The sequence below is a fragment of the Terriglobus saanensis SP1PR4 genome (assembly GCF_000179915.2).
Taxonomy (GTDB): Bacteria; Acidobacteriota; Terriglobia; order Terriglobales; family Acidobacteriaceae; genus Terriglobus; species Terriglobus saanensis.
In genome coordinates, this window is record NC_014963.1 from 4,189,497 (window position 1) to 4,247,167 (window position 57,671).

Genomic DNA, 57,671 nt, shown 5'->3' on the forward strand with positions numbered 1-57,671 from the left:
CCCTGCAGATTGCCGAAGAAGAGCATGCGGCAGGACGGGAAGCCGTCATCGTCACCATCCTCTGCGATGGCGCGGACAAGTATCTGAGCGAAAGGTTCTGGACCGAGTAAATGCTGAAGATCAAGCAGGCCGATTACGACGCGATGCGCCAGCATGGCGAGGAGACCTATCCCCACGAGTGCTGCGGCATCATGCTGGGACGCCCCGTCATCCCGGGCGAAAACGAAGTCGTGGAACTCATGCGCGCAGGCAACACACGCACCGATTCGGCGCACAATCGTTACCACATTGCGCCGCAGGAGTTGATCAAGGCGCAGCGCGAGGGACGAAAGAAGGATCTTGAGATCGTCGGTTTTTACCACTCGCATCCCGACCACCCGGCGCACTGGTCCAAGACGGACTTCGACGAAGCGCACTGGTACGGTTGTAGTTACGTCATCACGGCCGTGGCGCAGGGGAAGGCCGAGGTGACGAATTCGTTCCTGCTTCGGGGCTCCAACGAGGACGACAAGGTTTTTGACCACGAAAAGATCGAAGTAGAAGCCTAAAGCGATTTCAGAACCAGGCGAGCAGAACGCGACGCCCAGCAAGAAAAGGAAATTATGAAGATCCTGATCCCTACCCCGTTACGCCAGTTTGCGAATGGACAGAACGATGCCACCATCGACGAAAAGACCGTAGAAGCAGGCCTGACGAAGCTCGTGGAGCTTTACCCTGCGCTCAAAGCGAACCTCTTCAATCCCGAAGGGAAGCTGCGCTCCTTCGTGAACGTCTATGTGAACGACGACGATGTCCGCGACCTTCCCAACGGCCTGCAGACGGAAGTCACCGGCAAGGACGACATCTCCATCATTCCTTCGATCGCCGGTGGAGCGACGCCTGTAGCAGAAGCTCCCTCTGCTGCCGCGGAAGAGGTCACACTTTCGAACGACGAGATCGCGCGCTACTCGCGCCACCTCATCCTGCCCGAGGTCGGCATGGAAGGGCAGAAGAAGCTGAAGGCGGCCAAGGTGCTCTGCGTAGGCACGGGCGGTCTGGGCGCGCCGATGGCGCTTTACCTCGCTGCCGCGGGTGTCGGCACCATCGGCCTGGTGGACTTCGACACCGTGGATGAGTCCAACCTGCAGCGTCAGATCATTCATTCCCAGTCGACTGTCGGCAAATTGAAAGTCGACTCCGCCGAGATCATGCTGAATGGTCTGAACAAGACCACAAAGATCGTGAAGTACAACACCATGCTGACGAGCGCGAACGCCCTGGACATCTTCAAGGACTTCGACATCATCGCCGACGGCACGGACAACTTTCAGACGCGCTATCTCGTCAACGACGCCTGCGTTCTGACCGGCAAGCCGAACGTCTACGGCTCGATCTTCCGGTTTGAAGGACAGGCAAGCATCTTCGCCGCGGAGAACGGTCCCTGCTACCGCTGCCTGTATCCCGAACCGCCACCGCCGGGACTGGTTCCATCCTGCGCGGAAGGCGGCGTGCTGGGCGTTCTCCCTGGCCTGATCGGAACGATCCAGGCGACCGAGGTGCTCAAGCTGATCCTCGGCATCGGCGAGCCGCTCATCGGCCGTCTACTGCTGATCGATACGCTCGCCATGAGCTTCCGCACGCTGAAGCTGCGCAAGAACCCCGAATGCCCCGCCTGCGGAACGCACGAGATCAAGGAACTGATCGACTACGACCAGTTCTGCGGTATCGCGCCGCCGTCGTCCGTTGGACCTCTGGAGGTCTCTTCGCACGGCGCTGTGACGGCTGCCTCCGAAGTCGAAGGCATTCCCCAGGTCTCGGTGGAAGAGCTGCAGGCACGGATGAAGAAGGGCGATGTCTTCGTCCTCGACGTCCGCGAGCCGCACGAAGCACAGATCGCAACGCTAGGCGCTCCGCTGATTCCTGTGGGATCGCTGGAGTCTCGTCTGGCGGAGTTGGCTCCTCATAAGAACGAGGAGATCTTCGTCCATTGCAAGACCGGTGGTCGAAGCCAGAAGGCGGCGTTGATTCTCAAAGCTGCCGGCTTTACGCATGTGTCGAACGTGCAGGGCGGCATCACCGCCTGGGCCGAGCGTATCGATCCTACTGTAGCCAAGTACTGATTCTCTTTAAAATCCAAAAAGCCTCGGAGACCTCTCCGGGGCTTTTCTATTTCTCACTCTTCGTGGCCCATTCTTTCGCAGCTTTATCGCGAAAGAATGGGCCACGGGTCCCTTATGCTTTTGCCTTACGTGCTGCGGAGCGTCTGGCTTTGGCCTCATCCGCCAGCTGGACTTCATGGGCCTGCACAATCGTCGAGATCAGTTTCGGATACCGTGCCTCCACCTCGGCGCACCGTGAGGTGTTGTGCATCTCAACGCCCTTCCGCTCGCTGTAAATCAGTCCGGCTTCACGCAGGATCTTGAAGTGCTGCGAGAGGGTCGACTTCGGAATCGGTTTGTCGTCCACCTTCAAAAACGTCGAGCAGTTCTGCGAGCAGTCCTGGCCCACGATCTCGGCGTAGATCGCCACACGCACCGGGTCCGAAAGCGCGTGCAGAATCGCTTCTACCGTCACTTCTTCAATCGCGGGATGGAACAGAGGGCGCATCTGTAGATTCGATTGTATGCGCGGGGATAGGATTCATAGACGTTAGTTCGTTATTCCTGAACTAATGAATCTAACGCATCCGGCCTGTCATCAGATGGTGCAGAAGACGACCTGAAGCTTCACGCGCAGTGCGAGCCAGGTACGAAAGGATACGCATCATGGGTAAACTCGAAGGGAAAGTAGCCGTCATTACAGCAGCCACCTCCGGCATGGCGTTGGCGACCGCCAAGCTCTTTGTAGAAGAGGGCGCATATGTCTACATCACCGGTCGCCGCCAGGAGACACTCGATAAGGCCGTCAAGGAAATCGGACGCAACGTGACCGGTGTGCAGGGAGACGCAGCCGTTCTCGCCGATCTCGACCGTCTTTATGACACCGTCAAGCGCGAAAAGGGAAAGATCGATGTCCTCTTCGCCAGCGCGGGAGACGGAGTGTTCGCCACCATCGGCAACGTGACGGAAGAGGGCTTCGATAAGACCTTCGACCTCAATGTACGCGGCACACTTTTCACCGTGCAGAAGGCGCTTCCGCTCTTCAACGATGGCGGATCCATCTTCCTGAATGGATCGATCGCAGGCAGCAAAGGCATTCCTAGCTTTGGCGTCTACTCCGCCAGCAAAGCCGCGGTTCGCTCCTTCGCCCGCACTTGGCTTCTGGAGTTGAAGGACCGCAACATCCGCGTCAACGTGCTCAGCCCCGGAACGATCGACACACCGATCCTTGACCAGTTCGGATCGGAGGGGAAGGAAGCCTTCAAGGCCAACATCCCTCTCGGTCGGATGGGACGTCCCGAAGAGATCGCCACCGCTGCGCTCTTCCTCGCTTCCAGCGATTCGAGCTTCGTAAATGGTATCGAGCTCTTCGTCGATGGCGGCACGGCGCAGATCTAAAACTACACGCTTGTCGAAAAGAATCAGGGCACCTCCTCGGTGCCCTGATTCTTTTGCTCTGTGCTGCTTACGGATGCTTGAGCGCGGGTAGAAGTGGGGCCAGAGATCCGTCGTTCGGGGCTGGGGTAAGGCCAAGAAGCTTCGCGACAAAATCATAGACCGCTGTGTTCTGGAAGGTGGGCAGATTTACGCCCTTGCGAATATCCGGGCCTTCGGCGAAGAAGATCGCCTTCATCTCCGGCATGGTGAGAGGGTCGTAACCATGTTCGCCATGCGGGCGTTTTTTGGGCGCGGTGGTGGTGTCGAAGCGTACGTCGGTGGGGACATGAAAGACGAGATAAGGATCGCCGAGACGGGGATTCTCGCGCACCTCAAGCGATGCCGGTGTATCGGCAAGGCGGTACGCGGTAAAGCGTGGATCGGGATGCGCGCGGAAGCCTTCATAAATAGCTTCACGCTGCGCCTCGGTTTCGGGATACAGCAGAATGCCTTCGTGGCGCACACCCGCCAGCAGCGGAGCCATGCCGGGAAGCTCACTCAATGTCACCACGGGACCAACCATGTCGATCATGCCGTGGTCCGCGGTGACGATCAGATCGACCGAAAGGTGCAGCGCGCGGAGACGGCGCGAGAGCTCTCCCATGAGAACGTCAACATGGTGGACAGCAGCGACCAGTTCGGGCGACTCGACGCCAAAGTCGTGTCCTCCGTGGTCTGTATCAGCGAAGTAGAGGGTGATGAAGTGCGGACGTTCGGAGGGCGGAAGCTGCAGCCAGGTGATGACCTGGTCGATGCGTTTTTCGCCATCGTACTTGTCCAGATACTCGGCCCAGAAGGTGGGACGATGACCAGCGATCTTAGCCTCCGAACCCGGCCAGAACATGGCGGCGGAGCGCATGCCATTCTCTTCCGCGAGTGACCAGAGAGGCGTGCCGGAGTAGAAGCTGCCGTCGTTGCTGTTCTTTTTGTACTCGTAGGTCTTATGGGTCGCAGGGTCGTAAAAGCTGTTCCAGAGAATGCCGTTATGCTCCGGCAGCAGGCCGGTGACGAGTGTCGTATGGTTGGGGAACGTGATCGACGGATAGGACGGACGCATTCCCTGCGGCGTCGATGCGCCGCTCTTGCCCATCGCAAGAAGATGGGTGGCATCGTGGAGTTTTGCATAGTCGTACCGGAAGCCATCAAGCGAGACCAGGACGACATAGTGCTTGCGCTGCTGCGCCGGGGTGTTGAGAGGATTTTGCTCGGTATGAAGAACAACCTGCGCGGAAGCGGCGAAGGTACAAGCGAGTACAAGTGCAAGAAGGCGACGCATGCAGCTATGGTATCGCCCGGTGGTATTAGTGGATGTCACTGGAAAGGTGCAGGCCTCGACTACCAAACCCACCCCGTCATTTCGACCGACCGGAGCAAAGCGGAGGGAGTGGAGAAATCTGCTTCTGCCATGTGCCAGAGGCACATCGGATCGCGCTTTGCGCGATAACAAAAGCAGATCTCTCCACTTCGGTCGAGATGACGGAGTTTTTACAAAAACCTAGTCTTCGGCCTTGTCGTCCACGGTCAGGATCTGCAGGCAGAGCGGAGCGTCGAGGATGAAGCTGAACTTCTGGATGGCGCGGAGCGCTTTTTCAATCGTCGAGGTCAGGCAGGCTTCCGTGGTGATAACAAAAGGCAGACAGTCCTTGGGATATCCCGGACGCTGCAGAATGCTGTCGATGTTGATGCCTACCTTGCCGAGCGCGCCTGTAATGGCACCAACGATTCCGGGCTCATCCGCAACCACAAAGCGGAGATAGCGCGGCGCGAGGAACTCGCCCGCAACCTGGCGCTTCTTGGTAGGTAGAGAAACCGGTATGCCGCCATGCGCGACCGCGAGCAGATCGCTGACGATGGCAACAGCCGTGGGATGTCCGCCGGCTCCGTGGCCGGAGAAGACCACATCGCCGCCGAACTTACCTGAGGTAACCACCATGTTTTGTGTGCCGTGCGACCAGGCAATGGGCGAAGTGGAGGGAACGAGCATGGGACCAACGCACGCACGGATCTGGCGGCCATCGACCTCGGCGCGGGAGATCTGGCGAATCGTGCAGTTCAGCTCCTGCGCATAATGGAAGTCCACGGCAGAGACCTGCGCGATCGTCTGCGTTGGGATGGCGTCAGGATCGAGTTCCGCATGCAGCGCAATGCGTGCCAGAATGCAGAGCTTGGCACGGGCGTCATAGCCGTCCACGTCGGCGGAGGGATTGGCCTCTGCATAGCCTGCGGCCTGTGCCTTTTCCAGCACTTCGCCGTAGTCCTCTCCCGCTTCCATATGCGAAAGGATGAAGTTGCAGGTGCCGTTGAGGATGCCGGAGAGCCGTGTAATGCGGTCGCCCTGCAAACCCTGCAGCGTTGCGGGGATAACGGGAACTCCACCCGCGACAGCGGCGTTGTAGGCGAGAGAAGCCTTGTTCTTCTGCGCGAGACGTGTGAGCGCAGCGCCCCGATAGGCGATGAGCTGCTTGTTCGCCGTCACCACGGATTTGCCGCTACTGAGGGCGCGGCGGATCCACTTCTCCATGGGGTCGAGGCCGCCGATGGTCTCGATGATGATATCGACCCTGGAGTTCAGGACGTCGTCGATGTTCTCCGTCCACTTGGCCGTATCGGGAACGAACTTGGCCGCGGCATGCGCGCGCTTGCGGTCGATGTCGCGGTTGTAGATCCATGTGAGTTCAATGCCGGGGAACTTCTGCGCGGCGAGCACCTGCGCGACCGAGCTGCCGACTGTGCCGAAGCCGAGGATGGCGACGCGGAAGATTTTTTCTTTGGCGACGGTCTTTTTTGCAACAGACTTCTTAGCAACGGTCTTGGCGGCTGTCTTCTTCACTGCGGGCTTGCTCATGATTTAGTAGTCGATTCTCTCTGTAGTTTCACGCCAGATGTTGAAGCTTTCAACGGCTTCGTCGGACAGAAGGGGTTGGATGGGGATGGAGCGCTCGGAGATGGGGCGCTGGATCTCCGCGTAGAGAAAGCTGTCATCGAAACCGGCTTCGGCGGCATCCTGCGCGGTGTTGCCAAAGTAGATGCTGCGGCAGCGCGCCCAGTAGATCGCGGCAAGGCACATGGGGCAGGGCTCGCAGGAGGTGTAGACATCGCAGCCGGTGAGCTGAAACGTACCAAGCGCGGCGCAGGCAGCGCGAATGGCGTTGACCTCCGCGTGGGCCGTGGGATCGTTGGTGGCCGTCACGGAGTTGGCGCGGGCGGCAATCACTTCGCCGTCGCGCACGATGACGCAGCCAAACGGGCCTCCGCGACCGGAGGTGACGTTCTCCGTCGCAAGGCGGATGGCCTGCTGCATGAACTGCGCATGTTGGGTGTTGGATATGGGCATTTTTTCCTGACGGCTCCAAAAGTATCGCATGGGGGGCGCGGATTCTGGATAATCAGAGCATGGTTCCAAGGAAACATCCAAGGGTACAAGAGTGCTGGGTTTCGACGCGCGTGGTGACACCCGAAGGTGTTCGCCCGGCGGCCGTAGTGGTCGAAGACGGCGTCATTGTCGCCGTGCTGGATACCGCTCCTGCGGGCACGCGCGTCCACGACTGGGGCGACGATGCCCTTCTGCCCGGCCTCGTCGATCCCCATGTCCACATCAACGAGCCGGGACGAACCGAGTGGGAGGGCTTTGAGACAGCCACCCGCGCCGCGGCCGCGGGCGGCTTTACCACCGTGGTGGATATGCCTCTAAACTGTCTGCCGGAGACGACGACGGTGGCTTCTCTGGAGATCAAACGGGCTGCCGCCGCGGGCAAGTGCTGGGTGGACTGGGCGGCGTGGGGAGGGGCGGTCGATGGCAACCAGGAACACATCCTCCCCCTCGCGCGTGCGGGTGTTCTGGGATACAAGTGCTTCCTCGTCTATCCGGGATGCGATGGATTCACGTCTATCGACGCGGAGAATCTGGAACGTGCGCTCCCAGCGATTGCGGAAAGCGGTCTGCCGCTGCTGGTGCACGCGGAGCTGCAGGGGCCAATCGACGCCGCCTGCGCCAGGCTGCACGGTGCGGACTGGCGGAAGTACGCGACTTATCTTGCCTCGCGCCCGGATGAGGCGGAACTGGATGCGATTGCTTTCCTCATCGGGCTCTGCCGCAAGTATCGGTTCAAACTGCATATCGTGCATCTGGCGACGGCGCTCGCCCTGCCCATGTTGCGAGAAGCCAAGGCCGAAGGTCTGCCGATTACGGTGGAGACCTGTCCGCACTACCTGCACCTTTCTGCGGAAGAGATTGCCGATGGAGCGACGGAGTTCAAATGCGCTCCTCCGGTGCGGAGCGCGGCGAACCGCGAAGGCTTATGGGAAGGCCTGCGAGAGGGTGTCATCGATCTGGTCGCGACCGACCACTCGCCCTGTCCGCCGGAGATGAAGAAGTTTGGCGGTCGTTTCGATGAGGCGTGGGGCGGGATTGCCAGCCTCTCGACGGCGCTGAGCGTGATGTGGACGGAGGCCGAGGCGCGTGGGTTTTCGCTAACCGACATTGCCCGGTGGATGAGTGCCGCGCCCGCCACTCTGGCGGGGCTGGAGAGCAAAGTCGGGGCCATCGCCATGGGGCGGCACGCAAATTTTGTGCGATTTGCTCCGCAATCTGCGCGTTTTATCGAAAAGAACTGTCTGCATTACCGGCACAAAGTCTCTCCCTATCTGGGAAAAAATCTGCGCGGAGTCGTGAAAACAACCGTGCTGCGAGGGGTTCCCGCCTATCTGGACGGCAAGTTTGCGGAAGGAGCGGCGGGACGCGAGTATGCTGAAATTACATGAATGATGTGTTGACACGCTGGAATCGGATGTCCGTAGAGGACGCGATCGGGGAGATTTTGCCCTGTTGCGGATCAAGGGCCTGGGCACGTGGACTCGCTGGCTTACGTCCGGTGATGCTGGAAGATTCGCTTTTGCAGCGGAGCGACCGCATCTGGTGGGGGCTTTCGGAGACGGATTGGAATGAAGCGTTTCGCAGCCATCCCCGGATCGGCGAAAAGAACGCCGCGGGCGAAACGACCCCCCAGGCGGTGCATTGGAGCGCCAAAGAGCAGAGCAATGCTGCAGATCTCTACTCCGTGAAAGAGCTGATGGCCGAGGGACAACGAGCGTACGAGGAGAAGTTTGGCCGCATCTTTATTGTCTGCGCGACCGGCAAGAGCGCGTCGGAGATGCTGGCCATGCTTGATACACGCATGCACAACGATCCTGCAACGGAACTGCGCAATGCTGCCGAGCAGCAGCGGCAGATCACGCAGCTGCGTCTGCGGAAGTGGATGCGGGGCGAGCGATGAGCATTTCGACCCACGTCCTGGATACGGCCAGCGGCAGACCCGCCGTGGGTATGGGCGTCGAACTGGAGCTGAACCAGGACGGCGAGTGGCTGACGCTGAACGCGGCGCATACGGATGCCGACGGTCGCGTCAAGTTCCTGCTGCCCGAGGGCGAGATCATGGTGCCCGGCGTCTACTGCGCGCGGTTCGCCACAGCAGCGTGGTTTGTGGCCCATGGCATGAAAGGGCTCTATCCCATTGTGGAGATTACTTTCACGGTAGAGGCGGGACAGGCACATTATCACGTGCCGCTTTTGCTTACGTCCAATGGGTACACCACCTACCGGGGTAGTTGAAAAGGAGTAAGGAACTGTGGCAAAACTAATCGACAGCCGATACGGCAAGGCGCGTGTGCGTGTGATGAAGCTGGACCGCTCGCAGCCGCAGCATCAACTGCTGGAGTGGACGGTGCGTGTTCTACTGGAAGGCGACTTCGAGACCGCGCACACGGTCGGCGACAACTCCAACATCCTGCCGACGGACACGATGAAGAACACGGTCTACTCGCGCGCGAAAGAGTCGAAGGCGGAGACGCCGGAAGAGTTTGCAATAGAGCTTGCGGAGTTCCTTCTGGGACGCAATCCTCAGGTGCACACCGTCGAAGTAAAGATCGAGACGGCGATGTGGAAGCGCCTGGTGGTGGACGGCAAGCCTCACGGCTCGTCGTTTATGCGGGGCTCGGATGAGCTGGGAACGGTGCTCCACCACGCAACGCGCGAGACGAAGACGATGGTCTGCGGTGTGGAGAACATGGTGATCCTGAAGTCACAGAACTCCAGTTTTGAAGGCTATATCCAGGATGATCTGACAACGCTGAAGCCAACGGCGGACCGGCTCTTCGCCACGGCAATGACGGCGGACTGGGACTACACCGACGGAGGCTCTGCGTTTGCCGCACGACGCGAAGCGATCCGCGAAGCCATGCTGAAGGCGTTCGCCGAGCACGATTCGAAGTCGGTGCAACAGACGCTCTACGCCATGGCCGAAGCTGCAATGGCGGCGGTGCCTGCAGTAAATCGCGTGCATATGGTGATGCCGAACAAGCACTGCCTCCTGGTGGACCTGAAGCACTTCGGTCAGGAAAACAACAACGAAATCTTTGTGCCTACGGAAGATCCGCACGGATACATTGAGGCGACGGTGGTGCGCGAGTAGTGAGCGCCGACGCACAGCGGGTGATGGAGCGTTGCTCTGCTTTGGCCAGTGTGACGGATGTCGCCGGAGAGACGACACGGACGTTTCTCTCCCCCGCCATGGCACGGGCCAACGCCGTTGTAGGCGAATGGATGCAGGCGGCTGGAATGAGTATCCGCATGGATGCTGCGGGGAACCTTCGTGGACATCGTGGAGAAGCCGCTAAGACTTTGGTGATGGCTTCGCATCTCGATACGGTGCCAAATGCCGGAGCCTACGACGGTATCCTGGGCGTCGTGATGGCGATTGAAGTCGCCGAAGCGATGCGGGAGACAGCGCTTCCCTTCTCGATCGAAGTGATTGGATTCTCGGAAGAAGAGGGCGTGCGCTTTGGCGTTCCCTTTATCGGCTCACGCGCTCTCGTGGGAACTTGCGATGACGTCTTGTTGGCTACGAAAGACGCGGACGGCGTGACTGTGCGCGAGGCCATCGCAGCTTACGGACTCTCCTGCGATGCGTTGCCCGAAGCGATGTTGCAGGATGCCTTTGCCTATCTGGAGTTTCACATCGAGCAGGGGCCTGTGCTCGAAGCCGAGGGGTGCGCTCTGGGCGTAGTGGAGGCCATCGCCGGGCAGAGCCGTTATGTGCTGACGTTTACCGGCAAGGCGAATCACGCGGGCACGACGCCGATGAAGCTGCGGCAGGATGCGATGTCTGCGGCAGCGGAGTGGATCGTCGCCGCGGAAGCCCTTGCGCAGGAGAAAGGCGGTCTGGTGGCGACCGTCGGTTCCGTCTCCACGATTCCCGGTGCCGGGAATGTGATTGCAGGTGAGGTCAGGGTTACGCTCGATGTCCGCAGCGCGAAGGACAAGGTGCGCCGCGAAGCTGTCTCTGCTTTACTTGCAAAGGCGGAAGCTTGCGGCCTCGGCCGTGGCGTGCGCGTCGAGACAAAGCTACGCATGGATCAGACGGCGGTGGCGATGGATGCTTCCCTGACCGCCACTCTGACGAAAGCAGTGGGAGACGATGCGCGTAGGATGATCAGCGGAGCCGGGCATGATGCGATGATCGTAGCGCCACACATTCCGAGTGCGATGCTCTTTCTACGGTCGCCCGGAGGTCTGAGCCATCATCCGGACGAAAGTGTTCTGATGGACGATGTACAAGCGGGGCTGGACGCTGGCGTCCGCTTTGTGGAGTTGCTGGCGGTGAAGGAGAACAATGCATAAGTTAGGCGAAACACGCAGCCGCTTGCGGCACGATCATCTTCTGCAGACGCCGGATACCTTTGTGCGCGCTGCACTGCCCGGCATGGTGAAGTCAGTAGCCGTGGTACACGCCGCGACCGCGCTGGGCGCGGGATTTACGCAGTACACCGCGGAAATGGAAGCAGGCGGGCGGCTAGGCGGTGCGATGGGCACACGCTTTCTCTACGTGCTCGAAGGACATCTGCAGGTGGACCAGGAAGAGTTGTTGCCGGGTGGCTATGTGCTGTTGCCCTCGGGCCATCCGCTGGAGGTCACGGCGAAGTCCGCGTCGCGTGTTGCTGTAATCGAAAAAGAGTATGTCGCCCTGAAGGGCGTGGGCGCTCCTCAGTTTTTCGTTGGCCGCGAGAGCGACATCGTGTACACCCCACTGATGGGCGACGAAGATCTGCAAGTGCGACAGCTTCTGCCTGACGATCTGGCGTTGGATTTTGCGGTGAATACGATGACCTACATGCCCGGCGCTGCGCTGAGCATGGTCGAGGTCCACGTCATGGAGCATGGTCTGCTGATGCTCGAAGGCGGAGGCATCTATCGTCTGGGTGAGAGCTGGTATCCCGTGACCAAGGGCGACTTCATCTGGATGGCTCCGTACTGCCCGCAGTGGTTTGGAGCGATTGGGAAAGTGCCCGCGAAGTACCTCATCTACAAGGACTGGAACCGGCACCCGCTGGCCGCGCGTGGAGAAGCGCGATGAAGATCGTCGTCGACGCCCAGCGCCTGCAAAGCGAACTGGCTATGCTGGCGTCGTTTACCCATGTGGAGCAGACGGGTAAAGACGGCGAGACCGCCGTTACGCGCGTTGTCTTTACCGAGGATGACCTGCGCGCGCGGATGTGGCTCCGTGGTTTATATGAAGAGGCAGGATTAGCCATCCGCGAAGACGCCGTAGGAAACGTCTTTGCGCGTTGGATAGGTTCGGAGCCTGAGCTGCCTGCAGTCGCGACGGGTTCGCACACGGATGCCATTCCTCACGCGGGCATGTACGACGGCACCGTTGGCGTACTGGGTGGATTGGAGGCGATTCGCTCTCTGCAGCGCGCCGGTGTGAAACCGAAGCGGTCGATTGAATTGCTGATGTTTACCTCGGAGGAGCCGACGCGATTTGGGATCGGCTGCCTGGGAAGTCGCTTGCTGGCCGGCGTTCTGGATGCTTCTGCTGCGGACCAGTTGAAAGATGCTGAAGGCCTGACTCTGGCGGAGGTCCGCGCGAGTGCTGGGTTTACGGGATCACTCGATGAGGTGCTGCTCCCCACCGGCTACTACAGTGCCTGGGCGGAGTTGCATATCGAACAGGGGCCCCTGCTGGAGCGCGACGGAATCCAGATCGGCGTAGTCACCGATATTGCTGCGCCCGCAAGCTACCGCATCATCATCGAAGGCTTTGGCGGACATGCTGGAGCCCTGTTGATGCCCGACCGAAGAGACGCACTCTGCGCAGCGGCGGAGATCGTTCTGGCAGTGGAGAGGTTTGCACTCGCGACCGGTGCGATCGATACGGTGGCCACCGTCGGTACGGTGAAGGTACACCCCGGCGCGGTGAACAGTGTGCCCAGCCGCGTGGAGCTGGCGCTGGATGTGCGCGACACAGACCCCGAGCGGCGCGAGAGCGTGATGCGCGGCGTACGCGCGGTCTGCGAGGAGTTACGGGAACGGCGCGGTGTCTCGATCGTCGAGGAGCGCATCAATGCCGATCCTCCGGCGCAGAGCGACGCGCGCATCGTCGCAGCCATCGAAGCGGCGTGCGTGCAACACGGCTATTCGTATCGCCGCATGGTAAGCCGGGCTTACCATGACTCGCTCTTCATGGCGTGCGTCGCTCCGGTGGCGATGCTCTTCATTCCATGCCGCGGCGGCGTGAGCCACAGGCCGGATGAGTTTGCGAGTTTGGATGCCATGGCCGCAGGCATTACAGTGCTTGCGGAGACTCTGTTGCATTTCTCGGCGATGTGAGCGATGTTCGTGCAGAATAAGGGGATATGGCGATAGCTTCGATTAATCCGGCGAATGGCACGACGCTGAAGACGTTTGAGCCGTTGACGGCGGAGCGGCTTGAAGAGAAGCTTGCGCTGGCTGCGAAGGCCTTTCGCGACTTCCAGAAGATGCCCGTGGAACATCGCGCCCTGTGTATGCGGAAGCTCGCGACGCTGCTCGAAGAAGACGTCGAAGATTTGGCCCAGACCATGATGCAGGAGACGGGTAAGCCTCTGCGCGTGGGCCGCGAAGAGATTGAAAAATGCGCGACCTGCTGCCGCTACTATGCCGAAAACGCGGCGCGCATCCTGGCTCCTGAAGCGATTCCGACGGGCACGGGAAAGAGCTATGTGCGCTGGGACCCGCTTGGCGTCCTCCTTGCGGTAATGCCGTGGAACTATCCGTTCTGGCAGGTCTTTCGCTTCCTCGCACCGGCCCTGATGGCGGGCAATGTGGGCCTGTTGAAACATGCGCCCAGCGTGCCGCAGTGTGCGTTTGCGATTGAGACCCTGACACGACGCGCTGGATTTCCGCGCGGAACATTTCAGACGCTCTTCCTCGAAACAGAGCAGGTAGAAGGCGTGATCGGCGATCCTCGCGTGGCTGCCGTCACAGTGACGGGAAGCCAACGCGCCGGGCGCTCTATCGCCGCGAAGGCTGGTGCCTGCCTGAAGAAGACAGTACTCGAACTCGGTGGGAGCGATCCCTTTGTCGTGATGCCGACGGGAGATCTAGCCACGGCGGTAGAGGTCGCAGCGCAGTCGCGCACGGTGAACAGCGGGCAATCCTGCATCGCCGCCAAACGCTTCATCGTGCACGCCAGCATCTACGAAGAGTTCGTGCGTCGCTTTGCACGGAAGATGGGATCGCTGAAGGTAGGCGATCCATCGCGCGAGGATACCGAAGTTGGCCCACTGGCCTCCGCGCAAGGGCTGGCTGAAGTCGAGCGGCAGGTTGCCGATGCGATAGCGGCAGGCGGACGCATCGTGGTCGGCGGTGGGAAGCTTTTGAGCCGCGGCTTCTACTTTGAACCAACGGTGATCGTGGATGTCCCGAGGACAAGTGCTGTCTATCGCGAAGAGATCTTTGGACCGGTAGCGATGGTCTTCTCCGCGCGCGATACGTCCGAGGCCATCCAGATCGCAAACGACACGGACTTCGGTCTCGGCGCTTCTGTGTGGACAAGCGATCCGGCCGAGCAGCAGCGGATGGTCTCAGAGATCGAAGCGGGAATGGTGTTCCTTAATGCGATGGTCGCCAGCGATCCGCGCATGCCCTTCGGTGGGGTAAAGGGTTCAGGCTATGGACGGGAGTTAAGCGCTGCGGGCATGCGTGAGTTTCTGAATGCGAAGTCCGTTGTTGTGGCTTGAAAGCCTTGTGCGCCATTCTTTCGCGTTTTTTGCGAAAGGGTGGGGTAAGTTCGCTACGAATCTCTCCCTTTGTCATTCCGTAGCGAAGCGGAGGAATCTGCTTCGCTCACCTTCCTCACAGATCAGGTTTGTGCGCCCCGCGCGACCCCACCCTTTCGCGATGAAGCCGCGAAAGAATGGGGCACGAAAAGCAACAGCAGATTCCTTCGCTTCGCTACGGAATGACAAAATTAAACAGAAAGGCCCGACGCAGGCGCGTCGGGCCTTCTGTTGCTACTGTTCGTTTAGAAGTTGAACGAAAGCTGCAACTGGATGCGACGAACGGCAGAGTTGGTGCCACCGAACCCGCCCTGCGCAAGAGCGATGGATTTACCGAAGTTGGTTGGATTGCTGAGGTATCCAACGGGAGCGGCGTACGGTACGACGTTGAAGAGATTGAATGCCTGCACGCCAAGATTGAAGTTATAACGATGGGCATTGCTTCCGCCACCGCCGAAGGGACCACCAGGGCCACCAGGACCTCCGCCGCCTGGGCCACCACGACCACCACCGCCACCACCACCACCACCACGGCGTGAGCCTGGTGCCGGGGCAGCCCCGCCGTCAGCAGCCGCTACAGCACCGGCGCGCTTGCCGAAGCCGAAGGCCTTCGAGACGCGAAGGTTGAAGCTGAAGTTAGCCGGTCCAAGGCAGGAGTTAACCGGAATGGGCGTGTAAGAAGTTCCAGCGCCAGGGACCGTATAGCTTGCAACGCTGGTGCAGCTTGCGTTGGAAGAGTTCACGCCGGGCGCGAAGGCTGGACGATCGTTGAACTGCGAATCGCCGTTGACGTCCGTACCAGTCGTGACGCTGTAAGGGGTACCGGAGTTCACGATCATGAACGGGCTCAGGCTGATCGCATAGGGCACAGTAAAGTTGCCGAAGAGAAACAGGCGGTTGGAGTTATTGAACGCGGCGCGGCCATAGTCCGTGCGCGGATTGGTGGAATCCGAGGGAAAGGACGTCGCTCCGTTGGCGTTTGAATTCGCCACGCTATAGACGTAGTAGCCGAAGAGAGAGAAGTTGCGCGAAGGACGGTAGTTGCCGTTCACGATCAGCTGATGCTGGCGGTAGACGCCTTCGGATTGAAACTGGTAGTTCAACGCAGTGGCGGTGACGCCCGTAACGCGGGACATGAACTCGTGGATGCCATGGGAGTTGATGTAATTCACCGACAGTGAAGCCGTCTTCGAGAGTTGCTGATCCACGCCGATTGCCCACTGCATGTTGTATTCGCTGCGCAGACTGGGAGCCAGCGTATAGATCGTGTTCTGTGTGGTGGTCGCGCTAGCGGTACAAGCGGAGGGGGTCGCGGGCGTGCAGCCAGCAGGCGGTGCACTTACAACCTGCTGGATCTGGTTGATGCCATTCTGACGAACGGTCGTCACGACATTGCCAATGTCGAAGCGGTCGCTGAAAATGCCGAAGCCAGTCCGGATGACGGTGACGGGCGCACCGGATTTGCGCGGGATGCCGTACGCGGCAGAGATGCGTGGCGCAAAGTCATGGCTGCTGTTGATGTTGGTCTGGGCTTCGAAGCGTGTGCCGTAGCTGATGGTCAGGTTCTGCTTCGGCTTCCAGTCGTCTTCAATATACAGACCGACATCCGTCAGACGGTTTTCGACGTTGGCCTGATTGATGATTGTTTTTGTGAACTGGCTGGGAAGGTTCGCGGTGTATGCAGCCTGCGAGGTGTAGGTAAACGTTCCGTTGGAACCGGCCGTGGAATTGAGTGCCTCGCGCGTAGTGCGGAGACGTCCACCCATCCGAATGAAATTCTTGGCAAGCTGAATCGAAGTGTAGTTCTGCACTTCGACGTGGTCCGTGTGCGTGGAGGAGGTTCCGCTGCTCGTACCGCCGCCCGTAAAAAAGCCCGAAACCAGAAGTCCTGGATCGGTGGAGACGGGTGTCTGTGCTGCGCGCGCACGCTGGTACTCGAAGCGAAGTTCATTGATCACGCGCGGGCTGAAGATATGGCTGTCGGAGATCTGAATTTCACCTTCGCTACTGTTGCTGTTGGTTCCCGTAGAGGGAAGCAGAAGGCCGCCGTTGAACGAGTTCTGCTGGTCCGAGTGCTCGTACTGGTAACGAACGATGAGGGTGTTCTTCTCACTGAGAGCGAGATCGATCCGAGGTGTGAAGTCGTACCGCTTGCGCGGCTGGGAGATCGCACTACGCAATTGAGTAAAGGTGCAGGTGACATTACCCGGTTGGCAAAAGGCGCCCGTAGCGTCCTCCGGAGTCGTTGCGTTCACAACAGCATTGTCTTCGATGTCGCGATAGCTTCCCGCAGCGGAGAACGAAGCACTCTTCGAGAGCGGGCCCGTAAGGGAGCCGAGGAAGAAGAGCGTGTGATACGCCGGGAAGTTCTGTCCACTGAGGAACGGGTTCGCTGTGTTGAGCTGCGACGCGATGCCCTGAATATTCGCCTGTCCGTGGAACGTATCTGTACCCGGCTTCGTGAGCACTTCGACACGGCCGTAGCCGGGGCGCTCATATTGCGCGGAGAACGGGTTTTGGTTCACGCGGATTTCGCGGATGGAAGATTTGGGAGGAAGCTGGCCGCCGGTGAAACCGTCGACGTAAATCTGGCCGCCGTTCGGACCTGCGGACGGTCCAGCAAGAGCGGACAGTTCGCTGGAGAGTTCATCGGGATCATCCGAGAGGGCGTCGAGGTCCTTGCCTTTGATCGTGACAGCGCTGGCGTTCGAATCGGCGTCGACCGAAACCTGATTGGAGGAGGTCGTGACGCTGATCTCGGTATTGTTCTCCTGGATGGCCAGTTTGACATCCATGTTGACGACCTGGCCGAGGCCAAACTTCTGTCCCTGGCGCACCACGGAGGCGAAGCCGGGCATGGTGATCGTGACGGCGTAGGTGCCTGCTGGAATATTCGAGATTTTATAGGAGCCGTCCGCGCCAGAGGTCGTCATCAGCGCTGGCCCTTTGGGCGGTGTGACGGTAATGGTCGCACCGGGTACGACCGCAAGGTCAGGGTCGGTCACGGTGCCGCGCAGAACGGTAGGAGTCGTGGCGGACGCAGCCGCCGTGGTCTGGGTGGTGGCTGAACTTATGGGCGCCGGAGCGGCCGTAGTCTGTGCCATGAGGGCAGTGGCGCAGAGAAGGACGGGAAGGGACGCAAGGTTCAGCAGTTTGGAAGACGGCACGCATTACTCCTAGAGAAAAATCTGCACACTAAAATAAGGACGCAGGAAATCGAAAAAAACGTTACTGCGGCCCGCCGCCACCGGCTTCGGCACCACCGGCGCCAAGGTTCCAGGGGGAAAGGGACATGGGCTGCGAGCCCGAAGGCGTCGCGGCAAGGATAGGCTCAACACCAGAGAGAACCGTCACAGCGGTGAGCGGATCGGAGGGTGCGCCCTGAGAAGCGACAATCATGAGAGCTGCGCCGGGCTTGAGTTCGGTAAGTGTAGTCGCTGGAAGACGGGCGATCATCTGGGAGAGATCTCCTCCACCCGCACGACCTGCTCCCATACCGCGACCTGCGCCTGGACCACCAGGTCCCGGTGCGGCTGCGCCCTCGGCGGGTGCGGGAGTAGCAGCGGCAGGTGCACCAGCGGGACGTTGGCCGCCTGCTCCTGCTGCTCCACCACGGTTGCGTGCGGCGAGCATCGTCGCCATCTGGGCGGGAAGGTTGCGCAGATCGCTCTCCGGCGTAAGGTGAACGACGACGTTCTTCTTCGTCGCGAGGTCCTTCACGGTAAGCGAAGAGTTTGCGGCATCAATGGAGGCGATGGTTCCGGCAACATTGCGGAAGGCGCCACTGACGATCTCTTCAGCGGTAATGGAGGTGCCGTCTTCGGACTTATCGCCACGAACGCGAAGCTGGTCGCCCACCATGATCTGCTGCAGATTGCTGGCCGTGGCCTCTTCAAACTTGACCGAGCCGGGAGCATAGCGGCGATAGATCGTCTTCGGCGAGGTGACGAGTTGTAGCGTGCGCGAGCCAACTTTGATGGTGATGGAGCCGGTGCCGGGATCGACCGCAGAGACGATGCCGCCGGAGCCGCGATGCTGCCAGTCGGCCTGCTGCGCTGCGTTGCGTTGCGCGATGTCGGCAGAGCGCATCACGATGACGCGCAGGGCCATGATCGCGTTAGCGTCGCCGGGCTTGCCTGAGACCAGGACACGGTCTCCGACGGAGATGCTCTCCAGCGTGCCGGGCTCGGCTGTCTTGAGGTCGGTGCTGCCGGGAGCGAGAACGACGACCTTCGCCGGGGCATCCGCGGAAACGGTGTACTGCACGCCCGCATCGGTCGCGATCACGAGTGTCGTTCCCGTAATTGACTTAACCGTACCGCGCTGGCTGGTACGGGCCGCCGCTACGGAAGCGTCGGGTGCGGCCTGAGCGTACACAATGGAGGTGGCGGAGAAAATAAGTGCCACGGCAAAGGTGTGTTGGAGAACGCGCATACGATAGGAATCCTGAAAGACATCTCGGCGACGTGTGGAGGGAGCGATCACACGAATCCGGCCGAACCTACTGAGGTACGTTACTGAGATACGTTTCCAGAACCTAAAAGTTTCCCCCGCAAAGGAATAAGATCTGGAATTTCGTGTCTCAGTTATTCGTGTCGTGAAGGAACGGTGAGTTCTATTTTAGGACTTATCAGCTTAAGCCCTGCTTAAATTCCAGAATGACCACGGTTCCCGGCGGTAAAGTCACCATCCCCGGCTGAAGATCGAGCCCATCCCGATTGGCGAGCAGGATCGTCGCGGGGCTATCCAGCTTGAACGTTTGCGTGGTTTCTCCAAGGTTTACGAGCGTCATCACTCTGTGTCGAGCGATTTCGATGGTTCGCGCCTCCGGACGGATCTTCACCGAAACCGAACCATACTCGCCACGGTTCAGATCGTGTGTAGAGCGGCGCAGGCGGATCAGATCGCGGTACCAGGCGAGCATGGTGGAGTGCGGGGCCTGCTTCACTTCATCCCATTTGAGTTTGGAGACCTCAAACGCCGCTGGCTCTTCGGGATTGGGAACATCTTCCGGCTTCCAGCCAAAGGCGGCAAACTCGCGCTTGCGGCCTTCCGCTACATTCTTGCGGAGTTCCGGGTCCTGGTGATCCGCAAAGTATTGAAAGGGCGTGGATGCCGCCCACTCTTCGCCCTGGAAGAGCATGGGAACGAAGGGCGCTGTGAGGACAATCGCAGCAGCGATCTGGGCACACTCAAACGAGACGATGTCGGTAAGACGATCTCCCTTGGCGCGGTTGCCAACCTGATCGTGGTTCTGGATGTAGCCGAGGAAGCGGTGAAACGAAAGACCTGCGACGGGACGGCCGTGGTCGCGGGAGCGGTTGCGAGCATACTTGCCATCGAAGACGAAGACACATTCAAGGGATTTAGCAAGGTCGTCAAGATCGCCATAGTCCACGTAATAACCCGCCTGCTCGCCGGTGATGACCGAGAAGAGAGCGTGATGGAAATCATCGGACCATTGCGCTTCGAGACCGAGACCGTTCGCAGCGCGGGGCGTCACGACGCGAGGGTCGTTCAGATCGCTCTCGCCAATAAGCACGAGCTTCTTGCCCATGGCAGCGGAGAGGTCTTCGACCTCCGAAGACATCTGTTCCAGAATGTGGATCGCGGAGCGGTCGACGAACTCGTGGATCGCGTCCAGGCGCAGGCCGTCAAAGTGATAGTCGCGAAGCCACAGAAGGACGTTGTCCACGAAGAAACGCCGAGACTGATCGGCCCCCGTGCTTTCAAAGTTGATGGCCGCACCCCATGGCGTGTGGTGGTGCTCGTTGAGGTACTGGCCGAAGATACCGGTGTAGTTTCCCGTCGGTCCGAAATGGTTATAGACGACATCCAGAAGGACAGCCAGACCACGCTTATGGCAGGCATCGACAAAGCGCTTGGCGGCGTCCGGGCCTCCGTACGGCTCGTGCGGAGCGTAGAGCGCCACACCGTCATAACCCCAGCCGTGATGGCCTTCAAAGGAAGCGATCGGGAGAAGCTCCACGTGCGTGATGCCGAGATCGACGAGATAGTCGAGGTGCTCGATCGCCGCATCGAAGGTTCCTTCGGGCGTGAAGGTGCCGACATGCATCTCGTACAAGATCGCAGAGGCGAGAGGTGTGGGCTGAAAGTTTTTATCGGACCACTGGAAGAGCGAATGGTCGTAGACACGGGAGGTCTTATGCACGCCCTCGGGCTGCCAAGGTGAGCGCGGATCGGGATAGTCGGCCTCATCGTCATCGACGCGGAAGGCATAATCGGTGCCGTGGGCGGCGGTAGGATGGTCGAGCGACCACCAACCGCGGTCGTCGGGACCGATGAGCGGAAGAACGCTGCCGCCTACGTGGACGGAGACAGTTTTGCGTTGTGGGGCCCAGACGGAGAAGCGATTCATTGGATTCCTCAGAAGACGTGTGGCTTCTCGTTAAGGCTCGCGGACGAGCAGGGCAACAGGAAAGCGGTCAAGAAGATTGCCGACGCGCACGCGGCCCCCGGCGACCGTGATGCCGGTGAGACGGTTGGTCCATCGGCCGGGAGGAACGACGAGCGTGGTGACTGGCCACGCCCCGGCGGTCTTGTATGGAAAACGTTGCGTCAGGCTGAGCACCTCGCCTCCGCGCGTAAACGCGACGACGTTGTCGACGCGGGGTCCTGCTACCTCGCAGGGTACGTAAGCGGCCTCCGCACCAAAGGCATGCGGACGTTCGTTGCGCAGACGAAGCGCCTGGTAAATGGTCCAGAGCTTGGGGCTTCCGTCTTCGAAGCGCGACTCGAGATTCTCCGTGAACTCCGAGGGCGAGAGGTTCTTGATCTCTCCAAGAAGCCAGCGGCGCAGATCATAGTCGACCGGGCGGCGGTTGTCGGGATCGACAAGCGAGTGGTCCCAGAGTTCGCTGCCCTGGTAGAGATCGGGCATGCCGGGAGCGGTGTATTTGATCAGCGTCTGAGAGAGAGAGTTGATCCTGCCCGCCCGATTGATCCGGGCAACAAAGGCTTCCAGATCTGTAATGAAGGGCTCGTGCTGCAGGATGCTGGCGATGAAGTTGTGCATCGCGTCTTCGAAGTCGGCGTTCTGGGCGGTCCATGCGGTTTCGAGCTTGGCTTCGCGCATGGCCTTGGTCATGTACTCCTGCGCGCGCTCAACGGTGATAGGCCACGCGCCAATGAGCGTCTGATAGAGGAAGTACTCCGAGTTGGCGTCGGGAAAACGTCCCGTCCGGAAGCTGTGATTCATGCGCGACCAGCGCCGAATCGCGAGGCGGAAGCGGTCGGGAATCTCCGCCAGCACGGCAAGGCGGGCGCGGACGTCGTCCGACCGCTTCGTGTCGTGCGTGGACAGCGCCGTCATGGTGATGGGGTGCGTCGCCTGCATCGTCTCCTGATAGGAGTGGAAGTCGGCGAGGGCGAGACCATTACGCGAAGGATTTCCGCCGACCTCGTTCATGCCAACGTGACGGTTGTAGGTATAGAAGGCAGTGTCTTCGATGCCCTTGGCCATGACCGGGCTGGTGAACTGCTGGAAGCGGGCGATGAATTCAGATTCGAGCGGTCCACGGTTCCGCAGGCTGAGGATGTCCGCCATGAAGTCGTAGAGACTGGTGTCGATGTCAGGCTTGCGGATCTTGGCTTCGGCGACGGCTTCGGCGATCTGCTGGCGGTCCTCGTCGGTAATCTCGTCGGGGCCATCGGAGGCAGCAACAACATAGGTGCGATAGACGCCAAAGCAGGCGGCGACGGCACGGATGGCACGGCGGATCTCCGAGCGCGTGAAGTCGCGGAAGTCGCGGTTGTTTTCGCAGATTTCGACGAAGAGATTCGCCAGACGATTGACGTCCGAGGCGAGCGTCTCGCGTTCGATGGCGCTCTTCTTCTCGTAGGCGATCTGCGGGAAGTCCGTGGGCATCTTGGTGAAATCGCGGTAGATGGACTCCAGCTCCGCGATGCCTTCGGGATGCACGAGGAGCGCGTTGCAGACGTTCATAAAGTCGTAGCCGGTAGTGCCCTCCACAGGCCACGTGGTCCGAAGGAATTCGCCGGGTTCGAGGATCTTTTCCGCGACGACATACGCCTTCGGGGCGTGCTTGCGCAGACGCTCGAAGTACTGCGAGGGGTCGCGGAGGCCATCGGGGTGATCGACGCGGACGCCATCGAGGACGCCTTCCTGAAGCCAATGGAAGATCAGTTCGTGGGTCTCTTCGAAGACATGCTCGCGCTCCTGGCGAAGACCGACGAGGTTATTTACGTCGAAGAAGCGGCGGTAGCCAAGCTCCTGGTCCGAGGTGCGCCAGAAGGCGAGACGGTAGTTTTGCTGGTTGAGCAGATCGTCCAGGGCATCGGTGCTGCCGTTCACCTCGGCCAGGGTCTCGTCAATCGCCTTGCAGACACCCTCCTCTTCGGAGCAAAGCCGGTCGAGCATGCCGCGGAGAACAGTCTTGTCCCGGTGGCGGGCGTGCTGGGAGAGGCGATCGGTGGAGTCGGGCGAGGGGAGACGGCGGAAGGACTCCGCGAGGAAGTTGAGCGTGTCGGAGGCTGCAATCGTTGCCGCTCGCGTGAGCAGATGGGCGGTGCTGCGCGGCTCCAGGGGATAACTGTTCTCGAAGTACTGGACAGCGAAGGCGCTTCCCTGTCGTCCTACTTTAAGTTCTCCCTTGGAGAGGACGCGGCCGTACTGGTCGCCGAGAACCGGGAGCATGACCTTGTCGCGCAGGCGCTGTTCGGCGGAGTTCCAGTCGATATCGAAAAACGAGGCGAAGCGGCTGGAGGGACCGTTCTCCAGAACGTCCAGCCAGATCTTGTTCTTGCCGGAGATCGACATGTGATTTGGGACGATGTCCAGAATCTGACCCAAGCCCAATTCCTTCAAACGGTTACAGAGACGCTCGTGTTCTTCGCGGCCACCGAGTTCCTGGTTGACGGTGTGGTGATCGACGACGTCGTAGCCGTGCATACTTCCGGCCTGGGCCTGGAGATACGGGGAACTGTACATGTGCGTGATGCCGAGGTCGCGAAGATAATCTGCCATGGCAGTGGCCGCGCGGAAATCGAATCCAGCGTGGATCTGCAGGCGGTAGGTCGATAAAGGCGTACGAGGCATGAATTTCCTGGGCTCTATGGTTATTTTGTCCTGAGGGAAAGGTACGTGACGGGGTGACGAGTCTCTTTCTGGCTTAGAGCCTTATGCCAAGGCGCGGGTTGCACTTTTAAAGACAGGTAGACCAAAGTGGCCGAGGAAACGGGAATTTGGAGATCAAGGCAAACGCGGTTGGGATAGGCAGCATCCTTCAGGAAACAGGCGACACTTTGAGTTCCAGGTCGCAGGGGGTTGCGTTGAAGCCGTCCGAAGGTAGAAATCGTGTTGTAGTTGAGGGTGTTAAGCCTCAGGTTGAGTGTGGCCGATTTCCGGTGAAGCGCGTTGTGGGCGACATGGTGGATGTGGCCGCAGCCGTATATGGCGATGGACACGATCATGTAGCAGCGCGGGTGCTCTACCGGAAGAGCGACGCCTCCAAATGGAGTGAGGTGCGCCTGAAGGATGTCGGCAACGACCTTTGGCAGGCGAGCTTTCCCGTGGACGCCATCGGAAGTTGGGAGTTCAAGGTGCAGGGATGGGTGGACCACTTCGATACCTGGCGGTCGGACCTGGCGAAGCGGATTGCGGCACAGCCTGCGCCTACCGGTACCGGAGAGATTTCGAAAGACATTCCCCTGGCGTTTCTCTCCGGGGCCCTCTTGCTGGATGCGGCCTCTGTTCGGGCCGAGGGCGACGATGCACAACAATTGAAAGGTTTTGCAAGTTCTCTGCGATGGCTGGCGGACAAGAAGCTGGAGCGCTACGACGATCCCCTGACGGAAGAGATCGTCGCTCTGGCCGATAAGTATCCCGATCTGGAGTTTGCAACGACCGGCGAAGAGATGCCGCTCTGGGTGGACCGCGAGCGCGCACGGTTTTCGAGCTGGTACGAGTTTTTTCCGCGCTCTGCGGGGCCCGCTGGAAAGCACGGAACTTTGCGTGATGCGGCGAAGCTTCTTCCTGAGCTAGGGCAGATGGGCTTCGATGTAATTTACTTTCCTCCCATCCATCCGGTGGGTACAGCTTTTCGTAAGGGCAAGAACAACAGCACGGAGGCGGCTGCGGACGATGTCGGCAGCCCTTGGGCCATCGGCAACAAGCAGGGCGGCCATACGGAGATCGCTCCCGAACTCGGAACCTTCGCGGACTTTGACTCGCTGGTAACTGCTGCTCAACACTCCGGCATGGAAATCGCTCTCGATATCGCCTTTCAATGTTCGCCGGACCATCCCTGGGTGAAAAAGCACCCGGAGTGGTTTTCCATCCGTCCCGACGGAACGATTCAATACGCGGAGAATCCGCCGAAGAAGTACCAGGACATTTATCCGCTGAACTTCGAGTCGAGCGATTGGCAAGGGTTGTGGAATGAACTGGCTGGCGTCTTCCTCTTCTGGGCGAAGCGTGGCGTCAGAATCTTCCGTGTGGACAACCCCCACACCAAGGCGCTTCCCTTCTGGGATTGGTGTTTGAACCGTGTGCAGGAGCAGTATCCCGACGCGATCTTTCTGGCCGAAGCGTTTACACGTCCGCACGTGATGTATGGTCTGGCCAAGCGTGGATTTTCGCAGAGCTACACCTACTTCACCTGGCGCGAGTCCAAGGAAGAGATTACGGAGTACATGATCGAGATCACGACCGAGCCTGTGCGGGACTTCTTCCGCGGGAATCTCTGGCCGAATACGCCGGATATTCTTCCAGGTTCGCTGAAGATCGGCGGACGGGCGGCGTTTGCGGTGAGGGCGGTTCTGGCCGCGACCCTCGGAGCCAACTATGGCGTCTATGGGCCTGCGTTTGAGTTGATGGATTCGATTCCGGTGAAACCGGGAAGCGAAGAGTATCTGGACAGCGAGAAGTATCAACTCCGCGAGTGGAACCGCGCCAGCGAAGATTCTCTGATGCCCTTCCTCGGAAAACTGAACTGGGGACGAAGGCTGCATCCGGCGCTCCAACGGGACGACACGCTGAGATTTCATCCTATCGATAACCCCAAATTGCTCTGCTACAGCAAACAGGCGGGCACGGATATCATCCTGGTGGTTGTGAACCTCGATCTGGAAAATCCGCAGAGCTCCATGACGGACCTGCCGATGGCAGAGTTCGGTTTCGGGCAGGATGAACACTTCGAAGCACATGATCTTTTGACCGATGCGGTGTTTCCATGGAGCGGGCCGCATAATTATGTCTTGCTGGACCCGCAGCAGATGCCAGCGCATGTGCTGCATCTGCACCGCGCTCCCACAGAGCAAGAACAGCAGGACGGAGTAACGGCGTGAGTGAGTTTGCAACGAAGAAGCAGGGGAGCGCGACCGATCCGCTCTGGTACAAAGATGCCGTTATCTATGAACTGCATGTGAAGGCGTTCGCCGACGGAAATGGCGACGGCATCGGCGATTTCCAGGGGTTGATGGAGAAGCTGGACTACCTGCAAGCGTTGGGCGTCACGTGCATCTGGCTTCTGCCGTTCTTTCCCTCGCCGGGACGCGATGACGGCTACGACATCTCCGATTACATGAGCGTGAACCCGAATTACGGGACAGTGGAAGACTTCCAGGCGTTCCTGGAAGCCGCCCATGCACGCGATATGCAGGTGATGATCGAACTCGTCATCAATCACACGAGCGATCAACATCCGTGGTTTCAGCAGGCGCGTCTGGCTCCTCCAGGATCTCCCGAGCGCGACATGTACGTTTGGAGCGAGACGGACAAGCTGTACAGCGGCGTCCGCATCATCTTTACCGATACGGAAAAATCGAACTGGACGTGGGACGAGACGGCACAGGCTTACTACTGGCACCGTTTCTTTTCGCATCAGCCCGATTTGAACTTCGATCATCCGCGCGTTTTGGAAGAAGTCCTGAATGCCATGCGCTTCTGGATGGATATGGGCGTCGACGGCCTGCGTCTGGATGCAATTCCCTATCTTGTGGAACGCGATGGAACGAGTTGCGAAAACGTTCCGGAGACGCACGTCATCATCAAGAAGATCCGCGCGGCCATCGATGCGGAGTATGACAACCGCCTGATCCTGGCTGAGGCCAACATGTGGCCCGCCGATGTGCGCCCCTACTTTGGCGATGGCGACGAGTGCCAGATGGCCTTCCATTTTCCGTTGATGCCACGTATCTACATGGCGCTGCGACAGGAAGACCGCCTTCCGATTACCGAAATCATGGCCCAGACACCGGCGATTCCGGATTCGTGCCAATGGGGACTTTTCCTACGCAACCACGATGAACTGACGCTGGAGATGGTGACGGACGACGAGCGCGACTATATGTACCTCGCCTACTCGGGCGATCCGCGCATGCGCATCAACGTGGGCATTCGCCGCAGGCTCGCACCGTTGCTGGACAACAATCGCCGCCGCATTGAGTTGCTGAACTCGCTTCTGTTTTCCTTCCCGGGAACGCCGATCCTTTACTACGGCGATGAGATTGGGATGGGCGACAACATCTATCTTGGCGACCGCAACGGCGTACGTACGCCGATGCAGTGGAACAGCGATCGCAATGCGGGCTTCTCCCGTGCTGTGCCTGCGGCCCTGTATTCGCCGGTGATCATGGACCCGATCTGGGGCTACCAGGCGATCAACGTGGAAGCGCAGGAGCAGGACACCTCTTCCCTTCTGCACTGGACGCGCAACATGATTGCGCTACGGAAACTCTTCCAGGTCTTTGGCAGAGGGACGCAGGAGTTCCTCAAGCCGGAGAATCGCAAAGTGCTCGCCTATGTGCGCGAGTACAACGGCGAGCGCGTCGTCTGCGTAGCGAACCTCTCGCGTTTTGCGCAGCCTGTGACATTGGATCTCTCGCGCTGGGAGGGCATGGTGCCGGTAGAGATGCTGGGCTATGTCCCTTTTCCGCCGATCGACAAGTCAGCTTACGCCATCACACTTGGGCCCTACGCGTTCCTATGGCTGGAGTTGCAAGACGCGCCGAAGGCTGCGGAGACCTTGCCGAGCGCACCGCCTGAGGTCGTCATTCCCGCGAGCGATATCGTGGGCGTGTTGAGCGGACCGGGCCTTGAACTCCTGCAGGAAGCCATTCTGCCGAAGTACATGGCGCGGCAACGGTGGTTCGGCGCGAAGACGCGCACGATCCAGAGCACGACCGTCGCTGACTGGGTTCTTTTGCCAGTAGAAGATGCGGCCATTCTGCTTGTGGACGTTTGCTATGTGGAAGGCCCAAGCGAACGGTACACCCTGCCGGTAGCGGTGCGTTTTGACGACACAGTCGTAGACGATCGCTTCGTCCTGACGAAGGTGCGTGGTGGCAGTGATGCGGGCTCCGTGGCTCCTTCTGTAGCAGGCGCGAGTCTGCATGAAGGTGTCCTGGTGGACGCGCTCTCGATTCAAGCCGTCCGCGATGCCGTGCTCGCTCTGATCGAAAAGAACGAGACGCTAACGACGCAGCACGGTACTCTGCAGGGCCTTCGTGGCACAGCGGTGAAAGCAGCGGACGGCCTGGTCTCGCGTTTGACCTCTGCCGAGCAGAGCAACACCTCGGTGCTCTATGGCGATCAGCTCATTCTGAAGATGTTCCGCAGAATCGAAGAGGGCGTGAATCCGGATGTGGAGCTTGGACGCTTCCTGACCGAAGAGACCGGGTTTGCCTACACCGCCGCGTTTGCAGGAGAGATCGCTTACACGGTTCCGGGCGTAGAAGATGCACCGGAGAAACGCTACACGCTGGGACTTCTGCAGGCCCAGGTGAAGAACGTGGGCGATGGGTGGGAGTGGACGCAGGCGGAACTTGCCCGCATCGGCACGGTCAGCCAGCCGGGCATAAAGGAGTTCGCTTCGTATATCGCTGCGGCACGCGTTCTGGCAGAGCGTACGGCGGAGATGCATCGCGCCTTTGCTGGGGGCGCCAGTGCGGAGATCGCGCCGGAACAACCTACCTCGGCCAAGCTGGCTGCGGACGCGGCGCGTCTGCGGGCGCAGGTCAAGCGTACGCTTTCGACGCTGAAGCATAAGTTCGTCGATCTTCCGGAAGACCTGGAAGAGATCGCGGCGAGTCTGCTTTCGAAGCGATCTGCAATGGACGAAGTCGTGCAGCGGCTGGAGAAGCTGCCTGCAACCGAGGCAGGACTTTGGACGAGGATTCACGGGGACTATCACCTGGGGCAGATTCTGCGCACAGAAAAAGATTTCGCCCTTCTGGACTTTGAAGGCGAACCGGCGAAGTCGCTGGTGGAGCGCCGAAAGCGGCAGTCTCCCCTGCGCGATGTCGCGGGCATGCTGCGGTCGTTCAGCTACGCTGGTGCGGCCTATGCGCATGAGCACGGCGAGACGTCAGGATGGGTTTCACTGTGGGAAGCAGAAGTGTCCAAGGAGTTTTTGAGTGCGTACGAAGCTGCCTCCGGCGGGCGATTGAGTGCGTCACGGCGCGTCATGCTGCAGGCGTACCTTCTGGAAAAAGCGATGTACGAGTTGCAGTACGAGTTGGATAGCCGCCCGACGTGGGCGCACATCCCGCTCAGAGGTATCTTGAGACTGTTAGGGATTGCTGGTTAGGCTGAAGCAGAGACGGGGCGAACGGGCATACGATGGCAAGCGTGGACATGATAGCGGAAACGACTCGCGAAGCAGCGAGTGATGAAACAGCGAGGGCAGAGGCCACGCCGCCGCTCCGCATACTGGTGTGCCTGAGTGCTTCGGCAGCGGAACCGGACGCCGATCACGGAAGGCAGACCGTTGCGGGGCTGATGGAAGATGTGGCCGCGCGGCTGCGATCGGACAGGCCAAACTCGCAATTGATGGTGGCTTTTCCAACCTATGACGCCGAGGGTACAGAGGCGCCGGAGACCCATGGATACAAGACGGTAGCCTACGCCGCCGCGGGGGAATCCAGCACGATCTGGATGCATAGCGCGGAAGATTTTCGCCGTGCCGCAACCCTGATGAAACAGAACGATTGCACCTGCTGCGTTCTGCTGGGCGCAGAGGCGCAATCGATTGTGCCGGACACCATCTCCGCCATGATTCACATGGTGATCGAGTCGGGATGCGATCTGGCGGTGCCGCGCTATCTCGTCGATCCCGATGAAGGCATCTTCAACTCCGCGATGCTCTACCCGCTCTCTCGCTCGCTCTTTGGCTCCGAGGTACGGACACCGCTGGCACTGGATATTGCGATGTCCTCGCGCATGGTCGAACGGATGGCCGCCGCAACCGTGCGTATCCCCGTGGGATCGCAAGCGAGTTCCATCCTGTGGCCTGTGGCGGAAGCCGCCGTAGCGGGCTATAGCATGGGCGAGGTCATCGCCGGACGCCGCGAAGAACCTGTTTCTCCCGATATGGATTTGAAAGCCGCGCTCGCACTGGTGGCAGGATCGCTCTTCTCCGATATCGAAACGAAGGCTGCGTACTGGCAGCGGAATCGGCCAGCGCCGTTGCAGATGTGCGCTGGAGAGGATGTGCGCAACCCAGGCGATACTCTTGCAGAGTTTTCGATGGATGCGCATGATGCGGATCCGCTGGTCGACAGCTTTCGCCTGGCCTACGGCAACCTGCACGAGATCTGGTCGCTGGTGCTTCCTCCCAATTCGCTTTTAGGTCTCAAGAAGCTATCGATCATGCCGATGGAGAACTTCCGTATGGCAGACGCGCTCTGGGTGCGGATTGTGTATGACTTTGCCCTGGCGCACCGTTTGCGCACGCTCAATCGCGGCCATCTGCTGGGCGCGCTAACACCGCTCTACCTGGCCTGGGTGGCTTCGTATATCTTGCAGTGCAGAAACGCCGAAGACGCGAAGCGTTGCATGGATGCCCTGGCAGCCGCATTTGAAGCGGACAAACCGTACCTGGTCTCCCGATGGCGATGGCCGGACCGCTTCAATCCATAGCGATTGCAACGTCTCCGATAGTTTTCTACCAACGAGTTTTGCAGTGAGAGGAAGCGACGATGTTTTCACAGATACGGATTGCTCTAACAGGATCTCTTGAGCGCGTGCTGACGAAGCTGGCCACGTTTCTGCCAGGCGTGATGGCGCTTCTGCTGGCCGTCATTTTGCTGACGCTGGTGGGTGCAGGGCTGGCATGGATTGTGAAGCGGCTGTTGACCCGCCTGCGGTTTGACGAGCGCGTTGGTCGCGAGAACTCGGCGGGCGTCTCCGACTGGTCGCCGGGACACAGTCCGACACTGCTGGCGACGCGCGTTGTCTTCTGGGCATGCGTCACGCTGGGCGTTGCCGTGGGTATCTCGGCCTTCGACGCAGCGTATGACGGTAAAGCGGACATTTCTGCGTTTCTGCTGCCGTACATCGCGCACTCCATCGGTTCGATCGTGCTTCTGCTTGCGGGCACCGTGGTGGCGCGGTTCCTGGCGCGCAGCGTTCTGATCGGCGCGGTGAATGCCAAGCTGCAATACGCACGCGGTCTTTCCGTCGGCGTGAAGTGGCTGGTGCTGGTGTTTACGGGAGCGATGGTGCTGAACAATCTGCGGATCGGCGGCATGGTCGTCGACCTCGCCTTCGGCATTCTCTTCGGCGGCATTGTGCTCACGATGGCACTTGCCGTCGGTCTGGGATCGCGAGACATTGTGGCGCGTTCGCTGGACCGCACCGTCTCCGATCTGACGCCGGGAAGCGCGGAGCGCACGGTGGCCGCACGCAATCCCGAAGAGAAGCCGCGCGTGTTGCGTCACTTCTAGCCGTTAGAATGAGCAAATGCAACAGCAGGAGATCTACGAACAACTTACGCCGCTCTTCCGCGATCTATTTGACGACGAGACGCTTGTGCTGCGGCCTGACCTGGCCGCGGCCGATGTGCCGGAGTGGGATTCGTTCAACCACATCAATCTGATTGTGGCCGTGGAGCAGAAGTTCGGCATCAAGTTTCAGACGGCGGAACTGGAGTCGATGTTGAATGTCGCCCACCTTGTCTCGCTGATCGAAAAGAAGTTGGTTGCCGCCGGACGCTGACCCGTACTTGAACCCATGCGGGTTTTGCTATGCCTTCTCTACACTCAAAATAGCCAGAGCTTCTTCCACCGTATGGGCGACGAGCAGGGTTTCGCGCGAACGTTGCTTGAGGACGCCCTGCGCGACGCAGTAATCGAGGAACGTGAGCAGACTGTCGTAGAAGCCGGAGAGGTTCAGCAGGCAGATCGGCTTTTCATGCAGACGCAGACTCTGCCACGCGAGGACCTCGAAGAGCTCCTCCAGCGTACCGTAGCCTCCGGGAAGAATGAGGAACGCATCGGAGAGCTCGCCCATCAGGGCCTTGCGCGTATGCATCGGTCCACAACGTGCAGTTCCGTGCAGCCATTGTGCGCCACTTCGAGATCGACGAGCACATGCGGTATGACGCCGCGCACTCTGCCGCCACCGGCGAGCACCGCATCGGCGACGGTGCCCATCAGGCCAACCTTGCTGCCGCCATAGACGAGTTCAATCTCGCGAGATGCCAGGACAGAGCCAAGCTCAAAAGCGGCCTGCGTCCACAACGGATCGTGACCGCTTGCCGAAGCGCAGAAGACACAGAGAGCGCGAAGGGAAGACATACATTCAGTATGCAAGAGAAAAGGCTCTGCATTCGCCGGGGGTCACAAAAGCGAATGCAGAGCGGTGAGTGGCAAGTGCGATGAAACAGGCCTAGCTGATGGTGCAGATAGCGCCGTTCAGAGACTCGCCTACCTGGAAGATGGTTTCGCCGTCCTTGTGCTTGCCCTGTTCGCCCACGGAGATTACGGCGGTGCCTGCAGGCGTGCTGAGCTTCGTGCTCTCGTTCGGCTGCAGGACGATGGTCTGCTCCCCAACGTGGACTGTGCGTGTTTCGGTCGATCCGTTCTTCAGGGTGATCTTCACCATCTTCTGATGGGCAACCTTGTCGCTTGAGACGAGAAGAAGCGGAGCAGCGTTGCTGACGATGGGCATAGAGACGAGGGCGACAAGAGCGAGGCGAGCTGCGATGTGACGAATCATGATGTTCTCCAAGTGTTGTTGTTGCGACGGAGTCACACTTGCCTAAGTTCAGGTGGGCTTCGTCACGCAAACACAGTTACGGTAGAGACTCCTGAGCGGTTCCATTTATTTCAAAAAGATTTGTGAATTATTTTTCACGATTTTTTGTGGTCTTTTTTGCTAACCAAAGAGACGTTTCGCTGTCGCGTTGGTACAGCGGTAAACTAGAGAAGAAACGAGGGGCGTGGGACGTGCAACATCTTCTGGACCAAATGAATCCGCAGCAGCGCGAAGGCGTGTTACAGGTCGATGGACCTGTACTTCTTCTTGCCGGCGCAGGCTCGGGAAAGACACGCGTCATTACGCACCGCATTGCTTACCTTATTCAGGAGCGCGGCGTCGCGGCGGACTCCATCCTCGCAGTGACCTTTACGAATAAGGCAGCGAAGGAGATGGGCGAGCGGGTGGATAAGCTCATCGGCCATACCTCGCTGGCGAAGCCGTTGATTGCGACGTTTCATTCTCTGTGTGTGCGGATTCTGCGCCGCGATATCGAAGCCATGCGTGTCAACGGCATCGGCCTGACGAAGAGTTTCGCGATCTATGACGAGAACGATCAGCAGGCCGTTGTGAAGCAGGCGCTGAAGCGCCTCGGCATCGACGACAAGCAGTTGAAGCCGCGCGTGGCGCTGGGCCGCATCAGCTGGGCAAAGAATCACATGATCGATCCGCAGGAGTATTTTCTTGCGTCGGCGAACCCGCTGGAAGAGAAGATCGCGCACATCTTCGAGAGCTACAAGAAAGAGCTCTTCAAGAACAACGCGCTGGACTTCGACGATCTTCTGTTGGAAGCCGTGCGTTTGCTGAAGTCTTCCAGCGAAGTGCGTGAGCGCTACAACCGTCGCTATCAATATCTTTTGATCGATGAGTACCAGGATACGAACCGTCCGCAGTATGAGCTGATGAAGCTGCTCGCGGGCACTCGCGGCAACGTGTGCGTTGTGGGTGATGAAGACCAGAGCATCTACAGTTGGCGCGGCGCGGATATCAAAAACATTCTTGAGTTCGAAAAAGATTTTCCTGAGACGAAGGTGATTCGTCTCGAACAGAACTATCGCTCCACGCAGAACATTCTGGAAGCCGCCGGTGCGGTGGTGAAGAACAACGTGCAGCGCAAGGGTAAGGAGCTGTTCACGACACGCGAAGGCGGGTCGATGATCGGTTACTACGAAGCCCCTGACGGCGAGAACGAAGCGCTCTTTATCGCAGATCGTATTCAGACATACCTGCGCGAGGCTGGACAAAAAGAAGATGCGCCGCGATGCGCTGTGCTCTATCGAACCAACTCGCAGTCGCGACTCGTGGAAGAAGCCCTGCGTCGTTATCAGATCCAGTACCACATGGTCGGCGGCTTCTCGTTCTATGAACGCGCCGAGGTCAAGGACCTTCTCAGCTATCTGAAGCTCGTGCAGAATCCGCGCGATTCGATTGCGTTGGGACGCGTTGTAAACTCACCCGCACGCGGCATCGGCAAGACCACGATGGAGACGCTGGAGCGCATGGCGTTGTCCACCGGTCTGAGTACGTGGGACGCGATCGAACGCGCGATCCAGGAACAACTGTTGCCTGCACGTGCGCTCACAGCTCTTGCTGGGTTTCGACGTTTGATTCTCGATGCGCGCGCGATGCTGGGAAGCGAGTTTGCCGAGACACTGGCCGCGGATGCAGCGGGCGAAGAAGCTGTGGACGAAAGCGTTGAGTTCGTCGGACAAGAAGAAAACGCTTCTACCGAAGACGAGAACGTCGATACATCCTTCGACACGAGTTTTAATTTTGGATTTGATTTTGGACCGAGCGAAGAGATCTCCACGATTGCAGCGGAAAACTCCGTTGGCTCCGATTCCGATGTCGACACCAGCTTCGATGCGGCGGCCTTCAACCCCTTCGCGGCTTCGACGCAGAAGCACGAGACGCGCGTCTCCGAGATCAAGGCAGACGTCGTCGCCAAGGTCGAAACCTCCACGCGCGTGGACGGTTTCCGCGCGCCGGGCGATCCTGCGACGCTGCCGGAGCTCATCAAGTTTCTCAACGACCGTTCGGGATACATCAAGACGCTTGAGACTGAGGGAACGCCCGAGGCCTTCAGCAGAATTGAAAATCTGAAGGAACTCGCCAACGCCGCGCAGGATGCGCAGGAGCGCGGCGAGACGCTTGCGACCTTCCTCGATCACGCCGCTCTGGTGAGTGATGTAGACCAGTACAACGCCGACGCCCGCGTGACGATGATGACGCTGCATGCGGCCAAGGGTCTGGAGTTCCCGCTGGTCTTTCTCTGCGGCATGGAAGAGGGGCTCTTTCCCCACTCACGGACCTTGCAGGACCCGTCAGGGCTCGAAGAAGAGCGTCGGCTCTGCTACGTGGGCATGACGCGGGCGATGGACACCCTCATCCTGACGCGGGCGCGCTACCGCCGCCGATACGGCTCCGACATGCCGGAGGCGAGCATCGCTTCGCGCTTCCTGGAAGAAGTCCCCTCGCGCCTGGTCGAAGACCTCGGCAGTCCTTCGGATACCCGCAGCGCGTGGAACTCCGGTCGCGAATACGGCTACGGCGGCGGCAACAAAAAGTGGGGTTCGCGCCGTGGCAACGACGATGGGTACGGCAGCGAAAAGCACTATAACTACGAGGACGAGGACCAGAGCGCCATAGGGCCAAGCTCTTCCAGCGCTGCAAAACCGAAGTCAGGCCTGCAGTTCGGAATTAAAGCAAATACGGGCGCGGAAGGCTCCATCGACAACATTGCCAGCTTCTTCGGCGCGCGTGGACAGAAGATTGACCGCCCCAAACTGGAGGTTCCTGACCAGAAGAGCGCAACCGGAATTCGCAACGGCTCCCGCGTCCGACACCCCAAATACGGGGAAGGAACGGTGTTTCGGCGTGAAGGGGATGGGGACGATGCCAAGATTACAGTACAATTTGCACAGCACGGCGTGAAGAAGCTGGTGGAGAAGTTCGCCCAGTTGGAGCGCCTGTAAAAGTTTCGAAATCGACGAGAGAGAAGAGTTTCCTACCAACATGGCAAACACCAAGAGCATCACCGATACCGACGAGCGCAAGAAGGTAAAGCGCGCCGCACGCAAGGCCGCACCGGCCAAGGCAGCACGCACCACTCCCCGCGGCTCCAACAAGAAGAAGCCCAAGGCCATGACCCGCGGAACCTCCAAGCGCTAGGACTGGCCGTCCAGGCAGACGCGCTTCGCGCCAGACTACAGAGGGCAACCGGCATCGGTTGCCCTCTGTCTTTGTGCGTTTGTCGATAAGATGAATGCACCACCCACATTCTGCCGGAGGGCCGGACGCTGCCTAGACAGATCTTTGCCACGAAGTCGATCGACAAACTGATCTCGGATTCCGAGAATCCTGAGAAGGCGTTGCGGAAGACGCTCGGCCCGGTTTCGCTGACCGCGCTGGGCATCGGTGCGGTCATCGGCTCTGGCATCTTCACCGTCATCGGCACGGCCATCGGCGGGAACCCGTCGCGCATTGCGGACTGGAAGGGCTCTCCGATCCTCGATCTGATCCTGCACCACGGCGCTGTGGCAGGGCGACCGGGGGCGGGCCCTGCGCTGGCCTTGTCGCTGGTGCTGGTGGCCATCGTCTGCGGTCTGACGGGGCTCTGTTATGCGGAACTCGCCAGCATGATCCCCATCGCGGGCTCGGCCTACACCTACACCTATGCCACGCTGGGCGAGCTGATCGCCTGGATTATCGGCTGGGACCTGATCCTGGAGTACGCCTTTTCCAATATGAGCGTCTCCGTGGGATTCGCGGCACACATTGTGGACCTGCTCGACTGGCTCGGTATACGGCTCGATCCGAAGTGGCTTTCGCCCGCATTCCTTCCCCTCGGCCTGCAGGATCTGGCTGGAAAAGACATCTTCGGCTCCGGCTGGCACTTTGGCTTCGATATTCCCGCGTTCGTCGTCGTGCTTCTGCTTACGGTGGTGCTGGTGCGCGGTATCCGCGAATCCGCGCGGACGAACAATATCATGGTACTGGTGAAGATCGCGGCCATCCTGCTCTTCATCGGCTTCGGCACAAGCTTCATTCACGGATCGAACTACCACCCATTTTCGCCGAACGGCTTCTCCGGTGTGCTGGCGGGCGGTTCGATCATCTTCTTCACCTACATCGGCTTCGACTCGGTCTCCACGGCGAGTGAGGAGTGCAAGAATCCTCGCCGAGACGTGCCCATCGGCATCATCGCCACGCTGATCGTCTGCACCATCCTCTACGTGGGCGTAGCGGCCGTTCTGACGGGCATGGTGCCTTGGCAGAGCATCGCGGGCGATGGCGCACCGGTGGTGAACGCGTTGAAGCGCGTCAGCCTTCTGCCCGGAGCGCACCGCCTGCACTGGGTACGACTTTTCGTTCTGCTGGGCGCGCTGGTGGGCATGGTCTCGTCCATCCTGGTCTTCCAACTGGGCCAGGCGCGCGTCTGGTATGCCATGAGCCGTGACCGGCTGCTTCCGGATGTCTTCTCCAGCGTGCATCCGAAGTTCCGGACACCGGCGTTTGCTACCTGGGTTGCGGGGTTTCTGGTGGCGATTCCCTCGGGGCTCTTCGACGTGGGCACCTTTGCCGAGATGTCGAACATCGGAACGCTCTTCGCCTTCGTTCTGGTTTCGATTGGCGTGCTCGTGCTGAGACGGAAAGACGCTGGCAGGCATCGTGGTTTCCGTGTGCCTTTTGGCCCGGTGATTCCCGTACTGAGCACCTTCTTCTGCGTCCTCCTGATGGCCGGTCTGCCCGCGATTACGTGGGTGCGTTTCTTCGTCTGGCTGATCATCGGGCTTTGCGTTTATTACTTCTACAGCCGCAAACGGAGCGAGTTCTACCAGGCCAAATGAGCAGCCCCTTCCTCACCGCCGAGTGGCGCAGGCTGATCATGGCGAACTATGTCCTCGCGCCGGAGCTATTGGCGGACTACCTTCCAGCCGGGACGGAGCTGGATCTCTTCCACGGGCAGTGCTTCGTCAGCCTGATCGGGTTTTACTTTCAGAACGTGCGTTTGAAGGGCTTTCGCATTCCCTTCCATGCAAACTTTGAAGAGGTCAATCTGCGTTTTTATGTGCGCAGAATCCTTCCGACTGGCGAAGCGCGGCGGGGTGTGGTCTTCATCCGCGAGTTGGTTCCGCTCCACGCCATCAGCATCGTCGCCAATACCCTCTATGGCGAGCGGTACGCCGTGGCTCCGATGAAGCTCCTCTGGAGCGAGAACGATGGAGCGCTGCAGACCGGATATCGCTGGAAGAGCCACGGGCACTGGCACAGCATGGAAGCCACATCCGAGAGGGGCCTCGTCTCAATCGAACCGGGCTCTGTGCAGGAGTTCATCACGGAGCACTACTGGGGCTACGCAAAGAAGCGCGGCGGGCGCACGATGGAGTACGCCGTGCAGCATCCGCGCTGGCAGCAGTATGTTCTGCGGTCTTTTTCGACGGATGCGGATTTTGGAGCGCTCTACGGAGAGCGGTTCGCTCCGCTAACCGGTCGTGAACCGGACAACGTGATTCTGGCCGAAGGATCGGCGATTGCGATCCTCCATGGCCAGACGCTGGGCTAGTTACTTCGCAGGCACCATGACGGCGCTCTGATCGGCTTTCGTAATGCCTCAGTGTTATTTTTTCTAAAAAATAACGCAAGCAGGATAAATTTGCATCCTTATTTCAGTTCGAATATAAAGCGGTCATGACGACAAAAAAGGTAAGTGCCCGGACCGGTTCTCGCTATTGGTTGACCTATGATCTGGGCATTCGGGGAGATTATGAGTCTCTTTACGAATGGCTTGATCAGCAACACGCAGTCGAATGTGGAGACAGTGTGGCCACTTTCGTTTCAAGAAAATCTGCAGATGAGATTAAAAAAGAACTCGCCGCGATCTTAGGTACAGAGAAAAGGTCGCGCGTCTATCTCATTAGCGGACGTGCCCACAAGGGACAGTTCTTGATCGGTGGCCGCAAATCTGCGCCATGGGCGGGTTTTGCACTAGCGTCTCAGGCCTCGGGAAGCGATGAATGAGCTATATCTGTGCGGATGCCTGCTTTGTAATCGCATTGTCAGATCCCCGAGACGGTTACCATGACCGTGCTTTACAAATCTACGAAGAATATTTGGAAAATAGTGCCAATGTCTTATTTCTTCCATGGCCAGCTATTTACGAAGCCGTATCTACGAGAGCAGCAAGGAACCCCACCTATCTTGCCCGTCTTCGAGCAAATTGGAACACACTTCAGTCTCTAGGCAGGCTGGAATTATTAGACGACTCCCCCTATCGAGACCAGGCTCTGGACGATAGTTTTATCAATCCTTCTCCGTCTAGAAGAAAACCTGTACATCTCAGCGCGGCAGATCGCGTCATCCGCAGTATGATCGCGGATGGAAGTTTGCGCCTGGACGCTCTGATTTCATTCAACTACAGCGACTTTGCAGATGTATGCGCCGTTCGCAAGTGTGTTGTCATTGATTAGCGCCTTACCCTACTTCGCAGGCACCATGACGGCGCTCTGATCGACCTTGGGGATGCCGAAGTGGCCGCTGAGGTGAAGCAGGTCCAGAGGACGCAGGGTGCAGTCCACGGCAATATAGTTCATGTTGCGTCCACCACGGTTCAGAACGATCACGTTGCGGATATTCGCGCCTTCAAAGTGAATCCAGAGATCGGTAGCCTGTCCGGGATGCCCGTTGGCGTTTACCAGATGCTTCCAGCCCGCACCGTGGAAGCCTTCGGCGACGGAGGCGAAGGCGCCGGGATCGTAGTTGGCCTGCTCGCGGAAGTTGTAGTTATGCACCGTGATGCTGTTCAGGCCAGCCACGACGCGGCGCGTCTCGGCATCAGCGCCGTTGAAGAAGCCGTCTGCCGCCTGCAGCATGGTGCGGTCGAAGGTGAAGGAGCTCTGCGTTGCGGGTTGCTGCACCAGGGCGTCGAAGCCGAAGTGCTGCATCTCTCCCGGTGGCTGGGCAAGAAGTGTCCCAGCCAAAAGAAGAGGAGCCAGGCCAAGCGCGGATCGGCGCAGGAGAGAACCAAACATATTTGGAGACAGGGATATCGACATGGGCGGAAGCCCTCCCTCTATGTAGACGCAGGTTTTCGGAAAATGACGCGCTTGAAAAAAGCAGCACGGGGGAGGCGGAAATCGGCGTGGCTTACCGCCTTGTCCTAAGGAAGATACAAAAGTGTTACATCCGCTCCGCCACGAACGGATGGCAGACACAGGGTGTGCTGCGCTATCATTCTGCGTATGAAGTTCGGTAAGCGTACGCAAGAGATTGCACGAAAGTTCGAAGCGATGGCCCACGAGATGGAATCCTCGGAGCCAGCGGAGCACGACGCCGCACATCATGTGATGGCGATCGTCGGCTGGGCTACGGCTGCCGTGGGTGCGGTTGCCCTGGGGCTGTTTGTAGGCCGCGAACTGCGGTATCGCTACAAGTTCAAGCGCCGTACGCCGTACGACTTCTACTCGCATTCCGGCGACAAGATGCAGGACGTGGAGTACAGCGTCGGGGTCTAGACCCTCCGCCCGGCCTTGGCTGTGGAGCGCGTGTCTGCGCTAACATCAATGCCGATGACTGAAATTTCCAGCACGATCGCAACCGAAGAAACTCCCCGCAAAATCGCCTTCCTCTTCCCCGGACAGGGCTCCCAGACCGTTGGCATGGGCCACGATCTTGCCGACCGCTTTCCTGTCGCGAAAGACACCTTTGCCGAAGCCGATGAAGCCCTCGGCTTCTCCCTCTCCGACCTCTGCTTCAACGGCCCGGAAGAGCAGCTGAAACAGACAGAGCATACCCAGCCAGCGATCCTGACGGTTTCCGTCGCCGTGGCACGCGTTCTGGCAGAGCACGGCATCTCCGCCGCCATGACGGCGGGCCACTCGCTCGGCGAGTACTCAGCCTATGTGGCTGCGGGGACGATCTCTTTTGCGGATGCCGTACGGACGGTGCGCTCCCGTGGACAGTTCATGCAGCAGGCCGTCCCGGCGGGCCAGGGCACCATGGCGGCGATCCTGGGGCTGTCTGTGGAACGTATATCCGACATGTGCGCGCAGGCCTCCTCAGAGACCAGCGCGGTCGTAGCTCCCGCGAACCTGAACTCCCCCGATCAGACGGTGATCTCCGGCGCGACCGCTGCGGTGGAGCGTGCGGCGGAGCTTTGTAAAGAATCAGGAGCCAAACGGGCGGTCATGCTTCCTGTTTCGGCTCCCTTTCACTGCCAGCTGATGGCGCCTGCGGCGCATCAGCTGACCACGACGCTCGAAGCCGTCTCTCTTGTAGACCCGGCATTTCCCGTCGCCAGCAACGTAGATGCACGCCTGATCACGCGCCAGGGCGATGTGCGGGACACGCTGATCCGCCAGGTCACCGGCGCGGTCCGCTGGGTCGAGTGCATCGAGCTTCTGAAGACCTCCGGAGCGACGCACTTTATCGAAGCCGGTCCGGGCAAGGTGCTCTGCGGCCTGATGCGGCAGATCGACCGCACACAAACCTGCCTGAACGTGGAAGACAGCGCCAGCCTGGAGAAGACGCTGGCCGCGCTCTCCGCATGAGCGAACCGCTACACGACGTGCTTTTAGACGTACGCGACCTGACGGTGCGCTTTCGCACGGAAAAAGGCGCGCACACCGCCGTGGACGGCATCAGCTTTCAGATCGCGGCGGGGGAGGTTCTTGGTCTGGTCGGCGAATCGGGTTCGGGAAAGTCGGCGACCTCCCTGGCGATCCTTCGCCTGCTCGCGCCCAACGCCGAAATCGGCGGCAGCATCCGCTTTGCGGCGGGAGACCTTCTCCAACTTCCCGAATCCGCGATGCGCTCCCGGCGCGGACGCGAGATCGCGATGATCTTCCAGGAACCGATGACCGCGCTCAATCCCGTGATGGCCGTGGGCGAACAGATCGCCGAAGCCGTCCGGGCGCACCATCGCAGCCTGAAGCGCGACGAGATAAAGCAGCAGGTGCTCCGCGCGATGCACGACGTGGCCCTTCCCGACCCGGAGCGGCGCTATGGCGAGTATCCCCACCAGTTTTCCGGTGGGCAGCGGCAGAGAATCCTGATCGCCATGGCCATCGTGAACAAACCGAAACTCCTCATCGCCGACGAACCGACGACCGCCCTGGACGTGACCGTGCAGGCGCAGATTCTGGCCCTTCTCGCCGATTTACGCCGTTCGCATGGCCTGGCTATGTTATTTATCTCGCACGACTTAGCGGTCACAGCACAGACTGCGAACCGTGTGGCCGTGATGCAGCGAGGCGCGATTGTGGAGATGGCCTCGACGCGGGAGATCTTTCACAATCCCCAACACGCCTATACCCGCAGCCTTCTGGCGGCAGCTCCAACCATGCGGACGGACCGCACTCTGCCGCTCGCGACCGTCTAAAGTTTGTGATTTCGGGACGCTTTCCGTAAAGTGAGTGGTTGCGGCATTTGGCTGCAACGACCTTATGCGCGCCCTTATCCTCTCCGACATTCACGGGAACCTGGAAGCTTTGGAAGCAACGCTCGCCGCTGCGGACCGGACAGGCCCCTTTGACGCAGTCTGGAACCTCGGCGACGTAGTCGGCTACGGCGGCAGCCCGAATGAGGTCGTCGACATCATCCAGGAGCGGGCGACGGTCCATGTTCGTGGAAACCATGATCGCGTCTGCTGCGGACTCTCTTCGGCGCTTGGTTTCAACCCAGTGGCGCGACAAGCCGCAGCCTGGACCCACACCGTTCTGACGGAAGAAAACATCAAATGGCTGGCGGAGATGCCCCAGGGACCGGTTCCCTGTGATCCGTTCTCCTCAGTGATCTCGCACGGATCGCCTACGAACGAAGACCTTTATATCCTGAACATACGCGATGCATGGGCTCCCCTGCAGCAGATGCAGCGGCGCACGACCTTCTTCGGACACACCCACGTGCAGGGCGGTTTCAGCTGGATGGAAGAGAGCTGGACAGAGTTTCGGCCGCGCTACGAAGCCAACAGCCATCCCGCCGAATGGCAGATGACGCTGGAAAAAGATCGCCATTACCTCATCAACCCCGGCTCCGTAGGCCAGCCCCGCGACGGCGACTGGCGCGCCGCCTTTGCGATCCTGGAAGAAGAGGCGGCCACGGTGACCTTTCACCGCGTGCCCTACGACTTGGCCCGCGCTCAGGGACGCATCCTGATGGCCGACCTGCCGGAGCGGCTCGCCCTGCGCCTGCGCGAAGGCCGCTAGGTCTTTTTGTAGCGCAACAAAAGGACCTGCTTTTGTGCCCCATTCTTTCGCAGCTTGATCGGCGAAAGGGTGGGGTAAGTTCGCCACGGATCCCCCCTTTGTCATTCCGTAGCGAAGCGAAGGAATCTGCTGGGCTCCGCTTTCCTCACAAATCAGTTTGTGCGCTCCGCGCGACCCCACCCTTCGCGATGAAGCCGCGAAGAATGGGGCACAAGAACGAAGCCTGTTTTTTTTGCTTTAGAAAAATCGCCCCAGCGTGAAGATAAACTTCCTGTGCCCGTCATCCCCAATCGATGGACCCAGCGTAAGGACACCCAGAGGCGTCTCCGCCGCCAGCCCTAAATAGCCATCCTGCCGGGTGACCGTATTGAAGTTCGGCGCGCGCATCTGCCCCGCCTCATACATCGCGAGTACATAGATGGACTGCCCCAACGGCGCCGGAAGCGAAGCGATCCGGTGCAGATATGCGGGACGTATCAAGAAATAATCCGTCCCCCGATACTCATCCATAGCTGAAGCGGAGAGACGAGAGGGCCCGCCGAGCGTGTAGCGGAAGGGATCGGAGACGTTGCGGCCGAAGAGGCTTCCGGCCTCAAGCCCCATCGAGAAGAGATGCCCCTTGCCCGCAGTGAAGGCGTAGCTTCCGGCGAAATCCACCTTGGGCGCGTTGCGACTGTTCACCGTGCTGTACAGATATCCGGCGGAGGCCTGCGCGCGAAGGCCGTGCGTGGCAATGAGTGCGCGGTCCTGGTCGTCGATGCGATAGCGAACGCCCGCCCACTGCGATGTCCCGGAAAAGTCCGCCTGACCGTCGGTGCCTGTGTCGGTCTTCCAGCGCTGGAAACGCTCCTGCCAGCCCACGCGCAACTCGCTGGAACGCTTGAAGGTGAAGCCACCGTCGACGCCGCCACCCGCGGATTGCGAGAGCCTCTGCGCCACGCGGTCCTGATCGGAGTAGATATAAACCGGCATCCGGTTGAAGTCGAAGTGCGGAGCGACGAAGAAGCCTGCGGTCGTGATCCGGCGGTAGTACTCCGTGCCCACCGTGGTTTGGAATCCGGCGCTCACACGCGCGCGAAACTCGGAGCCGAAGCCGCCAAAGTCCTGATAGAGAAATGCCGTATCCAGCGTGGCGCGTGCGGGCACACCGGACTGCGCGGCGAGATCTGCTCCGAGTAGAAGGAATGGAGGTCCGGCTGATTTGTCCTTCACGTCGACATTGAGCTGGGCCTCTTGGGCAGTTTGCGCTGAGCCTGAAGGCTTGACCACCACGGCGTAGTCCGCGTCGTAGCGGCCGTCGCTGCGGATGTCGTCCATCTTGTCTTCGACCTTCTTGAGGTCCAGCGGCTGATGGGTAATGGGAACCAGAGATTTTTCTACCGCGCGACGCAGGGCGGGGCTGGGTGCGGTCACGGTAGCACCGGCGAGCAGACGCGGAGCGGGACGCAGGAGGCTGTGGCGATGTGCGAGGTAGGCGGCCCATTCTGCGTCATCCAGACGATAGCGAAGCAGAGCGGAGCGCTGCTTCTCCGCCGAGGCGTATCCCGCCGCGACGAGTTCTTTCGTCTTTGTGTAGCTGCCCGTATCCATCCCCGTGGTCTCGGGCTGGAGGACGAGATCCGCAAGCGTGCGCGAGCGAAGTTCGTTTCCCCAGGAGGCAACACTGAAGCTGCGTTGTAGGACTCCCAAAATCGAGTTGCCCTGCCCCTTTTCCATCGGTGCGAGTGGGAGAGAGACGCCAATGACAACATCGGGGTGCAGCTCCGAACGCAACGTTCCCGTCGGCAGGTTCTCCAGGATCGCGCCGTCCACATAGAGGTGCTCCCCCTGTTCCGCCGGGCTGTAGATGCCGGGTAGAGAGATGGACGCGCGCACAGAATCGACCAGGCTTCCGTCCCGAAATATAGCTTCCTTCCCCTCCGCAATGTCTGTCGCGACGCAGCGAAACGGAATAGGAAGGTTGCTGAACGGCAGATCGGAGCCATAGGCCAGGAAGTTTTGAGAGAGAAAAGAGTTAAGCCCGGAGTCGATCAAAACGCCGCTGCGCAGGGAGACGCCATGGCGCAGACCGACGTTCAAGGCATTGGGAGCCCAGCGACGGTCCTCGCGACGCCGATAGCTGAGGGCACGGAAGTCGGGATTCAGGCGGAAGACCTGCGTGATCGCCTGGTCGTTCATCAGGTGCTCGATCTCGTCCGGCGTCTTCCCCGTGGCATAAAAAGCGCCGATCATCGATCCCATACTGGTTCCGGCGATGGCGTCTACGGGGATGTGGTTCTCCTCGAACCAGCGAAGTACACCGATCTCCGAGAGAGCAAGAGCACCTCCGCCTCCAAGGGCAAGACCAATGCTGGGACGATGAGTTGGTTCACCTTGTTCTGCGTTGTTTGCCTGGGCCATCACAGTAGCCGCACAGAGCAGCAGGGTGGAGAAACGACGCAATTTCAACTTTTAAAGCCTTTCCTGCAGGCCGACGCGAGCCCTTGCTCTCTTACGAAATTCGAGGGTTGGCCAATCCGTGCAGAGTGCCGCATACTGTCTCCGTGAGCGCTACTGTATCTGCAGCATCGGGAAGACGTCGACCCCACTTAAGTTGGATGGAAGCACTGCTCCGGCGGATGCGAACTCTTCATCCAGTGACTCAATCGCCAACAGCGATTACGGGCGAACGAGGTGAAGAGGCCGCCTACTTCTTTCTTCGGCGCAGCGGATTTACCGTGGTGGCGCGGCGTTGGCGCACCGGCAGGCTTCGCGGCGATCTCGACCTGATCGCGTGGGAGGGCGACGTACTTTGTTTCGTGGAAGTGAAGACGCGCAGCCGCCGCGACAGCATCTCCGCCGAGTTTGCCGTGGACCACGACAAGGAACGCATCCTGCGCGGCATGGCGACGGCGTACCTCGGGCATCTCCCGGTCAGCCTGGATCGCACACATCTGCAGACGCGCTTCGATATCGTCTCGGTCTACCTGGACGAGCTTCCCCTGGGTATTGAGCTGTTGCGTGATGCGTTCGTGTGAGTTACTTTTTCAGGCTGCGGTGTCTACTATCATGGAAGCTCCTGAGGCAAATGAACCATGACCCTGTTGAATGCTCCTACCTATAACGCGGACCGCGAAAACCTGAAACGCAACCTGCTGATCGGCGCGGGCGCGCTTGTGGCCCTGATCGTCGTCATCGCCTTCGCAGGAATCCTTACGGGCCATGGCTGGTTCTTTTCGAACCTTCCGGCGGAGCACCGCGTCCATCACTTCCTCACGGACATCGAGAACAAGGACTTCAAGGCCGCCTATGCGATCTATGTGAACGATCCCGCATGGGAGCAGAACACGGCCAAGTACACCGCCTATCCGCTCAGCCGCTTTACCGAAGACTGGACCACCTACTCCGATGTGGGCGCGATCAAGAGCCACCACGTCGACAAGTCCGTCACCGACGGCACAGGCCCGTTTGGTACAGGCATCATCGTGGGCGTGACCGCGAACGGAAGTAAGCGGATGTTTATCTGGTACGAGCGCAAGGACGGTACACTGACCTACCCTCCGCCGCATGTCTTCAGCTATTGAGCCTGGCCGACGGGTGCAAAGATGCCCGGATGCGCCGTTACAATAGAGACTGCACGCCACCATTGGCTGTGCGGGCCTATAGCTCAATTGGTTAGAGCAGCGGACTCATAATCCGTTGGTTCCAGGTTCAAGTCCTGGTGGGCCCACCAGATTCTTTCCCTCATACAAGAGAAGAGGCGCAGCCATATTGGCTGCGCCTCTTCTCTTGCTGATACTTACTGCACGGTGATGGTGATCGTCTCCGTATGCGAGAGCGTTCCGCTCGTCGCCGTCACGGCGTAGGTGAACGTGCCTGCGGGCGTTCCCGCCGGGTTGAGGTTTGAAGAATCGCTGCAACCCGTTGCGGCGGACATCGCGGCCAGACCGATCAGCAGCATGCCAAGAACGCTCGCCAGCCGCATTTTGCGTAGACGGCCCGCCATCAGCAGGACAATTCCGCTCAGCATGCCACCGAGCAGTGTTTCCGTGGGCAGACCGGAAGCACGTGATGGCAGCGTACGCGGGTTCGCTGTGAGCGTCACCGTCTGCGTGCTGGTAGCGCCTGCAGCCAGAGTGAAGGTTGCTGGAACGTTGCACGTGAGGCCGGGTGCGAAGACGCTGTTGACAGCGGTGCAACTGAGGGCAATCGTCCCGGAGAACGAGTTGAGCGAAGTGAACGTCAGCCCAACCGTAGTAGCCGTGCCTGCCGTTACGCTTGCAGACGTCGGATTCTTCCCTGCGGAGTCTGTCACCGTAAAGTCCGCCACGCCAACGCCTATGAGCGTTGCGGCTATCCTCCCTCCCGAAAACACTACCGTGAGCAGACCGGTACGCGTGCCGGGGAGCGTCGGTTGGAAGGTCACGGCGATGTTGCAGGTCGAGCCGACGGCAAGCGAGGTTCCGCAGTTATTCGTCACGCCAAAGTCACCCGTAGCCGTCGCGCTGATGAAGCCTAGCGGTGCTTCGCCGGTGTTCGTCAGGACAAATCCCTGCGTACTGGTAGAGCCGATCGCTACGCTTCCAAAGGACGGAGGCGTTGTAGTTGTGAGCCCTGCTCCCATATTCGGAGGCGGCAGGGTGAAATAACCAACGGCAACGTCGTGATCCGAAGTGCGTGCGGGTGTGGCGGCATCGTTGTAAGCCGTCGTGGGGAAATCGGCGTTCAAGTGGGCGTAGGCCATATGTGCGCCTGCGGCCACGAGGTCCGGCGTCACTACGAGGTGGTCGAGGATCTGCGCATTGCCGTATTCCACGTAAGACCAGCGCTGATCGGCTGGCAGCAGAAGCGCGAGGTCCGTAAGCGGCGTCACCAGACCGGCGACGCCCGGCTGCACTACCTGGTTTGCGGGCAAAACGTTCGTGTTCGTGTACGTCGCAAGGGTATCTGTGTAACCGTCGGAGAACTCGAAGGCATTGAAGTCTCCACCGGAGATCACATGCGTCCCGGCGGGAAGCGACTGGATGTACTTGGCGATATCTTCCGCCTGCAGCTCCTTCTTCTGCCGCGTGGAGGTCGAGGTGGTGCTGTTCTCGCCCGTCAATGCTTTCATGTGATTCACGATCACGGTCACCGGGTAGTCCTTGATGCCGTCGCCACGCTTGACGCCCGCGTTCAGGACCAGCCAGGGGCGATCGTTCAGCGTGATCGGCTGCGTTCCGCCGGTGTAGGTGAAGGTATGTCCCTGACCGAACTGCGTGACCGCCAGCTTGTCCACGGTCGTCGTCTTCACCAGGAAGCCGACAGAGATGCCCGTTCCATCCTGCGTGTACGTGGTGGAGTTGTCCGTGCTGTACGCCGCATAGAGGCCGGGCGTGCCTGCGTCCGTATTGATCTGGTTGGCGATGTCGTTCGCTACGCTCTGGTTCTCCACCTCTTCCAGTGTCACAACGTCGGGCAGATTCAGGACGTTACGAACGGCGAGCGAAAGCTTCTGCAAACGGCGAGCATACGCCGCCGTGGTCACATCGACCGCTTCCGAGATAAAGGTCTGTCCGGTTGAGACAATCGGCGTATTCGAGCTTCCGTTGTATCCGTTCACGCCAGCGGGCACGTAGTAAAGATTGTCCGGGGTCGCCTGCGCCGGGTTATAGAAGCGTTCGATATTGAACGAGGCGACCGTGAACTGAGTGGCCGCAGCCGTTGGTACAGGCTGCACGGTCATGCCCGGCACCACGGTCGTCTTGTCGTAGCTCACGTCCAGCAGAAGGCGCGAGGGATCGTAGAACGAATCGTTGGAGTAGGTCATATCGAGCACGCCCGTGACATTGGGCAGCACGGCGCCGGTAGAAAGCTCAATCGATCCCGCCGTTCCGCGGAAGAAGGTGGAGTCCACCAGCATGCGCTCCGGATTGTCATCGAAAACCGCAGGAGTCTTCGACGCGTCCACCACCAGATCGCGGAGGTCGATGCCGGGTTCGCGGAAGGGGCGCGGGGTTCCCGTGATCACGGCATAGAACTGCCCGTTGGAGGTATACGTTTCGGAGGATTCATTCAGACTGGCCGAATCTGTGCCAGAGGTCGTGGTCAACGACGGAATGGAGACGCGCATGCCTTCGTAGGGTGTCAGCTGATAGAGACCGCCGGTCGGCGTCAGCATGGCAGGCGTCAGGACCACCGGTGCGGGCAACGGGGAGACGCCCGTGTTCGTGATCGTGGCAAAGGTCAGGTTGAGCTCCGTCGCCGGTGTATGGCTCACGGTCTGGGCTGGATAGGTAGTGATCTTTCCGGTCACAGTGACGGTGTTCCCAATGGCCAGCCCACTCGGGATCGCATTGGGTGAGTAGACATAGATTCCATCCGGCGTCGCGGGATTGCCATCGCCCGTCGGGTCCTGGAGAAAGAAGCCGCTGGTTCCAATGCCTGTCACGATGCCGCTCGTCTGCACCGCTACACCAGCGGTGGGAGCGGTGGAGACGCTGGAGTACACCGACACGGGGCTGGGCCCGGTCGAAGACTTCGCTCCCTGAATGTCATAGATGCGTACCGCGACACCGGGCTGTGCGACCGTCAGCGCAATCGTGCCCGAAGCGGTGGCCGCGGTGTTGTCCACGACCGTCACGGGAATACTCAGGGTCGCGGCGGGGCTGGTGATCGTCGTCTTGAACGAATACGTCTTGTCGCCGGCGGTGGCATCGCCGTTGGTCCCGTCGTCAAAGAGCGGCTGCGTTGCGGATCCTCCCACGCTGGAAAGATCGGCGGTCACCGTGGCGCTCGTCGTCGCGGTGCCATAGGTCACCGTCGCGGTGAGCGTCACGCTCTGAGTGGAGACAAACGAAGCGGAGTTGCCTGTGATGCCGAGCGTTGTTACGCCCGTGTAACTAGAGTTTCTTGGATTCGGCGTACCCACGGCGAAATCTGCAAAATTGCTCGTCGTGGCTATGGCAGGGCTTTTACGAATGAGTGCGTTTGTCGCGCCGATCGTCGGTGCGGCCGCCGTCACATAGCAGGCAGCCGACTGATTTCCGTATCCGACAAAATCCACTACCGTCGCCGGATTCGGACAGGATGCGGATCCCGCGAGCGTAAAACCAGTAAGGGAAGTTCCCGTATTGCCACCTGTAGCCGAAAGCGCCGTCACCGTACCGGCGTTGTAAGTTAGCGCCACTTTGCCGTTCGAAGCGCTCAAGTCCGTAGTAAAGCCGTTCGAACCAATCGAAACGATCTGGTCGGGCACCGGATCCTTGGCAGGGTTATACGCGAATGTTCCGCTGGCCGGTGCAAACAGAATGAGATAGTACTTACCCGAAGGAATTGAAGCGGAGGGTGTAAGAGCAAACGCATTCCAGTTTGCGGTCGAGCCGCTACCGTACTGAATTCCATATCCGCTCAAGGAAATTGGGCTCAAAGTGGGGTTATATAACTCGACGTAATCGTGCTGATAAGGTGTCCCCGTCGTATTTGAGGTACTGCCACCACCATAAATTTGGGTAATCACCGGTTGCGTCACCAATTGCGTCTGCGCAGAGGCGAGCGAAGCAAAGGAAAGCAAAAGGATGGCCAGGCAGCGAGCGAAGTTTTTCAAAGCGTGTGCACCTTTAGGGGAATGGCAGAGCAGGGTTGGAGCGCGTAGGGTCAGACCAACTTCGCGGCGCAGAATCTCAAAGCTGGTTTTAGGAGTCCCTTTCTACTCGCCCCGCAATCGTGACTCAAGTAAAAATTTCATGACTACGGTGGGAAACTCCTCGAAACTCCGCGTAAGCCTTTTACTTTCAGCGCGAAACAAGTTACCGACGATGTTCTGAAAACACCTTTTCGTACCAAGAAGACAAGTTTCCGTTCGAAGCGCATCACAGTGGCATGGGCCGCATTCAACTCCCGAACTTAGAGGTTTCCCAAGGTATGAAGGTATGAAAAGCCCGAACCGCACATTTGGCCAACTCCTCTCCGCAGTCGGTCTTCTTCTTTTGGCTCCGGCTTGCATTGGACAGGCCGCCGCTCCCGCTGGCGTGGAGGCGATGCGCCTGCAGGCCTTCGCCATGCTCTCGTACGTGCGGCCTGACTTCGGCGGCGCTTTGAAAAACGCGGGAGGAACCGTGGGCGCGGATCTCAACATCGGCTCCTTTGGGCGTTTTGAACCCTCCGTGGAAGTGCGCGCCGTTGGTTCAGGCGGACGTGTGAGCAATCAATATGCGTACTCGGGCGGGCCCCGGATCGAAGCGCGTTACGGCCCCTTCCGGCCTTACGTCGATCTCCTGCTGGGCTACGGGATCATCAAGTTCGACAAGCCTGCATCGCCAAAATATACGCAGGACAACTCGACCGTTACGACCTTTGGTGGTGGCGTGGATTACGCGATGGGTCGAAGCTGGGCGCTGCGCGCGGACATCCAGCGACAGTCCTGGCAGTACGACAAAGCCGTGCCTGCGTTCCATCCAATTCAGATCAGCGGCGGCCTGCGGTATCGCTTTCACTTCCGGAACAAGCACGGCGGTCCGGAATAACCCGAGCCTCGTGTACACTTGAGCTAAGGAAATACCCCAGCGTGGCCTACTTTTGGGTAGCGCAAAATCCTTAACAGTCGGGACGTGGCTCAGCCTGGTAGAGCGCACCCTTGGGGTGGGTGAGGTCGCTAGTTCGAATCTAGTCGTCCCGACCATTCACTTTCAGCACACCTCCTTCTTAGGAGAACGATTGGCCCTTTGCAACCTTGCAGAGGGCCAATTTCATTGCTCCGCACCCTGCCTCGCGTGTCCGTCACGCGCCGATGCGATGCGTCTTCGCTGGAGTGTAGACTTTCGACGATCCACTACAGCGCCCTCACGCCGCGCTGAACTTCCGTTCCATCCAACAGGTCTATCCCCTTCAAGAGGCTGCTTGCATGACACTTTGCACGAAAATTTCAGGAAAAAAACTCCGGATCTTGCATAAAGGACTACTTTCTCTCGCCTGCGCCGTTTCTCTTCCGCTTTTTGCGCAGCAACCCATGAAGACGCTTCTCGTCGGCGTCGATCACCGGGCGGTGACTTCCCTCAATGGCGACTGGCACTATCTCGTCGACCAGCCGCCTGCCAAGGGCCTTTACACCAGCGATGGCAGGGTGCGGGAGAACGGATACGCGCTGAACACCCATCCCAACATCAGCAGCGGACCGCACAACGAAGAGTACGACTTCTCCACAGCGCCGACGCTGAAGGTCCCCGGCGACTGGAACACCCAGGAACCGACCCTCTTCCGCTTCGAAGGTGTCGTCTGGTATCAGCGCAACTTCGATTTCCAGCCCAAGCCGAACACGCGCACCTTTCTGCATGTTGGCGCGGCGAACTACAAGTCCTTCGTCTGGGTGAATCAGAAACATATCTGCGATCACGAAGGCGGCTTCACGCCGTACGACTGCGACCTCACCACCGCGCTCAAGCCCGGCAATAACTTCGTCGTCATCGCCGTCGATTCGACGCGTCAGGTGGACGGCATCCCGTCGGTCAGCATCGACTGGTTCAACTACGGCGGACTCACGCGCGACGTCTCCCTGGTCACGGTGCCGACCCACTTTATCGACGACTACGACGTCCATCTCAAGCACGACGCTACCTTCTCTCCGTCGGCGAACGTGCTCAGCGGCTATGTCCACGTAGAAGGAGCTGCAGTCGGGACGCCGGTGGCGCTCCATATCCCTGAAGCAGGGGTCGACACCACGGTGGAGACCGATGCCGAGGGTCGCGCTGCTTTTGAGGTCAAAGCCAAAAGCCTGAGCCTCTGGTCGCCTGAGACGCCAAAGCTCTATAAAGTGCAGATCTCCTCAGGCCAGGACGCCATCACAGACGACATAGGCTTCCGCGATATTCGTGTCGATGGCACGCGCATTCTTCTGAACGGGAAGGCCATCTTTCTGCAGGGCGCGAACATGCACGCAGAAGCGCCCTATCGAGGAGGCAGCGTTCACTCGGACGAAGACGTGAAGAACATCTTCGGCTTCCTTAAAGACATGAACGCAAACTTCGTTCGCCTCTGCCACTATCCCCACGATGAACGCATGGAGCGCATGGCCGATCGCAACGGCGTGATGATCTGGTCGGAGATTCCGCTCTGGCAGCGCATCTCCTATGACAAGCCTGAGGTTTACGCAAAGGCCACCTTCATGCTGAACGAGATGATCCGCCGCGATCGCAATAAGGCTTCGGTCATTCTCTGGTCGGTTTCCAATGAGACACCAAACAATCCCACACGCACGAAGTTCCTGACCAACCTCGCCAACGAGGCGCGCAGGCTCGATCCGACGCGTCCGATCACCTCGGCGCTGATCGGACCGAAGGTGGATCAGGATGCCGTCCTGCAGAACGATCCTTTGGCGGATGCGCTCGATGTCGTAGGCCAAAACCAGTACATCGGCTGGTATGAAGGTCGTCCGGAAGACGCGGACAAGAAGACCTGGACCCTGCCGCAGAAGCCGATTCTCATGTCAGAGTTTGGAGCGGAAGCCACGCAGGGAAACCACGGCGGACCGAACCAGCGCTGGACAGAAGAACAGCAACTCAACGTCTTCCAGCATCAGTTCGTCATGATGCGGAAGATCCCCCAGGTGCGCGGTCTGATTCCATGGGTCCTGATGGATTTCCGTTCGCCCACACGCAATATCCCCAAGCTACAGGAGGGCTACAACCGCAAGGGTCTGCTCTCCGAAGATGGAAAGAAGAAGCTGGCCTTCGATCTTTTTCAGAAGACGTACAAAGAGCACACCGTCGGCAAAGCAGAGTAAGAAGAAGGCACACCAACAAAAGGGAGCAGCCCGCGGGCTGCTCCCTTTTTTGCGTTGCGGTTGACTCTAGAACAACGCCTTCAGACCAAGCTGCAACTGACGCGGCGGGTAGGCACCGGAGACAGTACCGAAGTTGGAGTTGCTAGCATTGAGGTTCACGCCAGAAAAGTTCGTGCGGTTGAGAACGTTGAACGCATCTGCCTGGAACTTCACGCGAACACGTTCGGTGATCGGGAAGAACTTCGACAGGGTTGCATCGGTCTGCGCAAGGCCCGGACCGACAACCGCACCGTTTCCGGAGTTACCGAAACGGGCAAGCGTCTTGGGCGTCGCCACAAACGGAGTCGCGGTATTTCCCGCCCGGCTGATGTTGTTGACGTAGCCATCAATTCCGGCGCGGCCGGTGGTGTAGATCGCAGTACCCGGAACGCGATCCGCACGCACGGTTCCCAGACCAAGCGTCGAGGTCGCCTGAACGGTGAGGTAGGGACCGCTCTGCAGACGAGCGACACCACTTATCTGCCAGCCGCCAGCCACTTCGCGAACCAGGTAGTTATGACCTCTGAACTCCGGTGCCTGGATGACGAAGGTTGCCACAAAAGCATGGCGGCGGTCGTTGGTCAGGTTGCCATAGTTGTAGTTGAGATCGCGCCAGTTCTCGAGCGTGGTGTTGTTTCCGTTCGAATCACCCAAGGCCTTGGAGTACGTATAAGCAAGGGTGTACGTGACAATGCCGGCGCGCTTGGACGAAAACATCTGCAGTGAGTTGTAGTTGTAATTCGAATCGAAGCGGTTGGAATTGATGGCGGTATATCCCTTGTAGGGATTGAAGAAATTGGTCGACGAGATCGCATTGTTGCCTGTAGTGGCATTGGCGACCAAAGGAGCAAGGTCGGGAAAGTTGATGTTCGGCTGACGCAGCTGGTGGTGGGCCACATTGCCGACGTAGTTCATTTCGAAGAGAACAGACTTTGGAAGCTGACGCTGGAAACCGAAGCTGTACTGGATGGTGGAAGGATTGTGGTTTGTCGGGTCGATCGCGCTGATGCCCGCCTGGAGACCCGTGTTATTCGCCGCGAGACTTCCAATGGTCGCGAGGTTACCTGTGTCGAACTGGGTATTTTGCAGAAACGGCGGGAGATTCAACTGGCTGAAGATCAGATTGCCCTGTGGACGGTAGTAGAACAGACCGATACCGCCACGGACGACCGTATTGTTGTCGACGGCGTATGCAAATCCAAAGCGCGGACCGAAGGCTCCGTTCATGTTGTAGAGGCCACGCGGCGCGCCCGCAGGGATCAGGGGGAAGAGTGCTGTGTTTACGTTGAGGACGCGCTTCGCCTGGTCGGCGGGAACACCATCGCCAGCACGGACGAGACCGTTATACGGATTTCCGATGCCCGGTGTGAGCCGTCCATTCGGGAGGACCGTAACCGCTGCTGCCGGATTGTAGGCGGCGGGATCGAAGTTTGAGACGTTGTTGCCCTGCGTGTAGAACGGTGAGATCAACTGCCAGCGAAGGCCAATCTCCAGGCTCAACTTGCGAGTCGCCTTCCAGCTGTCCTGCGCAAACCACTCCACCTGATTGAAGCGGAAGTGTCCGATCGGGTCCGCACTGGCCTCCTGGTAGCTCTGGAAGTTGCCGAGGAATGCATCGGCAAGTGCATAGCAGGTCGTGTTTCCGCTGGCAGCTTTGCAGTTGCTCGAAGTGGGTGTGGAGTTGAAGGTAGCAGTTCCGGTGTAGTTCGAGCGGCCGTTCTGATCCACACGGTCGCGGATGTAGACTCCACCAAATTTGAAGTTGTGATTGCCCTTGATGTACGTCACATTGTCCGCAACCTGGATGTCCGTGGACGGCGATTGCAGCGCGAAGTTGGGTCCCTGGAAGGGAGCGTAGTTGGTGATGTTCACAATGGGAATGCCGTTCGGATACGGTCCGGCACCCGGATAGAGCTTGTTGTATTGAAAGCCAAACGTCTCGCGCTTCCAGTTATTGCCAGCGGGAGGAATGCGTTGCGCTGCCCAACTGGTGTTGATCTGCGCCTGGTTCAGGAAGTTGGAGCGGATCGCCCAGGTCTCTGAGAGCAGGTAGCTCTGTCCTGGACGGTTGCGGGTCGTTGGCGTCGTGTTCAGAATGCCGCTGTTGGAGAAGGTACCGAAGGGATCGATGAGCGTGTTGGCATCGTGGATCCAGCGGCCATAGAGGGTGTGCTTGTCGTTGATGACATAGTCGAAGCGGACCAGGTCTTGGTGGAAGTTCAGCGGACTGGAAGGCGCCAGCGTGAGGTTGTTGCTGGGGATGCCACCATCGCGGAAGCTGAGTCCAGCGGCAGAGATGATTTTGTAGACGTTGGCGATCGCGCGTCCATCGGTAGTGATGAGCGACGCAATGTTGTTGGAGGGAATAGGCGTTGCCGTCCCAGGATAGTAGAGCTGTCCGGCGGTCGAAGAGCAGACGCCATTGACGAAGGTATTCGGCGTACCGCCTGTGGAGGTGCTGGTGCAGAGCGCCGAGAAATCGCCATTCTGCATGGCGGTCGTTGGTACGGTAAAGGTCGAAGCGACGGCCTGCTGGCGAAGCCGCTTCCACTCTTCTCCTACGAAGAAGAAGAGCTTGTCCTTGATGATCGGACCGCCGAGAAAGAAGCCGAAGTCGTTGAAGATCAGCTGCGTCTTCTTCTTGGCCACATAGTTTGTGGCATCAAAATAATTGTTGCGCAGGATCTCGAACGCGCCTCCGTGCCAGGAGTTCGAACCGCTCTTGGTCACGATGTTGAAGGACGGTCCCGAGGTACGCCCGAACTCGGCCGAGGCGTTCGAAGTGTCGATCTTTACTTCGCGAATAAAGTCAGGACCGACGTTGTTCATCAACGAACCGTTCGATCCTGCCACTTGGTTGTAGGCACCATCCACTGTGAGATTGCCGGTATCGCTTCGATTGCCGTTGATCGTCTGATTGTTGGAAGCAAGAGACGTCGTCACGGAAAAGATATCGGGGTTGGTCACGACAGCACCCGGAACAAGCGTAAGCAACTGCGTGTAGTTGCGGCCGTTCAGGGCGAGGTTTTCTACCTGCTTGGAATCGATGACGCGCGCCAGTTCACCGGAAGTAGTGTTCAGCGCTTCCACAGCGCCGCCCTCTACCTGGACGACTTCGCTGGCCTGCCCGAGTTGGAGAGCAAAGTTGGAAGAAACCTTGGCATCCGCGGAGATGGTGACGTCCGCCTGCTGCGCCGTACGGAATCCCGTTTGCGTTACAGAGATGGAATAGGTCCCGATGGGCAGGTTGGTCGCAATGTAATTTCCGTCGGTGTCGGTGGTCACCGTACGCTTCGCCTGCGTGTTTGCAGAAGTGATCGTCACCGTGACGCCGGGAATCGCAGCCCCTGCAGGATCGGTGATGGTTCCCGTAATTTGTCCAAAGCTACTCTGCGCGTGTGCAAACGGAGCAGCAACAGTCATGGTGAGTAAAAGCAGGAGCAAACTCCAGCTCTTGAAAATATTGTGCATATGGTCCTCCAAGTTGTAATTCATCAGTGGCGGGGCCGTGTCCGTAGAGTCAGCCCACTCTTTCGCCATGACTTTCTGGCGTTGGCAAATTGATTTAGCCGACTCGAAATCGGCCTGGCAACTTGCAGCGACCATTAGTTATTTCGCGACACGAACCTGTCAAGGCCCATTCGGGATTGGAAGAGACCAAAGTGCCTAATTGGGAACCCCCTCCGCAGACAACGCATCTCAGGCAGAGGCATCGAAATTAAAATCCCCGCAAGCTGTGCGCAGAACTGTTGAACAAGCCCGGCGCGCCGCCGTCTGGACGCGCCACTCTTTATGCTTCAAATCGGGACAAAGTCGGGACAAGTGGGGCGCACGGGGAAATGTTCGGAAGTAGCTGTTTTGAATAGGTATCTATTAGACTTGAGCGGGTATCTAATGTCTCTCAGAGCATCACGCATCTTCTACAAAGTCGTCCCAGGCTTAACCCGGTCTTTCGTTACTGGCAGTGCCGGTGCGGCCCTCGCTCTCTGCCTTTCCACCGGATATCTGACGGCCCAGGCAGCTCCAGCGGCAGCACCCCAGGCGGCGACACCTCAGATGCCAGC

General features: G+C 59.4%; 47 protein-coding genes and 2 tRNA genes (2 of these 49 cut by a window edge). 34 read left to right on the forward strand and 15 right to left on the reverse strand.

The genetic code is table 11. The annotated features are described in order from the left end of the window. The 3 genes in view from ACIPR4_RS17265 to moeB are tightly spaced (at most 54 nt apart) and all read left to right on the forward strand, a layout consistent with a single transcriptional unit that may run on beyond the window. Positions 1–110, forward strand: the final stretch of a protein-coding gene (locus ACIPR4_RS17265) for a PLP-dependent cysteine synthase family protein (RefSeq protein WP_013569952.1). Its footprint begins 868 nt before the window's first position; 110 of the gene's 978 nt are visible here — the last part of the coding sequence; its start codon lies off the left edge, out of view; the stop codon is at positions 108–110. Next, entirely contained in the window at positions 111–548 is a 438-nt protein-coding gene (locus ACIPR4_RS17270) for a M67 family metallopeptidase (protein ID WP_013569953.1), read from the forward strand. A gap of 54 nt (positions 549–602) precedes the next feature. Further along, positions 603–2,099, forward strand: a complete 1,497-nt coding sequence (gene moeB, locus ACIPR4_RS17275) for a molybdopterin-synthase adenylyltransferase MoeB (RefSeq protein ID WP_013569954.1) — start codon at positions 603–605, stop codon at positions 2,097–2,099. A 112-nt stretch (positions 2,100–2,211) separates the two neighbouring features. Here moeB and ACIPR4_RS17280 read toward each other — a convergent pair whose 3' ends face one another. Further along, positions 2,212–2,586 (reverse strand): ArsR/SmtB family transcription factor, encoded by a 375-nt coding sequence (locus ACIPR4_RS17280; protein ID WP_013569955.1) that lies wholly within the window; start codon positions 2,584–2,586, stop codon positions 2,212–2,214. Positions 2,587–2,744: 158 nt separating this feature from the next. On the opposite strand from ACIPR4_RS17280, the gene ACIPR4_RS17285 reads away from it, so the two are divergent. Then, positions 2,745–3,476 carry an SDR family oxidoreductase gene (locus tag ACIPR4_RS17285; protein ID WP_013569956.1) on the forward strand — a complete coding sequence of 244 codons (732 nt, stop codon included), beginning with the start codon at positions 2,745–2,747 and terminating at the stop codon, positions 3,474–3,476. Between the two features lie 67 nt (positions 3,477–3,543). Here the strand turns inward: ACIPR4_RS17285 and ACIPR4_RS17290 are convergent, their stop codons facing one another. From ACIPR4_RS17290 to ACIPR4_RS17300, 3 genes are all read right to left on the reverse strand, one after another. Beyond that, positions 3,544–4,791: an alkaline phosphatase family protein gene (locus ACIPR4_RS17290; RefSeq protein WP_041586168.1), complete on the reverse strand. Its 1,248-nt coding sequence runs from the start codon at positions 4,789–4,791 to the stop codon at positions 3,544–3,546. A gap of 219 nt (positions 4,792–5,010) precedes the next feature. Further along, positions 5,011–6,360, reverse strand: a complete 1,350-nt coding sequence (locus ACIPR4_RS17295) for a homoserine dehydrogenase (protein ID WP_013569958.1) — start codon at positions 6,358–6,360, stop codon at positions 5,011–5,013. A 3-nt stretch (positions 6,361–6,363) separates the two neighbouring features. Next, a complete protein-coding gene (locus ACIPR4_RS17300) occupies positions 6,364–6,849 on the reverse strand; it encodes a nucleoside deaminase (protein WP_013569959.1) in 486 nt (161 codons plus the stop codon). Positions 6,850–6,908: 59 nt separating this feature from the next. Between ACIPR4_RS17300 and allB the strand changes: the two genes are divergently transcribed. From allB to ACIPR4_RS17340, 8 genes are read left to right on the forward strand one after another with little or no spacing between them, the layout of a single operon-like run. Continuing rightward, a complete protein-coding gene (allB, locus tag ACIPR4_RS17305; RefSeq protein ID WP_013569960.1) occupies positions 6,909–8,276 on the forward strand; it encodes an allantoinase AllB in 1,368 nt (455 codons plus the stop codon). Continuing rightward, positions 8,273–8,788: a 2-oxo-4-hydroxy-4-carboxy-5-ureidoimidazoline decarboxylase gene (gene uraD / locus ACIPR4_RS17310; RefSeq protein WP_013569961.1), complete on the forward strand. Its 516-nt coding sequence runs from the start codon at positions 8,273–8,275 to the stop codon at positions 8,786–8,788. Before allB ends, uraD begins: the two co-directional genes overlap by 4 nt. Continuing rightward, on the forward strand, positions 8,785–9,123 hold the full coding sequence (gene uraH, locus ACIPR4_RS17315; RefSeq protein ID WP_013569962.1) for a hydroxyisourate hydrolase: 339 nt from the start codon (positions 8,785–8,787) through the stop codon (positions 9,121–9,123). Before uraD ends, uraH begins: the two co-directional genes overlap by 4 nt. Before the next feature lie 16 nt (positions 9,124–9,139). Then, complete coding sequence (pucL, locus tag ACIPR4_RS17320) at positions 9,140–9,982, forward strand: factor-independent urate hydroxylase (protein WP_013569963.1); 843 nt, start codon at positions 9,140–9,142, stop codon at positions 9,980–9,982. After that, a complete protein-coding gene (locus ACIPR4_RS17325) occupies positions 9,982–11,190 on the forward strand; it encodes an allantoate amidohydrolase (protein ID WP_013569964.1) in 1,209 nt (402 codons plus the stop codon). The genes pucL and ACIPR4_RS17325 overlap by 1 nt, the downstream gene beginning before the upstream one ends. Further along, positions 11,183–11,923, forward strand: coding sequence for a (S)-ureidoglycine aminohydrolase (gene allE / locus ACIPR4_RS17330; protein WP_013569965.1), 741 nt, complete (start codon positions 11,183–11,185; stop codon positions 11,921–11,923). The genes ACIPR4_RS17325 and allE overlap by 8 nt, the downstream gene beginning before the upstream one ends. After that, positions 11,920–13,179: a M20 family metallo-hydrolase gene (locus ACIPR4_RS17335; RefSeq protein ID WP_013569966.1), complete on the forward strand. Its 1,260-nt coding sequence runs from the start codon at positions 11,920–11,922 to the stop codon at positions 13,177–13,179. Before allE ends, ACIPR4_RS17335 begins: the two co-directional genes overlap by 4 nt. Positions 13,180–13,205: 26 nt before the next feature. After that, positions 13,206–14,570, forward strand: a complete 1,365-nt coding sequence (locus tag ACIPR4_RS17340) for an NAD-dependent succinate-semialdehyde dehydrogenase (RefSeq protein ID WP_013569967.1) — start codon at positions 13,206–13,208, stop codon at positions 14,568–14,570. Between the two features lie 284 nt (positions 14,571–14,854). On the opposite strand, the gene ACIPR4_RS17345 is transcribed toward ACIPR4_RS17340, so the two are convergent. From ACIPR4_RS17345 to treY, 4 genes are all read right to left on the reverse strand, one after another. Further along, positions 14,855–17,776, reverse strand: coding sequence for a TonB-dependent receptor (locus ACIPR4_RS17345; protein WP_013569968.1), 2,922 nt, complete (start codon positions 17,774–17,776; stop codon positions 14,855–14,857). A gap of 61 nt (positions 17,777–17,837) precedes the next feature. Continuing rightward, positions 17,838–19,043, reverse strand: a complete 1,206-nt coding sequence (locus tag ACIPR4_RS17350) for a DUF5666 domain-containing protein (RefSeq protein ID WP_013569969.1) — start codon at positions 19,041–19,043, stop codon at positions 17,838–17,840. A gap of 196 nt (positions 19,044–19,239) precedes the next feature. After that, positions 19,240–20,988: a malto-oligosyltrehalose trehalohydrolase gene (gene treZ / locus ACIPR4_RS17355; RefSeq protein WP_013569970.1), complete on the reverse strand. Its 1,749-nt coding sequence runs from the start codon at positions 20,986–20,988 to the stop codon at positions 19,240–19,242. A 30-nt stretch (positions 20,989–21,018) separates the two neighbouring features. Beyond that, positions 21,019–23,688: a malto-oligosyltrehalose synthase gene (treY, locus tag ACIPR4_RS17360; RefSeq protein ID WP_013569971.1), complete on the reverse strand. Its 2,670-nt coding sequence runs from the start codon at positions 23,686–23,688 to the stop codon at positions 21,019–21,021. A 206-nt stretch (positions 23,689–23,894) separates the two neighbouring features. Between treY and ACIPR4_RS17365 the strand changes: the two genes are divergently transcribed. The 5 genes from ACIPR4_RS17365 to ACIPR4_RS17385 are packed head-to-tail and all read left to right on the forward strand — an operon-like array spanning position 23,895 to position 31,587. Continuing rightward, complete coding sequence (locus ACIPR4_RS17365) at positions 23,895–25,937, forward strand: alpha-1,4-glucan--maltose-1-phosphate maltosyltransferase (protein ID WP_245536372.1); 2,043 nt, start codon at positions 23,895–23,897, stop codon at positions 25,935–25,937. Then, a complete protein-coding gene (treS, locus tag ACIPR4_RS17370; protein ID WP_013569973.1) occupies positions 25,934–29,179 on the forward strand; it encodes a maltose alpha-D-glucosyltransferase in 3,246 nt (1,081 codons plus the stop codon). Before ACIPR4_RS17365 ends, treS begins: the two co-directional genes overlap by 4 nt. 47 nt (positions 29,180–29,226) lie before the next feature. Continuing rightward, positions 29,227–30,510, forward strand: a complete 1,284-nt coding sequence (locus ACIPR4_RS17375; RefSeq protein WP_425358323.1) for a hypothetical protein — start codon at positions 29,227–29,229, stop codon at positions 30,508–30,510. A gap of 59 nt (positions 30,511–30,569) precedes the next feature. Beyond that, entirely contained in the window at positions 30,570–31,316 is a 747-nt protein-coding gene (locus ACIPR4_RS17380; protein WP_013569975.1) for a hypothetical protein, read from the forward strand. A gap of 16 nt (positions 31,317–31,332) precedes the next feature. Beyond that, entirely contained in the window at positions 31,333–31,587 is a 255-nt protein-coding gene (locus ACIPR4_RS17385; protein WP_013569976.1) for an acyl carrier protein, read from the forward strand. A 27-nt stretch (positions 31,588–31,614) separates the two neighbouring features. Here the strand turns inward: ACIPR4_RS17385 and ACIPR4_RS23210 are convergent, their stop codons facing one another. The 3 genes from ACIPR4_RS23210 to ACIPR4_RS17395 form a co-directional block, all read right to left on the reverse strand. Continuing rightward, positions 31,615–31,902 (reverse strand): LOG family protein, encoded by a 288-nt coding sequence (locus ACIPR4_RS23210; RefSeq protein WP_245536373.1) that lies wholly within the window; start codon positions 31,900–31,902, stop codon positions 31,615–31,617. After that, on the reverse strand, positions 31,881–32,168 hold the full coding sequence (locus ACIPR4_RS23215) for an LOG family protein (RefSeq protein ID WP_245536374.1): 288 nt from the start codon (positions 32,166–32,168) through the stop codon (positions 31,881–31,883). The genes ACIPR4_RS23210 and ACIPR4_RS23215 overlap by 22 nt, the downstream gene beginning before the upstream one ends. A gap of 91 nt (positions 32,169–32,259) precedes the next feature. Further along, positions 32,260–32,589, reverse strand: coding sequence for a hypothetical protein (locus tag ACIPR4_RS17395; protein WP_013569977.1), 330 nt, complete (start codon positions 32,587–32,589; stop codon positions 32,260–32,262). 251 nt (positions 32,590–32,840) lie between these two features. On the opposite strand from ACIPR4_RS17395, the gene ACIPR4_RS17400 reads away from it, so the two are divergent. The 6 genes from ACIPR4_RS17400 (at position 32,841) to ACIPR4_RS22600 (ending at position 39,098) form a co-directional block, all read left to right on the forward strand. Further along, positions 32,841–35,603, forward strand: coding sequence for an ATP-dependent helicase (locus ACIPR4_RS17400; RefSeq protein ID WP_041586169.1), 2,763 nt, complete (start codon positions 32,841–32,843; stop codon positions 35,601–35,603). Between the two features lie 40 nt (positions 35,604–35,643). Next, positions 35,644–35,799, forward strand: a complete 156-nt coding sequence (locus ACIPR4_RS22835) for a hypothetical protein (protein WP_013569979.1) — start codon at positions 35,644–35,646, stop codon at positions 35,797–35,799. Between the two features lie 107 nt (positions 35,800–35,906). Beyond that, on the forward strand, positions 35,907–37,478 hold the full coding sequence (locus tag ACIPR4_RS17405; RefSeq protein ID WP_013569980.1) for an amino acid permease: 1,572 nt from the start codon (positions 35,907–35,909) through the stop codon (positions 37,476–37,478). Continuing rightward, entirely contained in the window at positions 37,475–38,194 is a 720-nt protein-coding gene (locus tag ACIPR4_RS17410) for a YqjF family protein (protein ID WP_013569981.1), read from the forward strand. The genes ACIPR4_RS17405 and ACIPR4_RS17410 overlap by 4 nt, the downstream gene beginning before the upstream one ends. Before the next feature lie 125 nt (positions 38,195–38,319). Next, positions 38,320–38,649, forward strand: a complete 330-nt coding sequence (locus ACIPR4_RS17415; protein WP_013569982.1) for a hypothetical protein — start codon at positions 38,320–38,322, stop codon at positions 38,647–38,649. Further along, a complete protein-coding gene (locus ACIPR4_RS22600) occupies positions 38,646–39,098 on the forward strand; it encodes a hypothetical protein (protein WP_013569983.1) in 453 nt (150 codons plus the stop codon). Before ACIPR4_RS17415 ends, ACIPR4_RS22600 begins: the two co-directional genes overlap by 4 nt. A 9-nt stretch (positions 39,099–39,107) precedes the next feature. Here ACIPR4_RS22600 and ACIPR4_RS17420 read toward each other — a convergent pair whose 3' ends face one another. After that, positions 39,108–39,683, reverse strand: coding sequence for a DUF4252 domain-containing protein (locus tag ACIPR4_RS17420; protein ID WP_013569984.1), 576 nt, complete (start codon positions 39,681–39,683; stop codon positions 39,108–39,110). 186 nt (positions 39,684–39,869) lie between these two features. Here ACIPR4_RS17420 and ACIPR4_RS17430 point away from each other — a divergent pair, with 186 nt between their 5' ends. The 4 genes from ACIPR4_RS17430 (at position 39,870) to ACIPR4_RS17445 (ending at position 42,833) form a co-directional block, all read left to right on the forward strand. Further along, positions 39,870–40,142, forward strand: a complete 273-nt coding sequence (locus tag ACIPR4_RS17430; protein WP_013569985.1) for a hypothetical protein — start codon at positions 39,870–39,872, stop codon at positions 40,140–40,142. A gap of 48 nt (positions 40,143–40,190) precedes the next feature. Further along, positions 40,191–41,177, forward strand: a complete 987-nt coding sequence (gene fabD / locus ACIPR4_RS17435) for an ACP S-malonyltransferase (protein WP_013569986.1) — start codon at positions 40,191–40,193, stop codon at positions 41,175–41,177. Then, positions 41,174–42,007, forward strand: a complete 834-nt coding sequence (locus tag ACIPR4_RS17440; protein ID WP_013569987.1) for an ABC transporter ATP-binding protein — start codon at positions 41,174–41,176, stop codon at positions 42,005–42,007. The genes fabD and ACIPR4_RS17440 overlap by 4 nt, the downstream gene beginning before the upstream one ends. A gap of 64 nt (positions 42,008–42,071) precedes the next feature. Next, on the forward strand, positions 42,072–42,833 hold the full coding sequence (locus tag ACIPR4_RS17445) for a metallophosphoesterase family protein (RefSeq protein WP_013569988.1): 762 nt from the start codon (positions 42,072–42,074) through the stop codon (positions 42,831–42,833). A 237-nt stretch (positions 42,834–43,070) separates the two neighbouring features. On the opposite strand, the gene ACIPR4_RS17450 is transcribed toward ACIPR4_RS17445, so the two are convergent. Next, positions 43,071–45,281 carry a patatin-like phospholipase family protein gene (locus ACIPR4_RS17450; RefSeq protein ID WP_144312469.1) on the reverse strand — a complete coding sequence of 737 codons (2,211 nt, stop codon included), beginning with the start codon at positions 45,279–45,281 and terminating at the stop codon, positions 43,071–43,073. Between the two features lie 170 nt (positions 45,282–45,451). Here ACIPR4_RS17450 and ACIPR4_RS17455 point away from each other — a divergent pair, with 170 nt between their 5' ends. From ACIPR4_RS17455 to ACIPR4_RS17465, 3 genes are all read left to right on the forward strand, one after another. Next, positions 45,452–45,850 (forward strand): YraN family protein, encoded by a 399-nt coding sequence (locus tag ACIPR4_RS17455; RefSeq protein WP_013569990.1) that lies wholly within the window; start codon positions 45,452–45,454, stop codon positions 45,848–45,850. A gap of 57 nt (positions 45,851–45,907) precedes the next feature. Continuing rightward, positions 45,908–46,396: a hypothetical protein gene (locus ACIPR4_RS17460; RefSeq protein WP_013569991.1), complete on the forward strand. Its 489-nt coding sequence runs from the start codon at positions 45,908–45,910 to the stop codon at positions 46,394–46,396. A 72-nt stretch (positions 46,397–46,468) separates the two neighbouring features. After that, positions 46,469–46,545: transfer RNA gene (locus ACIPR4_RS17465), tRNA-Ile, on the forward strand. 66 nt (positions 46,546–46,611) lie between these two features. On the opposite strand, the gene ACIPR4_RS17470 is transcribed toward ACIPR4_RS17465, so the two are convergent. Continuing rightward, on the reverse strand, positions 46,612–50,397 hold the full coding sequence (locus ACIPR4_RS17470; RefSeq protein ID WP_013569992.1) for a choice-of-anchor D domain-containing protein: 3,786 nt from the start codon (positions 50,395–50,397) through the stop codon (positions 46,612–46,614). Between the two features lie 325 nt (positions 50,398–50,722). Between ACIPR4_RS17470 and ACIPR4_RS17475 the strand changes: the two genes are divergently transcribed. From ACIPR4_RS17475 to ACIPR4_RS17485, 3 genes are all read left to right on the forward strand, one after another. After that, the gene (locus tag ACIPR4_RS17475; RefSeq protein WP_013569993.1) at positions 50,723–51,316 is read left to right on the forward strand and encodes an outer membrane protein; all 594 of its coding nucleotides are present in this window, start codon (positions 50,723–50,725) and stop codon (positions 51,314–51,316) included. A gap of 78 nt (positions 51,317–51,394) precedes the next feature. Further along, positions 51,395–51,471, forward strand: a tRNA-Pro gene (locus ACIPR4_RS17480). Positions 51,472–51,798: 327 nt separating this feature from the next. Beyond that, the gene (locus tag ACIPR4_RS17485) at positions 51,799–53,568 is read left to right on the forward strand and encodes a glycoside hydrolase family 2 protein (protein WP_245536376.1); all 1,770 of its coding nucleotides are present in this window, start codon (positions 51,799–51,801) and stop codon (positions 53,566–53,568) included. 66 nt (positions 53,569–53,634) lie between these two features. Here the strand turns inward: ACIPR4_RS17485 and ACIPR4_RS17490 are convergent, their stop codons facing one another. Then, on the reverse strand, positions 53,635–57,078 hold the full coding sequence (locus tag ACIPR4_RS17490) for a TonB-dependent receptor (protein WP_041586925.1): 3,444 nt from the start codon (positions 57,076–57,078) through the stop codon (positions 53,635–53,637). Positions 57,079–57,501: 423 nt separating this feature from the next. On the opposite strand from ACIPR4_RS17490, the gene ACIPR4_RS17495 reads away from it, so the two are divergent. Then, positions 57,502–57,671, forward strand: the beginning of a protein-coding gene (locus ACIPR4_RS17495) for a polysaccharide biosynthesis/export family protein (RefSeq protein ID WP_013569996.1). The gene runs 2,296 nt beyond the window's last position; only the first 170 of its 2,466 coding nucleotides appear in the window; it begins with the start codon at positions 57,502–57,504; the stop codon falls past the right edge of the window.

Coding starts and splice junctions, on each gene's coding strand:
- ACIPR4_RS17430 (WP_013569985.1), top strand. CDS start 39,870: ATGAAGTTCGGTAAGCGTACGCAAGAGATTGCACGAAAGTTCGAAGCG.
- ACIPR4_RS17380 (WP_013569975.1), top strand. CDS start 30,570: ATGTTTTCACAGATACGGATTGCTCTAACAGGATCTCTTGAGCGCGTG.
- ACIPR4_RS17270 (WP_013569953.1), top strand. CDS start 111: ATGCTGAAGATCAAGCAGGCCGATTACGACGCGATGCGCCAGCATGGC.
- uraD (WP_013569961.1), top strand. CDS start 8,273: ATGAATGATGTGTTGACACGCTGGAATCGGATGTCCGTAGAGGACGCG.
- ACIPR4_RS17280 (WP_013569955.1), bottom strand. CDS start 2,586: ATGCGCCCTCTGTTCCATCCCGCGATTGAAGAAGTGACGGTAGAAGCG.
- allE (WP_013569965.1), top strand. CDS start 11,183: ATGCATAAGTTAGGCGAAACACGCAGCCGCTTGCGGCACGATCATCTT.
- ACIPR4_RS17445 (WP_013569988.1), top strand. CDS start 42,072: ATGCGCGCCCTTATCCTCTCCGACATTCACGGGAACCTGGAAGCTTTG.
- fabD (WP_013569986.1), top strand. CDS start 40,191: ATGCCGATGACTGAAATTTCCAGCACGATCGCAACCGAAGAAACTCCC.
- ACIPR4_RS17335 (WP_013569966.1), top strand. CDS start 11,920: ATGAAGATCGTCGTCGACGCCCAGCGCCTGCAAAGCGAACTGGCTATG.
- ACIPR4_RS17400 (WP_041586169.1), top strand. CDS start 32,841: ATGAATCCGCAGCAGCGCGAAGGCGTGTTACAGGTCGATGGACCTGTA.
- ACIPR4_RS17475 (WP_013569993.1), top strand. CDS start 50,723: ATGAAAAGCCCGAACCGCACATTTGGCCAACTCCTCTCCGCAGTCGGT.
- ACIPR4_RS22835 (WP_013569979.1), top strand. CDS start 35,644: ATGGCAAACACCAAGAGCATCACCGATACCGACGAGCGCAAGAAGGTA.
- ACIPR4_RS23210 (WP_245536373.1), bottom strand. CDS start 31,902: ATGCATACGCGCAAGGCCCTGATGGGCGAGCTCTCCGATGCGTTCCTC.
- treY (WP_013569971.1), bottom strand. CDS start 23,688: ATGCCTCGTACGCCTTTATCGACCTACCGCCTGCAGATCCACGCTGGA.
- ACIPR4_RS22600 (WP_013569983.1), top strand. CDS start 38,646: ATGAGCTATATCTGTGCGGATGCCTGCTTTGTAATCGCATTGTCAGAT.
- ACIPR4_RS17410 (WP_013569981.1), top strand. CDS start 37,475: ATGAGCAGCCCCTTCCTCACCGCCGAGTGGCGCAGGCTGATCATGGCG.
- ACIPR4_RS17350 (WP_013569969.1), bottom strand. CDS start 19,043: ATGCGCGTTCTCCAACACACCTTTGCCGTGGCACTTATTTTCTCCGCC.
- ACIPR4_RS23215 (WP_245536374.1), bottom strand. CDS start 32,168: ATGTCTTCCCTTCGCGCTCTCTGTGTCTTCTGCGCTTCGGCAAGCGGT.
- allB (WP_013569960.1), top strand. CDS start 6,909: ATGGTTCCAAGGAAACATCCAAGGGTACAAGAGTGCTGGGTTTCGACG.
- ACIPR4_RS17420 (WP_013569984.1), bottom strand. CDS start 39,683: ATGTCGATATCCCTGTCTCCAAATATGTTTGGTTCTCTCCTGCGCCGA.
- ACIPR4_RS17295 (WP_013569958.1), bottom strand. CDS start 6,360: ATGAGCAAGCCCGCAGTGAAGAAGACAGCCGCCAAGACCGTTGCTAAG.
- uraH (WP_013569962.1), top strand. CDS start 8,785: ATGAGCATTTCGACCCACGTCCTGGATACGGCCAGCGGCAGACCCGCC.
- ACIPR4_RS17290 (WP_041586168.1), bottom strand. CDS start 4,791: ATGCGTCGCCTTCTTGCACTTGTACTCGCTTGTACCTTCGCCGCTTCC.
- ACIPR4_RS17490 (WP_041586925.1), bottom strand. CDS start 57,078: ATGCACAATATTTTCAAGAGCTGGAGTTTGCTCCTGCTTTTACTCACC.
- ACIPR4_RS17460 (WP_013569991.1), top strand. CDS start 45,908: ATGACCCTGTTGAATGCTCCTACCTATAACGCGGACCGCGAAAACCTG.
- ACIPR4_RS17340 (WP_013569967.1), top strand. CDS start 13,206: ATGGCGATAGCTTCGATTAATCCGGCGAATGGCACGACGCTGAAGACG.
- ACIPR4_RS17395 (WP_013569977.1), bottom strand. CDS start 32,589: ATGATTCGTCACATCGCAGCTCGCCTCGCTCTTGTCGCCCTCGTCTCT.
- ACIPR4_RS17300 (WP_013569959.1), bottom strand. CDS start 6,849: ATGCCCATATCCAACACCCAACATGCGCAGTTCATGCAGCAGGCCATC.
- ACIPR4_RS17440 (WP_013569987.1), top strand. CDS start 41,174: ATGAGCGAACCGCTACACGACGTGCTTTTAGACGTACGCGACCTGACG.
- ACIPR4_RS17375 (WP_425358323.1), top strand. CDS start 29,227: ATGATAGCGGAAACGACTCGCGAAGCAGCGAGTGATGAAACAGCGAGG.
- ACIPR4_RS17285 (WP_013569956.1), top strand. CDS start 2,745: ATGGGTAAACTCGAAGGGAAAGTAGCCGTCATTACAGCAGCCACCTCC.
- ACIPR4_RS17385 (WP_013569976.1), top strand. CDS start 31,333: ATGCAACAGCAGGAGATCTACGAACAACTTACGCCGCTCTTCCGCGAT.
- ACIPR4_RS17455 (WP_013569990.1), top strand. CDS start 45,452: ATGCGAACTCTTCATCCAGTGACTCAATCGCCAACAGCGATTACGGGC.
- ACIPR4_RS17485 (WP_245536376.1), top strand. CDS start 51,799: ATGAAGACGCTTCTCGTCGGCGTCGATCACCGGGCGGTGACTTCCCTC.
- treZ (WP_013569970.1), bottom strand. CDS start 20,988: ATGAATCGCTTCTCCGTCTGGGCCCCACAACGCAAAACTGTCTCCGTC.
- ACIPR4_RS17415 (WP_013569982.1), top strand. CDS start 38,320: ATGACGACAAAAAAGGTAAGTGCCCGGACCGGTTCTCGCTATTGGTTG.
- moeB (WP_013569954.1), top strand. CDS start 603: ATGAAGATCCTGATCCCTACCCCGTTACGCCAGTTTGCGAATGGACAG.